General features: G+C 37.8%; 54 protein-coding genes and 1 riboswitch. Of the genes, 3 read left to right on the forward strand and 51 right to left on the reverse strand.

Going from position 1 to position 57,671, the window contains the following annotated elements; all coding sequences use genetic code 11:
• Positions 1-37 precede the first annotated feature (37 nt).
• The 11 genes from guaC to purC form a co-directional block, all read right to left on the reverse strand.
• Positions 38-1,015 (reverse strand): GMP reductase, encoded by a 978-nt coding sequence (gene guaC, locus RV13_RS07410; RefSeq protein ID WP_010744934.1) that lies wholly within the window; start codon positions 1,013-1,015, stop codon positions 38-40.
• 181 nt (positions 1,016-1,196) lie between these two features.
• Entirely contained in the window at positions 1,197-1,625 is a 429-nt protein-coding gene (locus RV13_RS07415) for a DUF3788 family protein (protein WP_010744935.1), read from the reverse strand.
• A 258-nt stretch (positions 1,626-1,883) separates the two neighbouring features.
• Positions 1,884-3,134, reverse strand: coding sequence for a phosphoribosylamine--glycine ligase (purD, locus tag RV13_RS07420; RefSeq protein ID WP_010744936.1), 1,251 nt, complete (start codon positions 3,132-3,134; stop codon positions 1,884-1,886).
• Positions 3,135-3,149: 15 nt separating this feature from the next.
• Positions 3,150-4,682, reverse strand: a complete 1,533-nt coding sequence (purH, locus tag RV13_RS07425; protein WP_028021348.1) for a bifunctional phosphoribosylaminoimidazolecarboxamide formyltransferase/IMP cyclohydrolase — start codon at positions 4,680-4,682, stop codon at positions 3,150-3,152.
• A gap of 56 nt (positions 4,683-4,738) precedes the next feature.
• Positions 4,739-5,308, reverse strand: coding sequence for a phosphoribosylglycinamide formyltransferase (gene purN / locus RV13_RS07430; protein WP_010744938.1), 570 nt, complete (start codon positions 5,306-5,308; stop codon positions 4,739-4,741).
• Complete coding sequence (purM, locus tag RV13_RS07435; protein WP_010744939.1) at positions 5,305-6,348, reverse strand: phosphoribosylformylglycinamidine cyclo-ligase; 1,044 nt, start codon at positions 6,346-6,348, stop codon at positions 5,305-5,307. The genes purN and purM overlap by 4 nt, the downstream gene beginning before the upstream one ends.
• Before the next feature lie 147 nt (positions 6,349-6,495).
• Complete coding sequence (gene purF, locus RV13_RS07440) at positions 6,496-7,935, reverse strand: amidophosphoribosyltransferase (RefSeq protein ID WP_010744940.1); 1,440 nt, start codon at positions 7,933-7,935, stop codon at positions 6,496-6,498.
• The gene (purL, locus tag RV13_RS07445) at positions 7,920-10,139 is read right to left on the reverse strand and encodes a phosphoribosylformylglycinamidine synthase subunit PurL (RefSeq protein WP_010744941.1); all 2,220 of its coding nucleotides are present in this window, start codon (positions 10,137-10,139) and stop codon (positions 7,920-7,922) included. Before purL ends, purF begins: the two co-directional genes overlap by 16 nt.
• The gene (gene purQ, locus RV13_RS07450; RefSeq protein ID WP_010744942.1) at positions 10,139-10,819 is read right to left on the reverse strand and encodes a phosphoribosylformylglycinamidine synthase subunit PurQ; all 681 of its coding nucleotides are present in this window, start codon (positions 10,817-10,819) and stop codon (positions 10,139-10,141) included. Before purQ ends, purL begins: the two co-directional genes overlap by 1 nt.
• Before the next feature lies 1 nt (position 10,820).
• Positions 10,821-11,075: a phosphoribosylformylglycinamidine synthase subunit PurS gene (gene purS / locus RV13_RS07455; RefSeq protein ID WP_010744943.1), complete on the reverse strand. Its 255-nt coding sequence runs from the start codon at positions 11,073-11,075 to the stop codon at positions 10,821-10,823.
• Positions 11,076-11,077: 2 nt separating this feature from the next.
• Entirely contained in the window at positions 11,078-11,794 is a 717-nt protein-coding gene (gene purC, locus RV13_RS07460; RefSeq protein WP_010744944.1) for a phosphoribosylaminoimidazolesuccinocarboxamide synthase, read from the reverse strand.
• A gap of 256 nt (positions 11,795-12,050) precedes the next feature.
• Here purC and RV13_RS07465 point away from each other — a divergent pair, with 256 nt between their 5' ends.
• Positions 12,051-12,422 carry a hypothetical protein gene (locus tag RV13_RS07465; RefSeq protein WP_010744945.1) on the forward strand — a complete coding sequence of 124 codons (372 nt, stop codon included), beginning with the start codon at positions 12,051-12,053 and terminating at the stop codon, positions 12,420-12,422.
• A 38-nt stretch (positions 12,423-12,460) separates the two neighbouring features.
• Here the strand turns inward: RV13_RS07465 and purB are convergent, their stop codons facing one another.
• From purB to RV13_RS07490, 5 genes are all read right to left on the reverse strand, one after another.
• Positions 12,461-13,756, reverse strand: a complete 1,296-nt coding sequence (gene purB, locus RV13_RS07470) for an adenylosuccinate lyase (protein WP_010744946.1) — start codon at positions 13,754-13,756, stop codon at positions 12,461-12,463.
• A 47-nt stretch (positions 13,757-13,803) separates the two neighbouring features.
• Entirely contained in the window at positions 13,804-14,925 is a 1,122-nt protein-coding gene (purK, locus tag RV13_RS07475; RefSeq protein WP_174520516.1) for a 5-(carboxyamino)imidazole ribonucleotide synthase, read from the reverse strand.
• Positions 14,918-15,406, reverse strand: a complete 489-nt coding sequence (purE, locus tag RV13_RS07480) for a 5-(carboxyamino)imidazole ribonucleotide mutase (RefSeq protein ID WP_010744948.1) — start codon at positions 15,404-15,406, stop codon at positions 14,918-14,920. Before purE ends, purK begins: the two co-directional genes overlap by 8 nt.
• A gap of 205 nt (positions 15,407-15,611) precedes the next feature.
• Entirely contained in the window at positions 15,612-16,895 is a 1,284-nt protein-coding gene (locus RV13_RS07485) for a nucleobase:cation symporter-2 family protein (protein WP_010744949.1), read from the reverse strand.
• Between the two features lies 1 nt (position 16,896).
• On the reverse strand, positions 16,897-17,478 hold the full coding sequence (locus RV13_RS07490; RefSeq protein WP_010744950.1) for a xanthine phosphoribosyltransferase: 582 nt from the start codon (positions 17,476-17,478) through the stop codon (positions 16,897-16,899).
• Positions 17,479-17,560: 82 nt separating this feature from the next.
• Positions 17,561-17,658, reverse strand: a riboswitch (purine riboswitch).
• A gap of 245 nt (positions 17,659-17,903) precedes the next feature.
• Here RV13_RS07490 and RV13_RS07495 point away from each other — a divergent pair.
• Entirely contained in the window at positions 17,904-18,821 is a 918-nt protein-coding gene (locus RV13_RS07495; RefSeq protein WP_060789466.1) for a magnesium transporter CorA family protein, read from the forward strand.
• A 107-nt stretch (positions 18,822-18,928) separates the two neighbouring features.
• Here the strand turns inward: RV13_RS07495 and tdcB are convergent, their stop codons facing one another.
• The 6 genes from tdcB to clpB all read right to left on the reverse strand — a co-directional run bounded on the left by tdcB (position 18,929) and on the right by clpB (position 26,792).
• On the reverse strand, positions 18,929-19,936 hold the full coding sequence (tdcB, locus tag RV13_RS07500) for a bifunctional threonine ammonia-lyase/L-serine ammonia-lyase TdcB (protein ID WP_010744952.1): 1,008 nt from the start codon (positions 19,934-19,936) through the stop codon (positions 18,929-18,931).
• Entirely contained in the window at positions 19,936-21,045 is a 1,110-nt protein-coding gene (gene ald / locus RV13_RS07505) for an alanine dehydrogenase (RefSeq protein ID WP_010744953.1), read from the reverse strand. Before ald ends, tdcB begins: the two co-directional genes overlap by 1 nt.
• Before the next feature lie 337 nt (positions 21,046-21,382).
• Complete coding sequence (locus RV13_RS07510; protein WP_010744954.1) at positions 21,383-21,820, reverse strand: Fur family transcriptional regulator; 438 nt, start codon at positions 21,818-21,820, stop codon at positions 21,383-21,385.
• A 93-nt stretch (positions 21,821-21,913) separates the two neighbouring features.
• Entirely contained in the window at positions 21,914-22,843 is a 930-nt protein-coding gene (gene cysK / locus RV13_RS07515; RefSeq protein ID WP_010744955.1) for a cysteine synthase A, read from the reverse strand.
• Positions 22,844-23,073: 230 nt separating this feature from the next.
• Complete coding sequence (locus RV13_RS07520) at positions 23,074-23,922, reverse strand: glucosaminidase domain-containing protein (protein WP_010744956.1); 849 nt, start codon at positions 23,920-23,922, stop codon at positions 23,074-23,076.
• 266 nt (positions 23,923-24,188) lie between these two features.
• Entirely contained in the window at positions 24,189-26,792 is a 2,604-nt protein-coding gene (clpB, locus tag RV13_RS07525) for an ATP-dependent chaperone ClpB (RefSeq protein ID WP_010744957.1), read from the reverse strand.
• 302 nt (positions 26,793-27,094) lie between these two features.
• Between clpB and RV13_RS07530 the strand changes: the two genes are divergently transcribed.
• Positions 27,095-28,105: a zinc-binding alcohol dehydrogenase family protein gene (locus RV13_RS07530; RefSeq protein ID WP_010744958.1), complete on the forward strand. Its 1,011-nt coding sequence runs from the start codon at positions 27,095-27,097 to the stop codon at positions 28,103-28,105.
• 61 nt (positions 28,106-28,166) lie between these two features.
• Here the strand turns inward: RV13_RS07530 and RV13_RS07535 are convergent, their stop codons facing one another.
• The 29 genes from RV13_RS07535 to gatC form a co-directional block, all read right to left on the reverse strand.
• Positions 28,167-29,201: a lysylphosphatidylglycerol synthase transmembrane domain-containing protein gene (locus RV13_RS07535; RefSeq protein ID WP_010744959.1), complete on the reverse strand. Its 1,035-nt coding sequence runs from the start codon at positions 29,199-29,201 to the stop codon at positions 28,167-28,169.
• A 99-nt stretch (positions 29,202-29,300) separates the two neighbouring features.
• Positions 29,301-30,530 (reverse strand): peptidase T, encoded by a 1,230-nt coding sequence (pepT, locus tag RV13_RS07540; RefSeq protein WP_010744960.1) that lies wholly within the window; start codon positions 30,528-30,530, stop codon positions 29,301-29,303.
• A gap of 23 nt (positions 30,531-30,553) precedes the next feature.
• Positions 30,554-31,675, reverse strand: coding sequence for a Nif3-like dinuclear metal center hexameric protein (locus RV13_RS07545; protein WP_028021207.1), 1,122 nt, complete (start codon positions 31,673-31,675; stop codon positions 30,554-30,556).
• A complete protein-coding gene (locus RV13_RS07550) occupies positions 31,656-32,369 on the reverse strand; it encodes a tRNA (adenine(22)-N(1))-methyltransferase (protein WP_010744962.1) in 714 nt (237 codons plus the stop codon). The genes RV13_RS07545 and RV13_RS07550 overlap by 20 nt, the downstream gene beginning before the upstream one ends.
• A gap of 118 nt (positions 32,370-32,487) precedes the next feature.
• The gene (gene dnaI / locus RV13_RS07555; protein ID WP_010744963.1) at positions 32,488-33,414 is read right to left on the reverse strand and encodes a primosomal protein DnaI; all 927 of its coding nucleotides are present in this window, start codon (positions 33,412-33,414) and stop codon (positions 32,488-32,490) included.
• Positions 33,414-34,724 carry a DnaD domain protein gene (locus RV13_RS07560; RefSeq protein ID WP_010744964.1) on the reverse strand — a complete coding sequence of 437 codons (1,311 nt, stop codon included), beginning with the start codon at positions 34,722-34,724 and terminating at the stop codon, positions 33,414-33,416. Before RV13_RS07560 ends, dnaI begins: the two co-directional genes overlap by 1 nt.
• 11 nt (positions 34,725-34,735) lie before the next feature.
• Positions 34,736-35,209, reverse strand: a complete 474-nt coding sequence (gene nrdR / locus RV13_RS07565) for a transcriptional regulator NrdR (RefSeq protein ID WP_010744965.1) — start codon at positions 35,207-35,209, stop codon at positions 34,736-34,738.
• Between the two features lie 186 nt (positions 35,210-35,395).
• Positions 35,396-35,995, reverse strand: a complete 600-nt coding sequence (coaE, locus tag RV13_RS07570; RefSeq protein WP_010744966.1) for a dephospho-CoA kinase — start codon at positions 35,993-35,995, stop codon at positions 35,396-35,398.
• 2 nt (positions 35,996-35,997) lie between these two features.
• Positions 35,998-36,831: a DNA-formamidopyrimidine glycosylase gene (mutM, locus tag RV13_RS07575; RefSeq protein WP_010744967.1), complete on the reverse strand. Its 834-nt coding sequence runs from the start codon at positions 36,829-36,831 to the stop codon at positions 35,998-36,000.
• Positions 36,832-37,077: 246 nt separating this feature from the next.
• The gene (gene polA, locus RV13_RS07580; protein ID WP_010744968.1) at positions 37,078-39,717 is read right to left on the reverse strand and encodes a DNA polymerase I; all 2,640 of its coding nucleotides are present in this window, start codon (positions 39,715-39,717) and stop codon (positions 37,078-37,080) included.
• Positions 39,718-39,998: 281 nt separating this feature from the next.
• On the reverse strand, positions 39,999-40,682 hold the full coding sequence (locus RV13_RS07585) for a Bax inhibitor-1/YccA family protein (RefSeq protein ID WP_010744969.1): 684 nt from the start codon (positions 40,680-40,682) through the stop codon (positions 39,999-40,001).
• Positions 40,675-41,139 (reverse strand): MaoC family dehydratase, encoded by a 465-nt coding sequence (locus RV13_RS07590; RefSeq protein ID WP_371086069.1) that lies wholly within the window; start codon positions 41,137-41,139, stop codon positions 40,675-40,677. The genes RV13_RS07585 and RV13_RS07590 overlap by 8 nt, the downstream gene beginning before the upstream one ends.
• 192 nt (positions 41,140-41,331) lie before the next feature.
• Positions 41,332-42,666 (reverse strand): UDP-N-acetylmuramate--L-alanine ligase, encoded by a 1,335-nt coding sequence (gene murC, locus RV13_RS07595; RefSeq protein ID WP_010744971.1) that lies wholly within the window; start codon positions 42,664-42,666, stop codon positions 41,332-41,334.
• Between the two features lie 101 nt (positions 42,667-42,767).
• Entirely contained in the window at positions 42,768-43,217 is a 450-nt protein-coding gene (locus RV13_RS07600) for a SprT family protein (protein WP_010744972.1), read from the reverse strand.
• Positions 43,210-45,390 carry a Tex family protein gene (locus RV13_RS07605; protein WP_010744973.1) on the reverse strand — a complete coding sequence of 727 codons (2,181 nt, stop codon included), beginning with the start codon at positions 45,388-45,390 and terminating at the stop codon, positions 43,210-43,212. The genes RV13_RS07600 and RV13_RS07605 overlap by 8 nt, the downstream gene beginning before the upstream one ends.
• 79 nt (positions 45,391-45,469) lie before the next feature.
• Entirely contained in the window at positions 45,470-46,369 is a 900-nt protein-coding gene (locus RV13_RS07610) for a DMT family transporter (protein WP_010744974.1), read from the reverse strand.
• A gap of 135 nt (positions 46,370-46,504) precedes the next feature.
• Positions 46,505-47,233: a metallophosphoesterase family protein gene (locus RV13_RS07615; RefSeq protein ID WP_028021204.1), complete on the reverse strand. Its 729-nt coding sequence runs from the start codon at positions 47,231-47,233 to the stop codon at positions 46,505-46,507.
• Between the two features lie 31 nt (positions 47,234-47,264).
• The gene (locus RV13_RS07620; protein WP_010744976.1) at positions 47,265-47,636 is read right to left on the reverse strand and encodes a VOC family protein; all 372 of its coding nucleotides are present in this window, start codon (positions 47,634-47,636) and stop codon (positions 47,265-47,267) included.
• Between the two features lie 126 nt (positions 47,637-47,762).
• A complete protein-coding gene (locus tag RV13_RS07625; RefSeq protein ID WP_010744977.1) occupies positions 47,763-49,154 on the reverse strand; it encodes an L-cystine transporter in 1,392 nt (463 codons plus the stop codon).
• Between the two features lie 277 nt (positions 49,155-49,431).
• Complete coding sequence (locus RV13_RS07630) at positions 49,432-49,815, reverse strand: DUF1149 family protein (RefSeq protein ID WP_010744978.1); 384 nt, start codon at positions 49,813-49,815, stop codon at positions 49,432-49,434.
• Positions 49,816-49,929: 114 nt separating this feature from the next.
• Complete coding sequence (locus RV13_RS07635; protein ID WP_010744979.1) at positions 49,930-50,535, reverse strand: HAD-IA family hydrolase; 606 nt, start codon at positions 50,533-50,535, stop codon at positions 49,930-49,932.
• Positions 50,536-50,556: 21 nt separating this feature from the next.
• Positions 50,557-51,225, reverse strand: a complete 669-nt coding sequence (locus RV13_RS07640; RefSeq protein WP_010744980.1) for a 2,3-bisphosphoglycerate-dependent phosphoglycerate mutase — start codon at positions 51,223-51,225, stop codon at positions 50,557-50,559.
• A gap of 50 nt (positions 51,226-51,275) precedes the next feature.
• Positions 51,276-51,689, reverse strand: a complete 414-nt coding sequence (locus RV13_RS07645; RefSeq protein WP_010744981.1) for a hypothetical protein — start codon at positions 51,687-51,689, stop codon at positions 51,276-51,278.
• A gap of 24 nt (positions 51,690-51,713) precedes the next feature.
• Complete coding sequence (locus tag RV13_RS21525) at positions 51,714-51,842, reverse strand: hypothetical protein (RefSeq protein ID WP_010744982.1); 129 nt, start codon at positions 51,840-51,842, stop codon at positions 51,714-51,716.
• Between the two features lie 2 nt (positions 51,843-51,844).
• Positions 51,845-53,209 (reverse strand): 23S rRNA (uracil(1939)-C(5))-methyltransferase RlmD, encoded by a 1,365-nt coding sequence (gene rlmD / locus RV13_RS07655; RefSeq protein ID WP_010744983.1) that lies wholly within the window; start codon positions 53,207-53,209, stop codon positions 51,845-51,847.
• 171 nt (positions 53,210-53,380) lie between these two features.
• The gene (locus RV13_RS07660) at positions 53,381-54,391 is read right to left on the reverse strand and encodes a diacylglycerol kinase (protein WP_010744984.1); all 1,011 of its coding nucleotides are present in this window, start codon (positions 54,389-54,391) and stop codon (positions 53,381-53,383) included.
• Between the two features lie 12 nt (positions 54,392-54,403).
• Positions 54,404-55,834: an Asp-tRNA(Asn)/Glu-tRNA(Gln) amidotransferase subunit GatB gene (gatB, locus tag RV13_RS07665; protein ID WP_010744985.1), complete on the reverse strand. Its 1,431-nt coding sequence runs from the start codon at positions 55,832-55,834 to the stop codon at positions 54,404-54,406.
• On the reverse strand, positions 55,834-57,303 hold the full coding sequence (gene gatA, locus RV13_RS07670; RefSeq protein ID WP_010744986.1) for an Asp-tRNA(Asn)/Glu-tRNA(Gln) amidotransferase subunit GatA: 1,470 nt from the start codon (positions 57,301-57,303) through the stop codon (positions 55,834-55,836). The genes gatB and gatA overlap by 1 nt, the downstream gene beginning before the upstream one ends.
• Positions 57,303-57,608 (reverse strand): Asp-tRNA(Asn)/Glu-tRNA(Gln) amidotransferase subunit GatC, encoded by a 306-nt coding sequence (gene gatC, locus RV13_RS07675; protein WP_010744987.1) that lies wholly within the window; start codon positions 57,606-57,608, stop codon positions 57,303-57,305. Before gatC ends, gatA begins: the two co-directional genes overlap by 1 nt.
• Positions 57,609-57,671 lie beyond the last annotated feature (63 nt).

Raw genomic sequence — 57,671 nt, forward strand, 5'->3', positions numbered from 1 at the left:
TCTTCACCAACACTAGTTGACGAAGAGCCAAATAATATTAAATCGTATCCCCGTTGAAAATCGAGTTCTTAACAACTACATAATCAACTTTTTGCAGCGCCTCTAAATCATTCCCACCCGCGTAAGAAATCGATGATTGCAAATCTTGCTGCATTTCAATAAGAGTGTCTTTTAAAGAACCTTTATAAGGAATCCAGATTTTCTTTCCTTCTACATTCTTCTTTTCACCTTTTTGGAACTCAGAAGCACTTCCGAAGTACTCTTTATAAACAACTCCATCTTCGACCATTGTTTCCCCTGGTGATTCCTCGTGTCCAGCAAAAAGGGAGCCAATCATAACCATCGTAGCTCCGAATCGAATGGATTTTGCGATGTCTCCATGAGTACGAATACCACCATCTGCAATAATTGGTTTACGTGCCGCTTTTGCACACCAACTCAGTGCCGCTAATTGCCAACCGCCAGTGCCAAAACCTGTTTTGATTTTAGTAATACATACCTTACCTGGCCCAATCCCAAGCTTGGTAGCATCTGCCCCAGCATTTTCTAATTCCCTTACTGCTTCTGGTGTACCAACATTCCCAGCAATTACAAATGTTTCTGGTAAATATTTTTTTATATGTTTGATCATATTAATCACCGGATCAGAATGTCCATGGGCAATATCAATGGTAATATAGTCCGGGTTTAATTTTTCTTCTGCTAATTGTTTTACAAAATCATATTCATATCCTTTTACACCGACACTAATAGATGTAAATAAACCACGAGATTGCATTTTCTTTATGAATGGAATTCGTTGGTCCTCATAAAAACGATGCATAATATAGAAGTAACCATTTTCTGCCAAAAATTCCGCAATACTTTCATCAATAATCGTTTGCATATTGGCTGGTACAACGGGCATCTTAAAACTAAACTTTCCTAATTGAACAGTCGTGTCACACTCTGAACGACTATTAACAATACACTTATTAGGAATCAGCTGAATATCTTCATAATCAAATACTTTCATAATGGCCTCCAATGAATAAGATCGCTATCTCATTTTAATTTGTTTTTATACTATTCAGACTACAAAAAGTAGAACTAATAAAAAAACATAGAGCGTTATCGCCCTATGTAATTTACAACATATTCACTTAAAAAGCAAGCTGATTTTAAATTTCGTCTCAAAAAACACGAACATTAACTTTTCACACTAAAGCATTCCTTAATTTTTTGGCCTGAAGACTAATTAAAAAAATAACGTCCTCCATTTCCTCCTCATTAGTAACTTTCATTTCGATTTGTTGAGTTTTTTTTGAAACATCTTCAAATTTTACTTTGAACTCATCTGACATTACTTTTACCATAGGGGTCAAATAACTTATTCCGAACTCTGGGAAAGGAGTAATAACTGAAAAGTAACTCTTATGGATTTTGATGCGACAAAGTAATCCATCGTATTGTTCAATAACTAGCTGCCATCCAGTCTGTTTCTGGAAAATATATTTGATTTTAGGATCATAATGCCTCATAAGTTGAGCCAACAATATTTTCAAATACTGAGAATTAGGTAATCCTGATAAGATCGTCTGCAACTCTTGCTTCTCACCATTCGTTTTGGATCGTTTTCTTTCCATGGTCCTCGCCTCTTTCGATATCAATACACTATGAAAATAAAAATAGTTTTACTTTGCGCAACTATTTGTATGAGTCAAATACTTTTTGTTTTTCTTCAAATTCACGTTTTTTTTTAACGTTTTTTTCATATTAAGTTTACCACTTTTAATTAACTCTGTCATTTTTTAAATCTCGAGGCAATTTGAGCAAAAAAAGACTGCAGACATCCACGATAAAATGGCTTCTGTCTACAGTCTGATTTACAAACGAAACTAGCTTTATTTTATTGATTTTGCACCGATATCCTTACGATAGAAGTAGTCTGTAGTATTCACCTCTTCTAAAGCTTCATACACTTTAGCTTGAGCAGACTCTATTGAATCCGACTCAGCCTCAACTAAAAGTACACGTCCGCCTGATGCGCGTATGGTTCCCTGATCGTCTGTTACTCCTGCAAAATATACAGTCACTTGATCATTAAATTCAGGAACAGACATTCCCTTTTTGTAATCATTAGGATAACCCTCCGCCGCTAAAACTACTCCTACTGAAGCTTGATTACTCCATGTCAATTCTGGTTCTTTATTATTTAACAGATCATCAATTATTTCTGCAAGATCACTAGTCAAACGTGGTAAAACGACTTGCGTTTCAGGGTCCCCAAAGCGAGCATTAAACTCAATGACTTTTGGACCTGTGTTGGTAGCTATTAATCCTGCATACAAGATTCCAGTAAAAGGTGTATCATTTTTCATCATTCCTGAAGCTGCTGGTTTCAGTATTCTTTCCACCGCAGCATCCACCATTTCTTCTGGTATCTGAGGTACTGGCGAGTAGGCTCCCATACCACCAGTATTTGGTCCCTTGTCTTCGTCAAATGCGCGTTTATGGTCTTGAGCAATTACCATTGGATAAACATTCTCATTTCTCACAAAAGCAAGCAAAGAAAATTCTTGTCCTTCCAGAAACTCCTCTACAACGACCTTGTCACCGCTCTTCCCAAAGCGATGATCCGTCATCATTTCTTTTAATGCTTGCAATGCTTCCTCTAAAGTCATTGCGACGGTCACGCCTTTGCCAGCCGCTAAACCATCTGCTTTGATGACGATAGGCGCTCCTTTTTCTTTTACATATGCACAAGCTGCCTCATAATTTGTGAAAGCTTCATAATCAGCAGTTGGAATCGCATTGTCCACCATTATCTTCTTGGCGAATTCCTTTGACCCTTCAATCATCGCCGCCGCCTTGTTAGGTCCAAAAATCTTTAGTCCCGCTGCTTGAAAATCATCAACAATCCCATTTAACAGTGGGATTTCAGGTCCAACAAACGTCCAAGCGATGTTTTTTTCTTTAACATAAGAAATCAATCCCTCATGATCATCTTCAGCGATATTCACTACTTGGATACCATCGCTTAACATGCCTGGATTTCCTTTCGCACAGTAAACCTCCGTCACTTTCGGGCTGTTCAATATCTTTCTTGCGATCGCGTGTTCTCGTCCACCGCTGCCAATAATTAATATCTTCATTGAATCCTCCTCAAATTAATGTCTAAAATGACGAACGCCTGTAAAGACCATTGCTACACCATATTTATTTGCCATCGCAATCGAATCTTTGTCACGAATACTTCCGCCAGGCTGAACAATTGCCTTGATTCCATGCTGAGCAGCATATTCCACGCTATCATCCATTGGGAAATAAGCATCACTAGCTAAAACTGCACCATCCATTCGTCCCTTAGCCTCATCTAGTGCGATTTTGACTGAACCGACTCTATTCATTTGTCCAGCTCCAACGCCAACTGTTTGATGTGCATTCGCAACTACAATCGCATTTGATTTTACATGCTTTACTGCTTTCCAAGCGAAGGCTAAAGCTTTTAATTCTTCATTTGTCGGCTTACGATCTGTCGCAACTTCCCATTCTTCGGGAATCTCTTCAATAACATCTTGATCCTGTACTAATAGTCCCCCTAAAACAGAAACGACTTCTGGTTGATTGTTTCTTTGATTCGCAAAATCTAATGTCATCAGTCGTAGGTTTTTCTTCCCTGATAACACTTCAAAGGCCTCTTTGTTGAAGCTTGGCGCGATAATAATTTCTAAAAATAGTTTATGCATCTCTTCTGCTGTCTCCAGATCAATCTCCCGATTTGCGACTAAAATACCACCAAAAATTGATGTGGGGTCTGCTTCATAAGCAAATTGATACGCCTCAGCGATAGTACGGCCACTCCCTATACCACATGGATTCATATGCTTTAATGCTACAACTGTCGGCTCAGTGAATTCGCGAGCAATACGAATTGCTGCATCAGCATCCTTAATGTTGTTGTATGACAGCTCTTTACCGTGAAGTTGTTGAGCACTAGCAATCGAGTAGGAAACAGGCAACGCACTTTGATAGAAAGCTGCCGTTTGATGACTATTTTCTCCATAACGTAACGTTTGTTTTAGGTCATACGTCAACGTTAATTTCTCTGGCTCGAGCTCGCTGACTTTCTCTGTTAAGTAATCAGCAATCAGTGCATCATAAGCTGCGGTATGACGAAACACTTTCGCCGCCAAACGTTTACGGGTCTCTAACGAAGTAGCTTGGCTGCTTTTCACTTCCGCTAAGACAAGTGCGTAATCTTTAGGATCAACTACCACAGTGACTGAACTGAAATTCTTTGCAGCCGAACGCAACATACTTGGACCACCAATATCAATATTTTCGATCGCGTCTTCTTCCGTTACGTCTGACTTTGAAATTGTCTCCTTAAATGGATACAGATTCACACAAACATAATCGATTGGCTGAATATCATGCTCTGTCATTGCTTCCATGTGACTTGCTAAATCGCGTCTTCCCAACAATCCACCATGAATTTTTGGATGCAAGGTCTTTACCCGACCATCCATCATCTCTGGAAAACCTGTCACTTCATCAATACTTAACGTTGGAATACCAGCTTCATCTAAAACTTTTTTAGTTCCACCAGTAGAGATAATTTCAACTCCCGCCGCAATTAAACCTTTAGTAAACTCTACAACTCCAGTTTTATCTGAAACACTAATTAATGCTCTAGTCATTATGACTCTCCCTATAATTATATTTTTTAAACAAAACTACCTTTTTGTCTGTATTTTCAGCTGTTTTCTTTTACAATCTTTGCTAAAACCTCAGGATAAAGCTGATGTTCGATTTGATGGATCTTCGTTTCTAGATCACTTAGACTGTCTTCATCTGAAACTTCGACTCTACCTTGAGCAATGATAGGACCAGTGTCTACGCCACTATCGACATAATGAATCGTTACACCCGTTTCTTTTACTCCGGCTTCATAGGCATCTTTGATTCCATGTAGCCCAGGAAAGTTAGGTAACAGGGCTGGATGAATATTCACAATCCGATTAGGAAAAGCTGCCAACAGATTTTTACCAATGATACGCATATAACCTGCCAATACAACAAGCTCAACATTGTATTCTGTTAGTAAATCCAACAGTGCATCCTCGTAGCTCTGTTTATCAGAAAACTCCTTCAGCTCAAAACTTTCACAAGGTATGTCAAACTTTTTTCCTCGCTCAAGCACGTAAGCATCATGGTGATCCGAAAATAATAGAACCAACTCCGCCGCAATTTTTTTATCCTTGATTGCCTGAGCGATTACCTCAAAGTTTGATCCGTTTCCCGAAGCCAAAACAGCTATTTTCATGCCTTCTCCCCTTTGAAAACAATCGATGATTCGTATTTTTCTGTCACTTCACCAATAATATATGATGTTTCGTTGCGCTTCTGTAAATCGCTCTGCAACTCTGTAACTTTATCTGGTGAAACGGCTAAAACCATTCCGATTCCCATATTAAAAATCTCATACATTTCCATTTCAGGTATTTCACCATATTTAGCCAATGCATCGAAAATCGGCAAGATCGGCCATGAACCTAGTTTAATTTCACAAGCTAACGTTTCCGGTAACATTCTTGGCAAATTTTCAACAAATCCCCCACCAGTTACGTGAGCAATACCATTGATTAATCCCTGTTTTACTAAAGGCATAACAGCTTCGACATAAATTTTCGTAGGAGTCAGAATTTCATTACCTAATGAATCAACCAATTCAGGCAATTTTTCATCTATGGAGAATTGATGATTTTCAAAGAAAATTTTCCGAACAAGAGAATACCCGTTTGAATGGATACCTGATGAAGGCAATCCTATTAAAACATCTCCTGCTTGAATTTTCTCGCCCGTGATCATTTGACTTTTCTCAGCGATACCAACTGTAAATCCTGCTAAATCATAATCCTCTTCACCGTACATTCCAGGCATTTCCGCGGTCTCTCCGCCAATCAAAGCTGCTCCCGCTTGAACACATCCTTCTGCTACGCCAGCTACAACTTGCTCTAAACGAGCTGGTACATTTTTTCCAGTTGCAATGTAATCCAAAAAGTAAAGGGGTTCTGCACCTTGTGCTACAATGTCGTTCACACACATCGCGACACAATCAATCCCGATCGTGTCATGTTTATCCGCTTGGATAGCAACCATTAATTTTGTTCCAACACCATCCGTTCCGGAAACTAAAACAGGTTCCTTCAATTGAAATTGACTTAAATCGAAACAGCCGCCAAATCCGCCGATTGCTCCCATGACACCTAAACGTTCTGTTCTTTTTACATGTTTCTTGATGCGCTCAACTACTTCATAACCAGCTTCCACATCGACGCCAGCTTTGGAATATGCGTTTCCCACTTGATTCTCTCCTTATTCGTGATTAAGTATTCTTTGACTAAACAAAACTATACGTTCCTCTTAATCAGACAATTTGTTCTATTAAATTTCCATGGAGGATTTTACCCTTCTCGCCTTGCTAACTGTGAAAAGTAAGCATGACATCTTTTAATAGAACGACGTTTTCTCTTTTAAAGTTGCTTGATAATGGGCTTCATAGTCATATAAAGGTGTTGGATAATCACCATTAAAGTATGCCATACAGAGCCCAGAGTATGGGGCATCAAAATCTAACCCAATCGCATGAATTAGCCCATCTTCGCTCAGAAAGGATAGTGAGTCTGCTCCGATCATCTCTCGAATTTCTTCGATTGAATGATTGGCTGCAATCAATTCTTTTCGTGTTTGGATATCGATCCCGTAAAAACATGGATATCTCAAAGGAGGTGAAGCGATCCTCACATGAACTTCCTTCGCGCCTGCTTCTTTTAGAAGATTTACAATTCGACGACTTGTCGTTCCTCGAACGATGGAATCATCTACCATAATCACTCGCTTTCCTTCTACTACACCACGTACTGCAGAAAGTTTCATGCGTACACCCTGCTCCCGTAATTCCTGCGTTGGTTGAATGAAGGTTCGGGCAACATATTGATTTTTAACCAGACCCATTTCATAAGGAATCCCTGATTCTTCAGCATAACCGCTTGCTGCTGATAACGAAGAGTTTGGAACCCCTACTACCATATCTGCATCAATAGCAGCTTCTTGTGACAAAATCCGTCCCATGTTTTTTCGAGCACTATGAACATTCACACCTGCAATATTCGAGTCTGGTCGTGCAAAATAAATGTATTCCATTGAACAAATTGCATGTTGCGTATCATCAGTAAACCGTTCTACCTTCAAGCCATCATCATTAATGGTAATGATTTCTCCAGGGTTTACATCTTGAATGAATGTTGCACCGACAACTTCCAAGGCACATGTTTCAGAAGCTACAACATATGCACCGTTAACCATTTGCCCAATTGATAACGGCCGAAATCCATTCGGGTCGAGAGCCGCAACCATTGATTCTTCTGTTAGCATCAAATATGCAAAACCGCCTTTTACTGTGTTCAAGGCTTCCTTCATCCGGTCGCACAAAGTATCTTTTTGACTGCGCCGAATTAAATGCATCAGAATTTCAGTGTCCGAATTAGAATGGAAAATTGCACCATCAATTTCCAATTCTTTTCGCAAGCTTTTCGCATTTGTTAAATTCCCATTGTGAGCTAAAGCGAAATCTCCATCGTAAAAATTGAATAGAAAAGGTTGAATATTATCAACACTGCTTGTCCCAGCTGTTGCATAACGTACATGCCCGATTGCTGTCTGTCCCGTCAATTGGTTCAATTGACGTTCATCCTTAAAGACTTCTGATAATAGTCCTAATCCACGAGTACTGATTAAATTTCCACCATCATTACTGACAATTCCAGCACCTTCTTGTCCACGGTGCTGCAAACTATGCAAGCCAAAATAAGTGACGCGAGCAGCATCTGGGTGTCCCCAGATACCAAATACGCCACATTCTTCATTTAAACTTTTTACTTCATTAGACATGGAATGGCTTCCTCCCATAATTCTTCTGCCTTACTGACTGCTACTTTGATCACACCACCGTTAGCCGTGATCACAAGTTCGCCCGTGCTAGTTGTTTCTCCAATGTTTACCGCCTTGTTGCCCGCTAAAGCTTCAAATGCTGCCTGATTTTCAGGTTTTATAGATAAAACAAAACGTGATTGTGTCTCAGCAAAAAGATTTTCAACCGGCATAGCGATAGTTACTTCAACACCTAATTGATTGTTAAAGGCCGCTTCGGCAATAGCAACTGCTAAGCCCCCTTCAGCACAATCGTGGGCGCTTGCTACTAATCCAGCTTTGATGGCGGAAAGAACCAACTCTTGATTTTCTTTTTCAACGCTTAAATCAAAGTCCATTAACGATCCTTCTACTAGACCCTTTTGCATTTTTTGAATCTCTGTGCCATTAAAGTCAGCGTTTGTTTCACCGATAACATAAATCAAATCACCAGCTTGTTTAAACTCTTGTGTAGTGATATGTGACAGATCTTCAATTAGTCCAACCATTCCAATCATCGGTGTTGGATAAATTGCTTTTCCATTTGTTTCATTGTACATAGAAACATTTCCAGAAATAACTGGTGTATTCAATGTACGACATGCTTCAGAAATACCATCTGCTGATGTCCATAGTTCCCAGAAGCCTTCAGGTTTTTCCGGAGAACCATAATTTAAGCAGTCTGTGATTGCTAAGGGTTGTCCACCAGAGGCAACAATATTTCGTGCCGCTTCGGCAACCGCAATTTGTCCGCCAACTTCTGGGTTTAAATACAGGTATCGTGCATTACAGTCCGTTGTCATCGCTAATGCTTTGTTGGTTCCACGAACACGCATGACTGCTGCGTCGCTTCCAGGTCGGACAACAGTGTTTGTACGAACTTGAGAGTCGTATGTTTCATATATCATTCTTTTAGAAGCAATTGTCGGCTGCTGCAACAACCCCAATAATGTCTCTGTAGCATCCTTAACTTCAGGCTTGAAATCGTCCATGTCAGCAAATTCTTGTATGCGAGCAGGTTCTTTCTTCTCATTCTCGTAAACAGGGGCGTCTTCAGCCAATGCGTCTACCGGCAAGTTTGCTACTTCTTCACCATGATGATACAAGCGATACATCCCATCATCGGTTACCTCGCCGATTGTTACTGCATCTAACTCATAGCGTTTAAATAATTCTACAACCTCTGCCTCGTGACCTTGCTCAACACAGATCAACATACGCTCTTGTGATTCAGACAACATCATTTCGTACGGAGTCATATTCGTTTCACGCTGCGGCACATCATCTAGATAAAGTTTCAATCCTGATCCTGCCTTAGAAGCCATCTCAGAACTTGATGAAACCAATCCAGCTGCCCCCATATCCTGAATACCGACCAAAATATCAGAGTGTTCTAAAATTAATTCCAGACAGGCCTCCAAAAGTAATTTTTCCATAAACGGATCACCAACTTGAACGGCAGACCGCTGTTGCTCTTCACCTTCCACAAATTCTTCAGAGGCAAAGGTCGCTCCATGAATCCCATCACGTCCTGTTTTTGCACCGACGTACATGATTGAGTTGCCGACGCCTTTCGCCTGACCTTTTTGAATGTCTTTATGATCTATTAAACCGACACACATAGCATTAACCAATGGATTTCCTTCATAACAAGGATCGAAGGCTACTTCTCCACCAACTGTCGGAATTCCAATACAGTTTCCATATCCGCTGATTCCAGCAACAATTTCTTCTAACAAGTATTTTGTACGAGGTGTATTCAATTCGCCAAAACGAAGCGAATCTAAAATAGCAATTGGGCGAGCCCCCATACTGAAGATATCCCTAATAATTCCGCCAACTCCTGTTGCGGCACCTTCATATGGCTCAACTGCTGATGGGTGATTATGGCTTTCTGCTTTGAAAACCACTGCTTGCCCGTCTCCAATGTCGACGATCCCTGCACCTTCTCCTGGTCCTTGCAACACTTGCGGTCCGTCTGAAGGGAATTTACGTAACACTGGTTTTGAATTTTTGTAAGAACAGTGTTCACTCCACATAACTGAGAAAAGACCAGTTTCTGTATAGTTTGGAAGCCGACCAAGAATATCTTCTGAAATTAATCGGTATTCATCATCAGTCAAACCCCATCCAGCATATATACGCTGATCTTTAATCTCTTGAGCTGTCGGTTCTAATTTCATCATTAGTTTGCAGTCACCTTTCCAAAATTAGTTAAAATCGAAGCGAAAAAATTCTTTCCATCGTCTGAACCAAGCAATTTCTCCATTGCTCGTTCTGGATGTGGCATCATACCTAGGACATTTCCAGCCTTGTTTGTAATTCCCGCGATACTTTCCACACTACCGTTGATGTTTTCACCTTCGTAGGTAAAGACGATCTGATTGTTAGCCTTCAACTCAGCTAACGTTTTCTCATCACAATAGTAGTTTCCTTCACCGTGAGCCACAGGAATTTGAATCTCTTCATCTTTTTTGTATTCTGAAGTAAATTTTGTTTGGTTATTCACAACTTTTAATGGCGTAATTTTGCTAATAAATTTCAGTGAGTCATTCCGACGTAAAGCTCCAGGTAATAAGCCTGCTTCTGTCAAAATTTGGAACCCGTTACACGTACCAAAAACTGGTTTTCCTTCTTCAGCGAATCGAATAACCTCGTCCATAATATTGGCAAAACGAGCAATCGCACCACAGCGTAAGTAATCTCCATAAGAGAAGCCTCCTGGAAGCAGGACACCATCAAAACCATCTAAACTGGCCGCGTCATAGCGAACATACTCACAATCAGCACCCATGATTTCTTTCATCGCCCAGTACATATCTAAATCGCAATTTGAGCCAGGAAAAACAATGACCGCAAATTTCATGTTAAACTTCCTCCGATGTTGAAATTTCATATCTATAGGTTTCCATATTGACGTTAGCCAATAATTTATCACACACTTCTTCGATCATTTCCTCAACCGGCCGATCACTTTTAGCAACTTTGATCTCAAAATATTTACCGATTCGAACATCTTCGATCTCATCATAGCCTAGACGGTGAACAGCACCCTTCACAGCTTCCCCTTGTGGGTCCAACACAGAGTCCTTATACGTTACATAAACTTTTACAAAATACATCCTTATTCTCCTCGCTTTTCTAATCTATTTAATACTTCTTGGTATACTGGAATAATGTCTCCTAAGTCACGACGATAAATATCTTTGTCTAAATGTTCCTTCGTTTTTTTGTCCCATAAGCGACACGTATCCGGCGATACCTCATCTGCTAGTAGAATGGTTCCATCCTTTTTACGTCCAAATTCAAGTTTGAAATCAATCAATGTAATATCCATCGAGTTAAACAATTCGATTAACGCTTGGTCTACTTCCAGAGCCATTTGTCGCAATTGTTTAATCTCTTCAGTTGTCGCAAGTTCTAAAAAAAGAATGTGATCGTCTACAATCATTGGATCATCTAACTCGTCATTCTTGTAATAAAATTCAACAATTGGCTTATTCAACTGCACTCCTTCTGGAATAGCTAATCGTTTTGAGAAACTCCCTGCTGCAACATTGCGTACTACTACTTCTAAAGGAATGATATCCACCGCTTGAATCAATTGCTCAGTTTCCGAAAGCTGTTTAATAAAGTGGTTTTTGATATTTTTACTTTTTAAAAAATTAAAAATCAAACCAGTAATTTGATTATTTAGTTCGCCTTTACCGCTTATTTGATCTTTCTTCGCACCATTTAGAGCGGTCGCTTGATTCAGATATTCTACCCAGATGACCTCTGGATCATCTGTTTCAAACAATTGTTTTGCTTTTCCTTCATACAATAAAGTTCCTTTTTTCACGTAATAGCGCTCCTTTTTTATGAACATTCTAAAACATATCGCAATAATCGTTCGTTAATCAAATTCATCTTTAGTGTAACAACAGAAAAAGGATATTTCAATATTTTATCGTATATTATAGTGAAACAATTATTCTATTGTTCGTGTTTATAACATTCCGTAAACACAGGATAATCGCTCCACTCAAAGACAGCGTTTACATTTTGTGAAAATGGTGCTATATTTAATTCGAACGAAATATATGGGGGAATTCACTATGTTAGATGCGCCGGCAGCAGCTCAGAAATTTCTTAATTCAATGAAAGAATCAGATAAACAGCACTTATTGAATGCCTTGTTGGGGTTAGATGCGACTCACAATCTTAATCGTGATACAAGCTTTTATTCCTACCGTAATCTAAAAAAACTTTTGCATCCAAGACAATCTCAAGCTATGCAATCTTTACATTTTTCGAATAAAGTACAAGATAGCTTGATTATTCGGCAATTCAAAGATCACTCATTCTTAAAAAATTCCTATCGAATTGAAATTTTATTAAATTCTGTGAATTATGATTATCGATTAATCAGTTGCTTATTGGAACAGCTACATGAAAGCTGCTTCGTAGATGCCTATTCCTATGCCTAAACACGTAAAAACCTCTTGCTATTAGCAAGAGGTTTCTTTTATTTGATTCCTACACGTTCAAATACTTTATCCACGTTTTTTAAGTGATAGTTATAATCGAAAGCATCGTCTAAGTCTGCTTCCGACAAAACGTTAGTAATTTTTTCATCTTCTTCAAGCAACGGACGGAATTGAGTCTGATGATCCCAAGCATACGCTGTTTTCGGTTGAACTAAATCATAGGCCTCTTCCCGCGTCATACCTTTATCAATCAATTTTAGCATTACACGTTGACTATAAATTAATCCAAAAGTAGCCTGCATGTTTCGTTTCATATTTTCTGGGAAAACTGTCAAATTCTTGACGATGTTTCCGAAGCGATGCAACATATAATCAACCAAAATAGTAGTATCTGGTGTAATAATTCGCTCGGCTGACGAGTGAGATATATCACGCTCATGCCATAGCGCCACATCTTCAAAAGCGGTAATGAGATGACCACGGACTACGCGAGCCAATCCAGTCATATTTTCAGAACCGATTGGGTTTCGCTTGTGAGGCATCGCAGAAGAACCTTTTTGACCTTTCGCGAAAAATTCTTCAACTTCACGCGTTTCAGATTTTTGCAATCCTCGAATCTCAGTAGCGAAGCGTTCGATTGAAGTAGCAATCAATGCTAGACTTGAGAAGTATTCCGCATGAAGATCCCTAGGCAATACTTGCGTTGAAACTTCCTGTGGACGAATGCCTAACTTCTCGCAGACAAATTCTTCAACAAACGGAGGAATATTCGCAAATGTACCTACCGCTCCTGAAATTTTTCCTGCTTCAACCCCTTTAGCTGCATGTTCAAAACGCTCGATATTTCGCTTCATTTCCGAATACCAGGTAGCCAACTTCAACCCAAAAGTTGTTGGTTCAGCATGAACACCGTGGGTTCTTCCCATCATCACTGTATTTTTATGTTCTTTCGCCTTTTCTCCAACAATTACTAAAAAGTCTTGCAAATCTTGGCGTAAAATATCATTAGCCTGTTTGTACAAATAACCATAAGCAGTATCAACAACGTCTGTACTCGTCAATCCATAATGAACCCATTTTCGCTCTTCTCCTAAGGTTTCGGAAACTGCACGGGTGAAAGCTACGACATCATGCTTTGTTGATTGTTCAATTTCTAAAATACGATCAATATCAAACCCTGCATTTGCACGAATCTTTTCTACATCTTCTTTAGGAATTTCACCAAGTTCAGCCCAAGCTTCATCCGCTAAAATTTCAACTTCTAACCAAGCCTTATAACGATTTTCATCGCTCCAAATATTTCCCATTTCTGCTCTTGTATATCGAGGTATCATGATTATCTCCTTGTCATGTTTAATGTATTGACATTTTTTTTACATTATTAATCCCATGTTTCAGTTTTTTTAATGTCGTCCAATGTACGTTGAATGCTTTCAGTCAGAATAGTTACATGTCCCATCTTGCGTCCTTTTTTTGGCATTGCTTTCCCATAATAATGGAAATGCCAGTCTGGCCATAAGTCGATCAATTCATAGGTTTTCAGTAAATTCTCACCTAAAACATTTACCATTACAGCATTCGATAATAATTTTGGTTCACTTAAAGGCCAGCCGCAAATCCCGCGGATATGAGCATCAAATTGACTCATCGTGCAGGCTTCAATCGTATAATGTCCAGAATTATGCGGGCGTGGTGCAATTTCGTTTACGTACAATGCCCCTGATTTTGTCAGGAAAAATTCTACACAGAGTGTCCCTACCAAGTCCACGCCTTGTGCAATTACTTTCGCAATACGAGCAGCTTCCTTTGCAACAGCTGAATCAATTCCTGCCGGCGCGATTGTCTCATGCAATATATTATTCCGATGAACATTTTCCACTACTGGAAATGTGACATAGTCACCAATATTATTACCAGCTACTTGAACAGATAATTCTTTTTCAAAAGGAATCCATGCTTCTAAAACACAAGTACCTTGACGTAACAAATTCATTGATGGTGCCAAATCAGCGGTGCTTTTCAATACATATTGACCGTGTCCATCGTACCCACCGCGAGTTGTTTTCAACACACAGGGATAGCCGATGCCTTCGATAGCATCTTGGATATCTGTTGGACTAATGATTGTCGCATATGGAGCAATCACGATATTATTGTTTTCTAAGAAAGATTTTTCCATCAAGCGATCCTGACTAATCGCCAAAAGATCTGTGCCTTGAGGAATATTAGCAAAATGCTGAATGTGATTAATGGTATCAACATCTACGTTCTCAAATTCGTAAGTGATTACCTGTGATCTGCGAGCCATTTCTTCCAAAGCCATTTGATCATCATAATCAGCAACGATATGCCAATCCGAAACTTGCGCAGCTGGACAGTCTTCAGTCGGATCGATCACACCTGTACGAAAACCCATTTCCTTTGCACTGATAGCCATCATACGGCCTAATTGTCCTCCGCCTACGATACCTATCGTAGAGCCTGGTTGTAACGATTTAACCAAGTTGTTCACTACTTTCCAATACAGATTGTGTCATTTGCTGACGCTTTTCTTCCAAGCGTTCAGCTACTTTTTTATCATACATTGAAAGCATCTGTGCCGCAAGTAGTCCAGCGTTTATTGCACCAGCTTTTCCGATAGCTGTCGTTGCAACTGGAACACCTCCTGGCATTTGTACGATTGATAATAAAGAATCTAACCCATTTAAGGTCCTAGATTGTACAGGAACTCCGATCACCGGCAACGTCGTTTTGGCTGCGACCATTCCTGGTAAATGTGCGGCACCACCTGCACCAGCGATAATTACTTTAATTCCTCTTTCTCGAGCTTTTTCGGCAAATTCAAACATTAAATCTGGTGTTCGATGGGCCGAAACCACTCGCTTTTCATAAGTAACCCCTACTTCATCGAGACTTTCACAAGCGTGCTTCATTGTTTCCCAATCAGACGTACTGCCCATAATAACTGCAACTTCTGGATTCATAAATTGCTCCTTTCTCCTATTGAACAATCATTTTTTCTCAAGAAAAACGACTCATTTATTGAGTCAAATACCGTAATTCAAACTTATTTTAGCAATACCCTTTTAGTAAGTCAAAGTTAAATTCGAATATTACAAGATACTTTTAATCCAATGTTCGTGTTTATTATCGAGAAAAAATAAACGCGGTTGATACCGCGCTTACCCTTTACTTCTTTTCCTTTTTATATCCATGAAACAAAAGATTTAAAATGATCGCTGATAAGCTGCTCATTACAATCCCATTTCCAGTAAACATTTGAACCGTTTCTGGTAATTTTGAAAACAACGTTGGCATCGTGTTGAAACCTAATCCAAACCCAATTGAAATCGCAATAATCAATAAATTCTTTTCATCATTAAAATCAACCTTCGAAAGCATCTTTATTCCTTGTACTGCGACCATTCCGAACATTACTAACATTCCGCCACCTAAAACAGGCTCAGGGATAATCTGGGCTAAAGCACCTACTTTCGGAAAAAGACCTAAAACAATCAAAAAGAATGCTGAAAAATAAATTGGACGCCGTGTTTTAATTCCAGATAATTGTACAAGCCCAACATTTTGTGAAAATCCCGTATAAGGAAATGTATTGAATAAGCCACCTAAAATAACAGCCAAACCTTCTGCACGATAACCTCTTTTTAAATCATCTTCCTGCACTTTTTTTCCAACAATATCACCTAATGCAAAATATACACCAGTTGATTCTACCATGCTCACGATAGAAATAATTATCATTAATAGAATAGAAAAAGGCTCAAACTTTGGTGTGCCAAAATAAAAAGGTTGAGGAACATGGAACATTGGTGCATGCCCAATCGCCGCTAAATCAACTTGTCCTAATAGTGCAGCGAGAACCGTGCCACCAACTAGTCCAACTAATACAGCGATAGATCGTAAAAATCCCCGGCCAAATACTTGCACTGCCAAAATCAATAGAATTGTGACAAAGGCTAGCAATAAATTTGTCGTATCACCAAACGTTTTTGCTGCAGCGTCTCCACCGCCCATTTTAGTAATAGCTACCGGAATCAATGTTAATCCGATAGTTGTAATAACCGTCCCTGTCACGATAGGCGGAAATAGTTTTTCTACCTTAGAAAAGAAACCTGAAATCAATACAACAAAAATTCCCGCAGCAATAATCGATCCGTATACCGTACCGACACCGTGCGTTTGTCCGATCAAAATCAATGGAGCGACCGCTTGAATTGCACAGCCTAACACAACAGGCAAACCAATTCCAAAAAATTTGTTGACCGTCAATTGCAGTAAAGTTGCAATCCCGCACATGAAGATATCAATGGAAATCAAATAAGTCATTTGTGCTTCATTGAATCCCAATCCTGTACCTATCAAAAGCGGCACAGCCACTGCTCCTGCATACATCGCCAAAAGATGCTGCAATCCTAATACTGCTGATTTTCCGTTTCCTGTTTCACTTGTCACTCTATGCGTCCTCCTCGATAAACGTTACTTTACCATCATGTAAGGAAGAGATTCTGGCTAAGGAAACAACTGGAATACTCATGTCTTCAATTAATTGCCGGCCATCTTGGAAAGATTTCTCGATCAAAATTCCAATTCCTGCCACATTGGCTCCAGCTTGCTGACATAATTCAATTAATCCCTTAGCAGCTTGACCGTTCGCTAAAAAATCATCGACTAATAACACATTGTCCTCTGCAGAAAGGAATTTACGAGAAATAGAAATCGTACTAGTTACTTGTTTAGTAAAGGAGTAAACAGAAGCGGTCAATAGCTCTTCATCCATGGTTAGGCTTTTTGACTTACGAGCAAAGATCATTGGCACCTTTAAAGCTTGCGCAGCATATACTGCAGGAGCAATTCCTGAAGCTTCAATTGTTACGACTTTAGTGATTTTTTTATCCGCAAATACTTCGGCTAATCGTTTGCCCATTGCGTCCATTAATTCAGGATCTACTTGATGTGTGATGAACTCATCAACTTTTAGCACACCTTCACCTAAAACACGCCCATTGTCTTTGATACGATCTGTCAATTCTTTCATGATAATTTTCTCCTTTTCATTTCTTTTCGTTTTTTGATTAATACAAAAAACGCACCTCATCTGCAAAGCAAAAAAGGTACGTAACCGTACGTTTTTTGCTTATAGTCCTGCGTTTACGGCACAAGGTAGAAACTGTCATCCATATTATGACGATATATAAGCTTATTTCCAATGAAAATTTTCATTGAAGTTTATGAAATATGAAGATTATTATAGCAGATACAGAGTCACTGTAAACTAGAATTGTTTCAAATGAGAAGAATAATAGCTGAATTAAATGATTGTCTCACTTTTATAAAAATTTCTTGTATTATTTAAGAAAGAATAGCTCTTAAACAAATTTAACGATTCAAAATAATTGGCAATCAATTAGCAATTTGAGATGATTGAAGAAAAATACTTATACTTTAAGGAGGTTCTTATCATTGATTAAGTACTTTTCTATTTCAAATGGTGGCATACAGGCAAATGCTCATAACGGAAATTGGTTATCTGTTTCTAATCCGACCGACGAGGAGAAGGAACAATTACATAATGTCTATGAGCTGCCTAAAAATTTCTTTTCTCTTGGTAGAAAGTATTCTAATGTTTCTTTTTTTAAGAAATATCAAACGGAAGACAAAAAACCGCTATGTCTTATGCTTTTTACTGATATCAAATCTATTGATGACCCAGAATCTCTATCCTCTTCTGTTTCTATCTTCCTTACATCAGATGTTCTGATCACTGTTTGTGAAAAACCGTTAATTGATGAAGTTCTAGAAAATTATGAATCTGAGATTTTTACTAAAGCAGGACTGATTTTACATACCTTACAGATCATTAATGAACACTATCTTATTTTTTTGCGAAAACAAAGAAAGATGATTGAGGAAATCAGTCAAGGCACATCAAATGGATCAAATAAAAATATTTTGGAGAAAGCTACTGATACAGAGAAAAGATTAGTGTATATTGACAATCTTTTAAAAGAGCAGCGTCGAACAATTACACATTTGCTAGACTCTAGCTTGGTTTCTTCTGACCGTGATTTGGCAATTGAAATTGAATTGCAGACAAAGCAAGCCACCACATCCGTCCAAATCTATCGAGAAATGCTCGGCTCCATTAGCGGACTGATTGACAGCATGATGGATAATCGCTTGAATCAACTGATGAAATTTTTGAATACAGCTTCCTTATTGCTCGCGCTGCCAACATTGATATTCAGTCTCTGGGGAATCAATACAGGGGGTCTGCTATGGAAAGATTCAGAGATTGGCTCTATTATGGTTGTATTGCTTGCATTAATTGTTTCGATTGTGAGCGGTATTTATCTGTTCAAAAAAGATTACGATGCTTAATCAAAAAAGTAACGGCAAACTGAGGGGCTCACCCTAACTAGGATTTTTGTATCTCTTTGTCCTAGTCAGGGAAGCATATCAATCCGCCGTTACTTATTTTTTTAAACTTATTTTAATTCATTTGCTACTGAGAAGTGACCAATAACGTCAGTGATACGGTTCAGATCCACATTACCACCTGAAACGACAGCAACAACTTTTTTACCATTGACATAGTCATCAACTTTACCAGAAAGAATCGCAGCTGTAGCTAATGCACCAGCTCCTTCAACTACAATTTTTGTTCGTTGAATCAGGTCTTTCATTGCTAATTCAATTTCTTGCTCAGAAACCGTCACCATATCATCAACTAATTCTTCAACAACCTCGAACGTCAGATTTCCTGGAAATTCCACTGCACATCCATCAGCGATTGTTGCGGCTTTTTTATAGCCAACTTTGTGTCCCGCACGGAATGAGGCGGTCATACCATGAATATTATCCGCTTGTACCCCAATAATATTGATATTCGGATTAAATGTTTTCATCGCGACAGCAATTCCAGCGATTAAACCGCCACCACCAACAGGTACGATCACAGTATCAACATCCCAAATTGAATCCAAGATTTCAAGTCCGATCGTCCCTTGTCCAGCCATCACAAATTCATCATCGTAAGGCGGGATATAAGTTACCCCTGTTTCCTCAACGATTTTTTCGCAATACGCTTTCGCATCATCAAAACCAGCCCCATGAAGGATGACTTTTGAGCCATACCCTTCAGTTGCTTCGACTTTTGCTTTTGGTGCCGTTTCAGGCATTACAATCGTACTCTTGATTCCTAACAATTTAGAAGTCAATGCAACCCCTTGAGCATGATTGCCAGCAGATACAGCAATAACACCTTTGTCCTTTTCTTCTTGGGTCAAGTGAGCAATTTTATTGAATGCACCACGGAATTTAAACGAACCAGTTAGCTGCATATTTTCCAATTTCAAAAATACTTGTCCACCAGTTTTCGCAGTTAAGAACATTGACTGAATTAGCGGTGTCACTCGTCCATATTGTTTGACCACATTTTTTGCCTCATGGATATCTTCAATTGACACAGGTAACTTTGTCATTGTGTCTGTCATTATAGAACATCTCCTACCTCTGTATAAGTAACATCTATGGAATCAGCCAGAGCTTTAGAAACAACTTTTCCGTTGTAGACACTCAAACCCGATAATAATGAGTCATCAGATTTTAATGCCCCATCTAATCCTTTCACGCTAACGTCTTTAAGGAAAGAGATGTTTCCTTTTGCTAAAGCAATTGTCGCTGTTCTTGGTGTTGCCCCTGGCATATTTGGTACAGCATAGTGAATAACATTATGTTTAATAAAGACAGGGTCTGCATGATTGGTTGGTTTGTCTATTGTTTCAACAGTTCCACCTTGATCAATAGCAATATCAACAATTACTGAGCCTGGTTTCATTGATTCAACCATATATTCTTTCACTAATTTCGGTGGTTTCGCGCCTGGAATTAAGACTGTTGAAATAAAAACATCTGCCTCTTTGATTTTTTCTTCTAAGTTTGCTGTATTCGAAACAATCACTTCTACATCATGTTCTTTATAGCGATCTTGTAATTGTTTGATACGATTTTCATTTACCTCAAGAATGACAACGCGGCAACCAATACCAACAGCCATATCTGCAGCATTTTCTGCAGCGTTTCCTCCACCTAAAATGACAACAGTTCCAGCCTCAACCCCGTCGATTCCTGGTAGTAAAATTCCTTCGCCGCCGTGTTGTTTTTCTAAATAATATTGCCCTAAATTGACTGCGCGACGCCCAGCAATAGCACTCATTGGTTTCAATAATTCTAGAACACCATTGATTGAGATATTTTCACCTGATAAGGCAGTCACACCGACTTCCATCATTTTTTCAACGCAAGCTTTATTTGCAGCTAAGTGTAAGAAGCCCCAGATAATTTGACCTTTTTTGAAATAGTGATATTCACTTTCCATCGGTTCTTTTACTTTTACAATCAATTCTGCAGTCCAAGCGGTATCTGTATCTACAATCTTACCACCTGCTTCAACGTATTGTTCATTCGTAAAGCCTGAACCCGCACCAGCATTATTATCAACAAGAACTTCGTTTCCTGCTTCTACTAAAATTTTTACATTTTCTGGTGTCATGCCTACACGTGCCTCACCTTGTTTTGGATCTTTAATTACACCAATTTTCATGGTAAATCACTCCTAAAGAATTATTATTGAAGTTCTTTAACTTCTAAACAAGTTTAATATATCACAATACTTTTTAGAAGCAACGATCAAGCTTCAAGTGTTATTGATATCTCATTTATCTAGAAATACCATTCATTAAACGAAAAAAAATTATCTAATAACGCTTATAAAACAGCATTGTTAGATAAGAATCTTTTCATTTTAGTATTTTATATTCTCTTCAAAAAGTTTTTTTAAGAAAAAATAAAGCAAACGTTATCATAATTTTATGTGATTTTTCTCATTAGCTAAAATGAATAATTTTGTTATCTTAAATGAAAATAAAAAAGCTGAGGAATTATTCCTCAGCTTTTTTTTGACAATCTGGACATAAACCATACACTTCTAAGCGGTGTTTATTAATTTGATATCCTGTCAGTTTACTAGACGCCATTTCAACATCTTCTAATCCTGGATAGAAGAAATCAACGATTTTTCCGCAGTCCGTACAGATTGCATGATAGTGCTGCTGATTCGTAAAATCAAAGCGACTTGCCGCATCACCATAATTCATCTCCTGGACAATACCGATCTCAACGAATTTTCTCAAATTGTTGTACACAGTAGCCACGCTCATATTCGGGAAGCGGCTTTCTAGTGAACGAAAAATTTCATCAGCTGTTGGATGATTACGGTACTGGATCAAATACTCTAAAATGGCATAACGTTGTGGCGTGATTCGGACTCCGCCGGCCTTTAATTCTTTGACCGCTCGATCGACTGCCTCATTTACCATATAAGCCCCTCCTAATTGTATTCTATATTAAAATGATACTATTATCTGAGGGGAAATACTAGTTGGATTCAAAAATTAATGTTTTTCATAAAGTTATTGGTTAAATTGAAATAATTCAGTAGACAAGTATCTCTCACCATTGTCTGGTAACAAAACCAATACTTTCTGATCAGGATTCATCTCTTTAGCTACCTTTATTGCTACAAATAAAGCCGCACCTGAAGATACTCCTACAAGAATTCCTTCTTTTTTTGCGATTTCTCTAGCAGTTTCCATAGCTTCACTGCTGCTTACAGGTAACACTTGATCGTAAATCTCCGTGTTTAAGATGCTTGGGACGAAACCAGCGCCAATTCCTTGGATTTTATGTGGTCCAGACTGACCACCTTCTAAAACTGGTGATTCTTCGGGCTCTACCGCATAAATCTTGATATCTGTATACATGCGTTTAAGCTCATTTCCAACACCAGTGATTGTACCACCTGTTCCTACACCGGCAACAAAAGCATCTAATCCATTTTTTTCAAATGCATTTACAATCTCTTTCGCCGTTGTTTCTTCATGTACTTTTGGATTTGACGGATTATCGAATTGCGCAGGAAGAAACCAATTATTTTCTTCAGCAAGTTCCTTCGCTTTTGCGATTGCACCCTTCATCCCCTCAGTTCCAGGTGTTAGAACTAGCTTAGCTCCATAAGCTTGCATTAGCTTTCTTCGTTCGATACTCATTGTTTCTGGCATTACTAAAATAACTGGATAACCCTTGGCTGCCCCAACCATAGCTAAACCGATGCCTGTATTGCCAGAGGTTGGCTCGATAATTGTCATACCATCTTTTAATTTACCGCTTTTTTCTGCATCCTCGATCATTCTTAAGGCAATTCGATCTTTTACACTGCCTCCAGGATTAAAGGATTCTACTTTAACATAAACTTGTGCCATATCCTCTGATGGCAAGTTTCTAAGTTTTACAATGGGTGTATCACCAATTGTATCCAAAATAGAATTATAGATTTTTGTCATTCTCCTCGCTCCATTCCTTACCTTATGTAAGTTATCTTATCGAATATTTTAGAAAGATGCGAGAATTTCGACTCTAAAAAACTTTCTATAGACTATTTCTTAATGAACTATCTATTTTAAAGTCGCAGTTCGTCTCTCATTATATCAATTTTTAAATAAAACAAAATAGATAATGAAAATTAAGTCAAAAAAAAATGGAGTATTTTACTCCATTTTTCAAGTTCTTAAAATTAAATGACGATTGTATCTCCAGGCATAATTGTTGAATCAGAACTCCAACCGTTATCTGCTAATAGTTGGTCAACGCTGATTCCGAATTTTTCAGCAATTCCCCAAATTGAATCACCAGATTGTACCGTATACGATTGACCACTGGCTTGAGAAGACGAACTAGTTTGCTCAGTTGCCTGAACATCTGTAGCTGGTGCTTGAACAGCCGTGCCTGATCCCGGTGTATCAAAACGAGTTAAATTATATGTCTGAATTAAGGAGATCAATTTGCTAGAATATCCTGGATCTGTTGCATAACGACCAGTTAAATAGACTGCAGCATCTTGATAACTATTTGTGTGACTCTTCCATGCACCTGCGTAATATGAGCTAGTTAAGAGGCTCGCATGTGCTTGAAATGATTCCGCATAGCTACTATAAACTGCAAAAGGTTCATTCATTGTTACCCATTGACCATTTAAGTATTCCTGTGTGCTCATAGTTACCGATGGACCACCACTATATTCTTTCACACCGAATAAATTGTAATAAGGAGCAGCAGATAATTGAGAACTTCCAAAACCTGTTTCTACTAATGCTTGAGCGACCATAATAGATGCGTATAGATCATTTGAAGCTGAAACTTGCATAGCAGAAGCACCTAATTGTTCGATAAATGTCGATTGATTTTGAACTTGACCGGTTTCAGCTGCGCTAGCTTTTATCGTGTTTGTATTCAAAACAGCTGGTGATAGAATCATTGCTGTACCTAATAAAGGCACAGTTCTTTTAGCCATCTTTAAGCGTTTCTCTTTTTGTTGTGTTTTTATATAATTGTACTTTTCAATGCGGGTTTTAAATTGGTTCATTGTTTACCTCCAAGTAACCTTTGCAGAACTCTTCATTTTTGATTACTTTAAAAGTATAAAGCATTAACAATTAACAAACAATTTAAACACTACAAATTCACTAATTTGTCATTACTTCGTAATATGTGTAATGTAAAAGTTGCTATTTTTCTGCAATGAAATGCTTGATTTTTTTTGTATTTTTCTTATAACTTTTCATTTCTATAAAAGAAGTGAAGTAGCGGATTATATCTCTACTTCACTCCTTTTTTGTTTACATAATCTTTTTATATGTCTATTGACTGATTCTGAAAGACTAGTTGATCATCAAGTAACTCGATAGACACTTTTGTTTTCGGCAACACGCGTCCTGCGATAATTTCTTTAGCCAAAGGCGTCTCTACCTCTCGAGTAATAAATCGTTTCAACGGCCTAGCCCCGTATTGTGGTTCATAGGCTTTCTCCGCAATCCAGCTTTTTGCATCCTCAGTTATGTCTAATTGAATCTCTTGCTCTTCTAAGCGATGAGATAAATGCTGAATAATTTTTTCCACGATTCCTTTTACGTCATTCAAGCTTAATGGTGTAAAAAGAATAGTATCATCAATTCGATTTAAAAATTCAGGCTTAAAGTGTCCTCGTAGCATACTTAATACTTGTTCTTTCGTTGCTTCAGGAATATCCCCTTCTGCAGTTACGCCATCTAAAAGAACTTGCGAACCAATATTGCTGGTCATAATCAATACGGTATTCTTAAAATCAACTAATCGACCTTTAGAGTCTGTTAATCGACCATCATCCAGTACTTGCAGCAAAATATTAAATACATCAGGATGAGCTTTTTCTATTTCATCTAATAAAATGATTGTATACGGGTTTCGACGAACGGCTTCTGTCAATTGACCGCCTTCCTCGTAACCTATATAACCTGGAGGTGCTCCAACGAGCCGTGACACTGAATGTTTTTCCATGTACTCGCTCATATCAATTCGAACCATATGATCTTCTGAATCGAATAGGTTTTCTGCCAAGGCTTTGGCAAGCTCTGTTTTACCGACTCCTGTTGGTCCCAGGAACAAGAAAGAGCCTAACGGACGATTTGGATCCTGTAACCCTGCACGTGAACGTAATACAGCATCACTCACAGCATCCACAGCTTCATCCTGGCCAATCACACGACGGTGTAGTGTACTATTTAAACTTAGTAATTTTTCACGTTCACCTTCTACTAATTTGGTAACAGGAATACCTGTTAAACGTCCAACTACTTGTGCAATTTCATTTTCTGTTACTGATTCCTGAACCATTTTGATATCATTTTTCTGATTTTTCGCTTCCAATTCGGCTAATTCTTTTTCTAGATTTGGAATCGTGCCATGACGTAGAACTGCAGCACGCTCTAAGTCATAATTGTTTTCTGCATCTTCCAACTCATGTTTTGCCTGATCGATTTCTGCACGTTTATTAGAAACCACATTGACTTCTTCTTTTTCAGTCTCCCATTGCAATTTCATCGCATTCGTTTCTTCACGAAGGTCAGCCAATTCTTCCTGCAAATTTTCTAGTCGTTTTTTGCTTGCGTCGTCGCTTTCTTTTTTTAATGCCGCTTCTTCAATTTCTAGTTGCATTAAACGTCGCGTCACTTGGTCCAGTTCAGTCGGCATAGAGTTCATTTCAACACGAATACTAGCGCTCGCTTCATCCACTAAATCAATCGCTTTATCGGGTAAGAAACGATCTGTAATATATCGATCTGACAATGTTGCTGCAGCTACTAATGCATTATCATGAATATTTACACCATGATGGATTTCGAAGCGTTCTTTTAAACCGCGCAATATACTGATCGTATCCTCAACGGTGGGTTCTTTCACTAGGACCTTCTGAAAGCGGCGTTCTAAAGCTTTATCCTTTTCCATGTATTGACGATATTCGTCTAACGTAGTCGCACCAATCAAATGTAGTTCGCCACGCGCCAACATTGGTTTTAAAATATTTCCAGCGTCCATACTGCCTTCTGTTTTTCCGGCGCCAACAATATTATGAATTTCATCGATAAAGAGTAAAATGCGCCCATCTGATTTTTTTACTTCTTTTAGAACGGCCTTTAAGCGTTCTTCAAATTCACCACGAAATTTCGCACCAGCGATTAAGGAGCCCATGTCCAAAGAAAAAACTGTTTTATCCTTAAGATTTTCTGGAACATCCTTCCGAACGATACGCTGCGCTAATCCTTCTACAATAGCTGTTTTTCCTACACCAGGTTCGCCGATCAAAACAGGATTATTTTTGGTTTTTCGTGAAAGAATACGAATCACATCGCGAATTTCCTCATCGCGACCAATGATAGGATCTTGCTTGCCGTTTTTAACTTGCTGAACCAAATCAACTCCATATTTTTCTAACGCTTTATAGGTTTCTTCCTGATTTTGTGAAGTCACACGATCTCCTCCTCGCATCTCTTCAATATTTTTCTGTACTTCCTTTTCATTTAATCCTTGCTCATTCAAATATTTCGTCAAGGAGTAATTTTTTAATTTCATTAATGCTAATATGACAATTTCTGTTGATAAAAAATCATCTTGAAATTTGTCTCTAAGTTTATCTGCTTCATTTAATAGATTAAATAAATTTTGACTAAGGTTCTGTCCATACTGGACGTTTCCACCACTTATAGTTGGGTATTCATCCAATAATTTGTCTACTTCTTGCTCAAACTGGTCAACATCAATACCCGCATCCGTATAAAAATTCCTGCCAAAGTGATTAGGCTGCAAAAATATCTTCCATACATGAGCAATATCAATTTCCTGATGATGTCTCGTAACAGCAATCTGCTGAGCTTCAGCAATCGCTTCTTGTAAAGTTGTCGTCATTTTTTCGATATTCATAAACATACCTCCGACATTATTAATGGTTTACAAATAATAGTATATACTTTTGGTCAGTAAAGGTCAAACTATTCACTCACTAAAATCAAAGTTTATTATTATGAAGAAAATCAAAATAATGCTACAATTCTTTCATTGCTAAATAGGAAACAGCTTGTCCGCCTTACTTATGAATTAGCTAATTTTATCTTTTTAAATGAGAGCTTCATTAAGTATAAGATTAGCTGTATGACTATACAACGTGAAAATCAAACTCATTTTTATTAAAAATGGGTACACAATTGGATAAGGAGAGTGATTCGATGATTTCTCGCGTAATCGGATTCGAAAAAGGTTTTCTGCTTTCAGAAGGGAACCACTTCGAAACGTACGAAGTAATGCTTCCTAAATTAAATAAGCTTGATCTGGTTGTAAAAAACTTAGCTGTTTCAATAAATCCTGTTGACACAAAATTGAGACAAAGTGGCAAAGGAACTCCTCAACCCCATGTCTTAGGATTTGATAGTGTTGGCATTGTCACCCAACTAGGTAGCGATGTTAAAAATTTTGAGGTTGGAGATCGAGTGCTATTTGCCGGTACTACCAAAAGATTTGGCAGCTACAGCGAAAATCAAGTCGTTGACTCCCGAATCGTCGCAAAACTGCCAGGCGGCATTTCTACCGACGAAGCTGCAGCGTTGCCGCTAACCTTCATCACTGCTTATGAAATGCTATTTGAAAAAATGGAATTGATACCTGAGGAAGGTCAAAATAATGGCACAATCTTAATTATCAATGGCGCTGGAGGTGTTGGTTCGTTAGCGACGCAATTAGCAAAATGGGCTGGTCTAACTGTGATTACCACTGCCTCTCGTAAAGAAAGTAAAGAATGGTCTGAAAAAATGGGAGCTGATCACGTGATTGATCACCATAAAGACCTGACTAAACAATTAAGAAAGATTGGACATCCATCCTTGCCATACATATTAATTCTTCATTCGACAGATCGTTATTTTGAGGAAATGAGTGATTTACTGGAACCCTTTGGTCATCTCGGATCAATTGTAGGAGCAAATAAAGATGTAGATTTAACGAAATTAAAAAATAAATCTGGCAGTTTTGATTGGGAATATATGTTTGCTAAAACCGATTATGACTACAACATCGCTTCACAAGGAGCAATTTTAGCTTTACTTGTTCAGCTGATGAATGAGAAAAAGATCAAAAGTACGTTAACGAAGATTATTCCTGGTTTTTCTCCAGATGTTTTTTATCAAGCCCACCAATTTATTGAAGAAGATAAAATGATTGGGAAACTCGTCGTCCACTATTAAAATTTCAAAAGCTGTGTTTTTAGTTTTCAAAATATATAAAAAAGAAGTTAAACGAAAAGTATTAATCGTTAACTTCTTTTTTTGCTTCTTTAATTTCATGATTGATTTGCCGTTGCTTATTAATCAATACATAAATCATTCCAATTAAAAATGGCAATAAATATGTCGCATAACGATAAAGTAGCAGTGATGAAACTGCATCGACTTTGCCAACGACGTTGCGGAATAGGAGCACATAGACAAATTCAAAACCTCCGATTCCTCCTGGAGCTGGCAGTATACCACCAATGATTACTGTAAAACTGATCAACGCCACGGTCAACCATAGATCAATCGAAGAACGATCGTGGACTAAAATAAAAAAGGGAAGCATATACCAGACAGCTAATTTCGCCATATTTGAACAAAACACACGGATCATTGCATTTTTGTCATGAATAAAAGTTTGGATGGCACCACGCAAAGAGTAAACCTGATTGTTCACCTGATCCACAATATCTCGCAACTTCTGCGTTTTGAATAATCGATTACAGATCAGTACTAAGAGAACTTGCGCATTAACATTTAAACTTAGCACTAGTAAAGTCGAAATAATCAATAATGTAACAAGAATACCAGCAAGAACCAAAAAAATACCATTCGCAATATGCTGCTGAATTGCATCACTTTTTACGATTAAAAAGAACAACGCCCAGATCATTAAAGCAATTTTATAAGTCACCATTCGTAAAGCACTGGTACCTGTTCCTTCTGAGTACCGTAAATCTTTTTTATGGTAATAAATGACTTCAGACACAATCGATCCAGTACCAAAAGTAATGACACGATAAAAAGTCGCATAAGCCGATGCAAAAAAACCATCGCGAACGGTAAATGCCGTATTAAATTCACCTGCAATATTTTTAATTGTATACCCTTCGATAAGTTGACTAATCAACCCTAATCCTGTGACACCTATAAGTACCGGCAATGAAGTTCTGCCTAGTTCAGTAAAAATATCACTTAACGAATCGCGGACCACAAAGATGATAATTCCAATCATAACAACAAACAACAAAATATTTAGAATCAATTTCCGATTGATCGATAACTTCATTTTTTAGCCTCATTTTTATCTTTATTGCTATAGCCTAACACATGCGAAAGAGCAAAAAAAGAAAAAGCTTCAAGTTTCCTCAAAGCTTTTTCAAAAAAACTATTTTGCATTGTTTTCTATGATCTTCACAATCACGTCAACTGCTTTTTCCATGGTTTGTAATGAGACAAACTCAAAGCGTCCATGCATGTTTTCAGCACCAGCAAAGATATTAGGTGTTGGAATCCCCATGAAAGAAATTTTAGACCCGTCAGTTCCGCCTCGAATGGGTTCGATAATTGGTGTTACACCAACTTCTTCCATCGCCCCCTTGGCTAGATCAATAACGCTCATATCCTTTTCAATTATCTCACCCATATTATAGTATTGATCATACATGTTAATTTCTACTCGTGCTTGATCAAACTGACTATTCATTTTTGTTTGAAGCTCTAAAATCATTTGCTTGCGTTCTTCAAACTTCTCACGATCATGATCTCGAATGATGTATGTCATTTTTGCTTCTTCAACATTCCCATCAAGGGCCAATAAGTGGAAAAATCCTTCACGTCCATCTGTTTTTTCAGGACGGTCACCTTCTGGTAATTGATTATGGAAATCAATGGCCATTTGTAAAGCGTTGATCATTGTATTTTTAGCCGTTCCTGGATGAACATTTTTCCCATGCATAGTAATTTCAGCTTGTGCTGCACTAAATGTTTCATATTGCAATTCACCAATTGGACCACCATCCATTGTGTAAGCAAAATCTGTATTAAATTCTTTAACGTCGAATTTATCTGCACCAATTCCGATTTCTTCATCGGGACCAAAACCAACACGAACTTCCCCATGTTTGATTTCTGGATGATTGACTAAATATTCCATCGCAGTCATAATTTCAGCGATCCCTGATTTATCATCAGAACCAAGCAACGTAGATCCGTCAGTCGTAATCAATGTCTGGCCGGCATAGTTTTTCAAATTAGGAAAATCTTTTACATTTAGTGTATATTTTCCTTCTTCATCCAATTTAATAGTAGATTCACCATCATAATTTTCAACAATTTGTGGATTTACCCCTTCAGCATTGAAATCTGCTGTATCCATGTGAGAGATAAAGCCAATCGTCCGTGCTTCCTTGTCAAGATTGCTTGGCAAAGTAGCGATCACATAGCCGTTATTTTCATTATAAGTAATGTCCTTCATCCCAATTTTTTCTAATTCTTTCATCAGCTCATGGGCAAAGGCTACCTGTGTTTGAGTTGTTGGTGTTGTGGTGCTTGTCGCATCAGAACGAGTTTCTGTCTTAACATAATCTAAAAAGCGCGGTAATAAATTTTCGTACATCTTACTCTCTCCTTTAATGCTATTTATTTAAATGAAAAAGGATCTGTGGAAGTCTCTGATACTAAAAATTCAACATCCCAGTCTTCTTCATTTTTCCATTGGTTAAATAGAGTCACCATCTTTTCTTTGCAGAGCGACTCAATATAATGCCCTGGATCTATCACCAACATACCTGTTTCCTGCATATCGTGTGCAGTATGGTAATAAACATCACCGGTGATATAAACATCTGCATTCGCAGCTAGGGCCTCACGATAAAATTTCTCTCCACTTCCGCCGCAGATAGCTACTCGTTTAATACTCTCTTTGGCTGTACGGGGATAAACCACGCGCAAGCCTTCTAAGTTGAAAACTTTTTTCACTTTTTGAATAAACTCTTCTGTCGGTAGTGCTTCTTTTAATTCGCCAACGCGCCCAATTCCAAATTTTTCAGTTAAATTATCCAATTGATAAATATCATAAGCTGGTTCTTCATATGGATGGGCTTTTACCATTGCAGCAACGATTTCTGTTTGTCTTGTTTCTGGAAAAATTACTTCTATTTTACTTTCCTGAACTTGCTCAGGAACATTCGCGGTACCAATTGTCGGTTGTGCGTCATCATTTGGTGTGAAACGCCCCGTGCCGTTTAATGTAAAAGATGTAGCATGATAGTTTCCTTGTATCCCCGCTCCAGCTTCCGCTAATACTTGACGCATCTTTTTTGCATCCGATTGAGGTATATAGACAGCAAGCTTTTTCATTTTCACGGTATGTGTATGGACAAGGTAGTCCGTATCAAAGACTTCTAAAGCTTCGCAAAACCAATCATTCAAACCATTAGAAATGATGTCCATATTTGTATGAGCCGCATAAACAGCAATATCGTGCTTGATTAGGTCTGCATACATTTTCGTTTGTACATCATCTGTCGTTAACCGTGTAATTGCTCGGAAAATCGGTGGATGCTTCACAATTAATAAGTCAACTTTCTTGGCGATCGCTTCTTCAACAACTGCAGGGCGTACATCTAAGCTCATCATAATTCGATCAACATTCTTATTCAATGTACCTATATGAAGCCCTACTGGATCTCCATCTTCTGCTAACCACTCTGGACAATACTGCTTAAAACGCTGGATAAATTCACTTCCCTGCATCATCAAGTACCTCCTTGATCCATTCAATTTCTTGCGTAACATCTTGGATTTTTTCTGCTACATCCTGATCGCTTTGCCGCAAACTCGCTAAAATTTTTTCGCTTTTTTCCAACTTGTGCTGCCATTTTTTCATAAAAATCGCATTTTTTTCTTTACGCAAAATAGGACCGAATAAAAGTTCTTTTCCCGAATATTCAGGTCTTTCTGTTCCTTTTTCAGCTACAATTATTTCATATACCTTATTGTTTTCTTCGATAATTGCTTCATCGATAATCAGATAACTCTCGTCAAATAGCCATTGGCGTAATTGTCTTTCACCGACATTCGGTTGCAGGATAAGACGTTCATTTCCAGACAATCGATGTTTCTCTTTTCCTCGCTGTAAAATGTCCCGAATCAATACGCCACCCATCCCACAAATCGTGATCGCATTAATCTGATCATCCAATTCTACTGCTTCCAATCCATCGGCTAGACGAACATCGATATTTTTATCTAGGCCATTTTTAGCCACCTGCTTTTTTGCAGATTTGTATGGACCAACAACAACTTCTCCAGCAATCCCAAAAGATATTTTATTTTGAAGCATTAAAGCTACTGGTAAATAGGCATGGTCCGAACCAATATCTGCTAAACGTGCATCTTGTGGTACAAACTCAGCCGCTTTTTGTAATCGAAGCGATAAATCTTTGGCATTCATTACTTTCACATCCTAAAATAGATTATAACACTCCTTAAAAAAAGCGCCCCTAAAAAAGAGCTAAATGATAGCGCTTTTTAATAGGGCGTTTCTCTTTTTCTAAGAATTTTTTCGTTTTTTAACCATTTCGGCGATTTTCACCAATCACCCAAATTTCTTTACTTAAATATCGAACACGTTCCATGATCCGCTTTGCCTTCAATGGCTCTTCGTCTCCCCGCTGGGTGACAGATAAATGTTCTTCCAATTGATCCATATTAAAATTAGAAGAAAAGAAGGTTGGCAATTGCTCTTGCATACGATGTTGCAAAATTACTCCTAGAACTTCGTCACGAATCCATGCACTCATAGAATCGGCGCCGATATCATCAATCATTAAAATTGGGGCTCTCTTCACCTCATCAAGCTTTGGTCCCACTCTGTCATTGGAAATGGCCTGCTTCATTTCACCAGCAAAGGTTGGAAAATGTAGCAGCGTTGTTTCGAAGCCTTTTACAGCGAGTTCATGGGCAACGGCCCCTAACAAATAAGTTTTGCCAACTCCAAAATCTCCTACTAAATACAATGCTTTATGAAACATTTTAGGGCTCGACTCATATTGATTAATGAAATCCAGTGAAGCTTCTAATGCCTCACTTCGTCCAGAAGTAACTTCAAAACTTCGTATTGAAGCCTTACGGATATCCTTCGGCATGTCTAATGAATTGACACGATTACGAATCTCTTCTTCACGTTTTAAACGAAGCAACTCATCGGTTGGTACATATGTTACATCAATAAAATGAAAATTTAGACTTAATTGAGGCTCATAGCCCGGTGCAATCATCGTAGGATCAGAAGCTAAATACTTTTTCTTTTCTTGAACAAACTCATAAAGCTTTGCAAACGACTTCTCAATATCTGCTTGCGATAATTTTTCTTTGTGCTCTTCAATAAATTGACGAACATCCGGATCGGCCAAAACTTCTTCCATCATTTGGCGGTAACGACCATCGACCCCACGGCTCTTAATGATGCGATTCAACTCTTTTCCTACATCTTCCATCAATCGTCACCTTCTTTACTTAAATATTCCGCTAGTTTACGGTTCAACTCTGCTTCTTTTTCGGGAGTTAGCTTCTTCTCTTTCGGCGGCTGCTTAATATGCTCTGGCAAAGCCTCTTTTCGACCACTACGTTTTTGGTACACTGGACGTGTAGCTTGTGGTTTGCGAACCAATTTCTGATTATTTTTCCGCACATGACTGATGGCCTCTTCTGGTGTGGTAATTTTTTTCTGAGCCCAGTCATTAGCAATAGCATTTAAATAATTGGCATTAATCACAGCCTGATTTTGAATAACTAAAATGTAATTAATGATAATGTTAATCACACTTTTAGGTAATAAATTACGCCCAATTAGTTCTTCCAATAATCGAACTTCCGTATTGGTTTCGAATCCGCCCTTTTCACGCTTAATCGCTCGAAGAAAGGTAACCGGAGCAATTTTTTTACTTTGAGTGATAATTTCTAACTCCTGCGATGAGAAGTTTCCGGTAGTTGTTAGACTTTCTGATGGTATTTTTTTCGATTCAGCGGGTATATTCGGTCGTTTCTCTTTGTTGATAAGTTGACGCAAGTAATTAAAATTCAGCCCTTTTTCTTCACCGGCACTTGCTTTAGCAACATATTCTGCCAAATCCAATTCGTTCAATCCATATAGTCGCTGAAAAGTTTGTAGCTTCTCTCGCTCATCCAAAGTCATAATCAAATTGAACCGTTTTATCTGCTGAGTAAACAAGGTCCAATCAAAATCTGATTTATCTTCAAAAACTTCCTGTGTTCTCTCTAAAGAATCACTATGACTAGTAAAAGCAGTCTCATCAAAACGATATACGTCTCTAAATCTTTTTGTTATATTTTTGGCATTTTCAGTATCAAAGTTTTTCGGTTTAAAGCGTTCGACTAGACGTTCATATCGGTGTTTTCCAATTTTATCCATTAATAGGTAAGCCATTAATGGGTCTTGAAAGAATTTTTCAGGAACAAGCGGTGGGCGCAATTGATATATCAGGCTACTCCCCATCTCTTCATTCATCACTTCAAAGGTTTCTAATAGACCGATCCCTTCAAGCTTTTCACGAGCTTTTATCAAGTTTGTTAAGCCTGTATCAATAGCGGCTAATAAATCGGTGTGCATCAAGCTTTGACTTTTCCCATCTAACATAATATCGCTAATCAAGGTCAGGTATAAGCTTGACGCAGAGCTACCAATAATTGGCTGGTATAAATACAGCAAAGCATCTTGTTTACTTTGATCAAGTTGTGGCTCACCATAGACCGTATAAAAGGTGCTGGGTTTTAGTTGTTCTGCCACTAAAATGCCTCCTACTCTTCATCCGTTGACTTCGCTTTGTCAACGATCTCCTGTAATTCCTTTAAAAATACAGACATGTCTTTAAACTGTCGATAAACACTCGCAAAACGAATATAGGCGATTTCATCAACTTCCATCAAATCTTCCATGACAAATTCGCCAATTTGACTGGTTGGAATTTCATTTTCTCCCATGCTGCGCACACGATTTTCTACATGATCGACAATTTGTTCCATCTGCTCCATCGCTACTGGACGTTTTTCTGCAGAACGAATTAAGCCTCGTAAAATTTTGTCACGGCTAAATTCCTCTCGATCACCGTTACGCTTAACAACTAGCAGAGGAGCCGCTTCAATACGCTCAAAGGTTGTAAATCGAAACCCGCAGCTTTCACATTCTCTACGACGACGAATCGCTCGTCCATCATCAGTCTGTCGACTATCAATTACTCGGGAATTATTATGATTACATCTTGGACAACGCATAAATTCACCCACACTTTCTTATGATTGGTTAAATTCACTGATTAAACGTGAAATCTATTTGTTATATTGCATCGTTTTTTAAAAACAAAATTTTGTTGATTGAAAAAATTTATTTGTTTATATAACATGAGTTTACCATAACCAGCGCGCTAAAAAAAGCGTCGTAATACTACGACGCTGAATTCTTTAAGAAACAAATTTATTTATTCTTAGCCAATCCATAACTTGTTGACGTGTTGTTTCTTGGGAACCACAATTATCAATAATAATGTCCGCTCTTTTTTTCTTTTCATCCAATGAAAGCTGACTCCTAATTCGTTCTAATGCTTCGTCTTTGGGAAGGTTATTTCTTTTCATTAGCCGACTTAATTGAATTTCTGGAGTAACATAGACAACCGCTACTTTATCCATCAAAACTTGATAATTTCCTTCATACAATAATGGAACATCAACAATGACTAATTGATTGTTTTTTTTTGCCTTCTCCACCTGCGCTTCAATCTCACTTCGAATAAATGGATCAAGCGTTTTATTTAATTTTGCTCTTTTACCTTCATCATGAAAAATCATCTTGCCTAACTTTTCTCGATTTAAATTGTCCTGTTCATCAATAATTGCTGATCCGAAAGCCTGTTGTAAAGCTAGCAGCCCTTCTGTTCCAGGTTCAACCACTTTCCGCGCCACAATATCCCCATCCACAATCGGAAAACCCTCTGATCTAAAAATATCAACCACTGTCGATTTTCCGCTGGCAATTCCTCCAGTTATTCCTAAGACAAAACTCATTTTTACACCTTCTTCAATTTCTGACAATGAGGACAAAGATGCGTTCCTCTTTGAGCAACCTTGATTTTAATAATTGGTGTTCCGCAACGTGTACATGGCTTACCTGTCTGACCGTATACATGCAGCTCTTGCTGAAAGTGACCTGCTTCTCCCAAAGCATTTAAATAGGTTCGAATGGTCGTTCCTCCAGCTTTCTTCGCTTTATCAATCACTTCAATAATTGCTTCACGTAGGCGACGAACATTTTGAGGATTTAATGTGTTTGCTGGCTGTTCAGGATGGATTTTAGCCAACCATAAAACTTCATCAACATAAATATTACCTAAGCCTGCCACGACCTTTTGATTTAACAATAGAGGCTTAATCATAGTGGTTGATTTTTTAAGCTGTTTTTTGAAATCAACTAAGTTAAAATCTGCATCAGTTGGTTCCGGTCCTAACTGCGTCAATCCTTTATAATCTTTCGCCGTTCCTTTTTTCAATAAAGCCATCCGTCCGAATTTTCGTACGTCATGATAAATAAGTTCAGTACCATCTGTAAAAATGAAGCGAACATGACTATGCTTATCTAAAGGAGTCGGCTGATCAAAATATTCATATTTCCCTTCCATGCGCAAATGTGAGACCATCTCATAATGAGTCAATTGAAAAATCAAGTATTTTCCACGACGTTCAACTGTTTCTATAGTCTCTCCAATTAATTGTTGTTGAAAAATTTCTACTTCCGGAAATTCAACAATACGCGGCCAATAAACATCTATTTTTGCAATAGTCTTTCCCTGGACTAAAGAAACCAAACCTTTTCTGACTGTCTCAACTTCAGGTAATTCTGGCATAGCTATCATCCTAACTAGTAATAATTTCTTTCAAACCCGCTCAAACACATTACTATTTCTTAGTAAGTAAAAGTTCATAAATCTTCAGCTAGCATTTAACAAGTTTATCTTTAAGTTATCATTTTTCCGATCAAGCGAAAAATAGTTTGCTCTAAACTTGACTAGCCGGTTCGTATTGACTTCTATAAAAAAACTACACATTCATTTAACACACTACAAAAAGCTGGAATTTCTTCCAGCCTTACATTATTTTGCCTCGTACCATGTTTTTCCCCAATTACTATCAGTCAGTAATGGAACATCTAATTGAACTGTATTTTCCATAACTTCTTTAACTAATTTGTCAAGTTGTTCTAATTCACTTTCAGGGACCTCGAATACTAGCTCATCGTGTACTTGTAGGAGCATCGTTGCTTGCAGTTTTTCTTCTTCTAAACGTCTAGCCATTTCAATCATCGCTAATTTTAGAATATCCGCCGCACTTCCTTGAATCGGTGTATTAATTGCAGTACGTTCTGCAAATGATCGCAAATTAAAATTTCGGGCATTAATGTCAGGAAGATAACGCCGACGATTATACAAAGTAGCTGCATAGCCCTTATCTTTTGCTTCTCGTACACTTTCCTCCATATAACGTTTCACATCTGGATAGTTCTCAAAATAAGTATCGATATATTCCTGAGCCGCTTTACGCGTAATCCCTAAATTCTGTGATAATCCATAATCTGAAATACCATACACAATACCAAAGTTAACAGCCTTAGCATTACGACGCATATTTGGTGTAACCTCATCTTCACTCACACCAAAAACACGCATTGCAGTACTAGTATGGATATCCATACCGTCACGGAAGGCTTGCTTCAGATGTTCATCTCCAGAAATATGAGCTAAGACACGCAATTCAATCTGAGAATAATCAGAAGAATAGATCACCCAGTTTTCATCTCGAGGTACAAACGCTTGGCGAATTTTTCTTCCCTCTTCCAAACGAATGGGGATATTTTGCAAGTTAGGATCAACAGAACTCAAACGTCCAGTTTGCGTAAGGGTCTGAATATAGCGTGTATGGATCTTATTATCGCTTTGGATCACCTTCAACAAGCCTTCTACATAGGTCGATTGAATTTTAGCGATTTGTCGATAATTCAAAATGTGCTCAACAATTGGTGCCTGTTCACGAAGTTGCTCCAATACATCAACAGCTGTTGAGTAACCTGTCTTTGTTTTCTTAATAATCGGAAGCTGCATTTTTTCAAACAAGATAACACCAAGCTGTTTTGGTGAGTTGATATTAAACTCTTCACCTGCTTCTTGAAAAATCTTCTCTTCAATTTCCTGCAGACGTTTTGAGAACTCACCACGCATTGATTGTAATCTTTGCGCATCTACGGTAATACCAGCAATTTCCATTTCAGCAAGAATTCGAGAAAGCGGTAATTCCATTTCATAGAACAATTTGTCTTGTTTCTTTTCCTCTAATTCATTTTCTAATTTATCATTCAGAAAGTGAATAGCTTTAATCTTACGCGCCAGATGTCCAAAAAATACTTCATCATCTTCTGGTAGTCCCTTTTTAGCACCCTTACCATAAATCTGCTCATCTGTTTGAATTTCTGTGTAGCCGTAATATTGAGCCACTCCTGCAATATCATTACTATTGTCATTGGTATCTAATAGATAGGCTGCCAAAAGGACGTCAAAATTGATCCCTTCCGTTTTTGTAATATAGCGATCTAGCGCAACATAAGTGCGTTTTGCATCGTATACTTTCTTTCCGTTTGCTGTTTCTAACCATTTTTTAAATACGCTGCTGTCAAACAAAGCTAGCTCGTTTGTTACATAAATTTTTTCCTTCGTCCCCCAAGCAATACCGACAATATCAGAAAGGTGGTAATTGTCTTCTAACATTTCAACATACAAAGCAGAATCAGGACTGAACATATCTTCAGTAAATTCATCAACAACGTCAAACATAATATCTTCTAACTCAACTTCTTCTTCCTCAACATTTAGTTTGCTCAGAAATCCTTTGAAATCCATTTCTTTAAAGAAAGGAACTAATTTGTCTAGATCTTTTCCGTGATAAGCCAATTCATCTATGGAAATATCAACTGGTGCATCCAGCTTGATTGTGGCTAATTCTTTTGAAAGAAAGGCTTGTTCTTTGTCATTGATCAAATTTTCTTTCATTTTACTCTTCTTTAATTCATCAATGTTCTCATATACACCTTCAACACTACCAAATTGCTTTAATAATTTGATTGCTGTTTTTTCACCGACTTTTGTAACACCTGGGTAATTATCAGAGGTATCACCAGCTAGTCCCTTCATATCGATAATTTGATTTGGTGTTAATCCATCATATTTTTCAGCGACATGCTCAGGAGTATATGTTTCGATTTCACTAACACCTTTTACTGTAATGTCGACTTTTATTTTATCTGTAGCTAATTGTGTTAAGTCACGATCTCCTGATAACACAACCACCTCAAAGCCTTCTTCTGCCGCACGATGAGCCAACGTGCCAATAATGTCATCTGCCTCATAGTTATCTAATTCATAGTGTTTTACCCCTAATCCGACTAATAATTCTCGTAAGTACGGCATCTGCTCACGAAACTCACCAGGCGTTTTTGAACGTCCCCCTTTGTAATCAGAATACATGGCCGTGCGAAACGTTGTATTTCCCGCATCAAATGCGACTAAAACATGGGTTGGTTTTTCTTTTTCCATTACATTTTCAAACATGTTATTAAATGCATAGATAGCATTGGTATGTAACCCATTTTTATTTTTAAAACGCTCTAAAGAGTTATGCAAGGCAAAAAAAGCTCGGAAAGCTACACTGTTCCCGTCTACTAATAATAATTTATTTTCACTCATAAGTTCGACTCCTAATCCCATTAAGGTATTTATTTTCAAAATAAAGCTGATATTCAACAATTAAACGATTCCGCTAATCCTTCAATTACCAATACACAAATATTGGTATTTCTTAAATGAGAATAAAAAATATACTTTCAATTTCAAATAGCTTAATACAAAACTACTAAACCTTCACGTTTCATTTTAACAAAGTATTGGATGAAATGAAAAGGATGCGCTGAATTTATCAGGATTCTTCTATCAAAACTAAAAACAAAAAAAGAGGCGATCACTCGCCCCTATTTACTGCTACCAAAAATTCGTAAAAATGAAATAAACAGATTAATGAAATCTAAGTAAAGCTGCAACGCCATAAAGACAGCTACACCATTTCCTGCTTCGCCATTTGTTCCGAGATAAATTTTTCGAATCATCTGATTGTCATAAGCAGTGATTGCAGACATAATTACAACCATTAAGATAGAAATGAAGAAATCAACCGCGCCACTGTGTAATACAAAAACATTGAGTAACATCGCGATGATTATACCTAGCAGGCAACTTAAAGCTGCACGTCCGATTCCAGAAAGATCACGCTTCGTAAAAGAGCCTACTAACGACATTACTAAGAAAGTCGCTGATGCAGTTACAAACGCTTGTGTCACTGTCCCTATATCATACATCGCTAATGTAACGGCTAAAGTGAGACCATTCAATGCAGAATATACAATAAAGCCACCAATCGCTAAGGTTGGATTTTTTTGTGCTTTGACGCCAAGAAATATTACAAGAGCAATTTCAGCGATCCAAATTCCCCAGAAACCTAAGGGAAAATTGTTAATAAAATTACTAACTTGTGATATCCATGGTCCTAAAGCCATATATGAAATTACTGCACTAATCCCAATTCCTAAAGCAAGGAAAGCATAGATTTTCCCATAGAAACGGTTCAATCCGTAAACCCGTGTTTCTTGATTATTCACTTATATCATCTCCTAATTGTACTTGTGGCGGTTTAACCATGACCACCGCATCTAAAATGCGTTTCTCTTCGTTATCAGCAGATTCTACCGCTTCAACAGAAATCGTAACGACATCTTTCATTTTATCAACTTTAATTACTTCAAACTCAAAGGTCAATGTTTCATAGTGAAAAACCGGATCAATAAAATTGATCGAGAAATTCACAACGTGAGAACCCGGCCCTGGTAAATGTTTTGAAATCGCACTTGTTATGATTCCCATCAACATTATTGATGGTACAAGCGGTTGCTCATATTCAGTTTCTTTTGCGTAGTCGTGTTGGATGTACAAAGGATTCGCATCATTTGTCAAACCTAAGTATAAAAGAATCTGATTATCTTCGATCGATTCCGTTAACGATAACGAGTCACCTTCCTCAATTTCGTCAATCGTTTTGCCTATTTTCCGAGCCTTCATATTATACAAATTCATTCCCTCCGTAATTTGTTCTATTAATTATTTTATCAGAAAGCAAGTAAAACACAAGTTTGTACATACGTTACTATAAAGATTTCTAAAGCATCGTTTTACCAAGTTTTCTACACGCTTATTATCTGAATACAAGTGCTAAAAAAGAGTTCTGATCAAAATATCAGAACTCTTTTCTTATTACAAAACGTTACGTGTTGTGTTGCTCAAAAGATTTTCGTAGGCCCGCTCAAATTTCTGGACATCGCCAGCCCCCATAAAGATTACCACAGCATTTTCATGGTCTAATAAAGGAGACATGTTTTCTTCTTTGATGACCTGTCCGCCTTTTTGAATTTTGTCGCCTAGGTCTTCAATCTTCACATCGCCTGCCGTTTCGCGAGCTGATGAGAAGATATCACACAAATAAACTTTGTCTGCGCGATCCAGCGCTTCTGCAAACTCATCCATTAATGCGATTGTTCTGGTAAAGGTGTGTGGTTGAAAAACAGCAACTAATTCTTTTTCAGGATACTTTTGACGAGCAGCATCAATTGTCGCTTTTATTTCAGCAGGATGGTGTGCATAGTCATCAACAATGATCATGTCGGCTACTTTCTTTTCGGTAAATCGACGTTTTACACCAGAAAAAGTCAACATTTCCTCTTTCACCTTATCCATGTCTAAACCTTCAAAGTAAGCCACAGCAATCACTGATAAAGCATTCAATATATTATGTTTTCCAAATGATGGAACCGCAAAGCGACCAATAAACTTATCTTTGTGGTAAACATCGAAAGCTGAGCCATTCGTTGTGCGAACAATATTACGCGCTTGAATATCATCATTTTCAGATAGGCCATAGTAATATATTGGAACATCCGCTTTTAATTTGCGCAAGTATTCATCATCACCATAAGCAAAAATACCTTTTTTGACTTGTGAAGCCAACGTTTGGAAAGCTTCGAACACATCATCGATACTCTTGAAATAATCAGGATGATCAAAATCAATATTCGTCATAATTGAATAATCTGGCGCATAAGCCAAAAAGTGTCGTTGATACTCACACGCCTCAAAAGCAAAGAACGTCGCGTCGGGAACACCATGTCCGGTTCCATCACCAATCAAATAGCTTGTTGGTGCTAGTCCATTTAATACATGAGCTAATAAACCCGTTGTGCTGGTTTTACCGTGTGAACCAGTAACAGCAATACTAGTGTAAGGTTGGATAAACTGTCCAATAAAGTCATGGTAACGGATAATTTCCAGCCCTAATTCTTTTGCTTGAGCGATTTCTTCATGTGTGTCGGGAAAAGCATTTCCTTGAATGATTGTCATGCCTTCCTTAATATTGTCTTTGCTAAATGGCAGAATCGTAATGCCTGCTTTTTCTAAATCACGTTGTGTGAAAAAGTATTTTTCAACGTCAGAACCTTGTACATTATAGCCCTTTTCATGCAATACTAAAGCTAATGAGCTCATACCTGAACCCTTGATTCCAACAAAATGATAAAGTGTCTCTTTATTATTCATTTAATCCTCTTCCTTATATGTACAAAATTGTTTGCGGTTCACATTATCATATAAATTCGTAAAAATAGCAATCTTTTATTCTCTGTATCGTATGGCAACTCTCACACTTCAATTGTCTTCAAAAATTTTAATTTTCCTTGACAGCTTCCACATACATATCGTTCTGTATTGATTTTTCTTCGCCGGTTGATTTCTTTTTGACATGCTTGGCACTGATATACTTGATACTTTAGTATTGTTAAAGGCGGCGTATAACGAGAGCCACCTGTTTTCTTCAACAATTGCTTAAATTCCAAATCCTTATGTTGATAGCCGCGACCTGCTAAATGCAGATGATAATGACAAAGCTCATGCTTGATCACTTTAATTAATTCCTCTTGTCCATATTTTTCAAACACCCTCTCATTAAAATCCAAATGGTGACTGCTCAAATGATAGCGTCCACCAGTTGTTTTTAAACGAGGATTGAAGGTTGCTTTGTGGCAAAATGGCCGTCGAAAAGATTCTTGAGAAATCTTTTCGACTAGAAGCTGTAATTCTTGATCAGTCATTTTTATCACTTTGCACCATCGTTAGACTAATACGTCCTTTTTTCACATCTACGGATTCGACCCAAACAGTCACAACATCTCCTACAGAAACCACATCTGTTGGATGTTTAACGAATTTTTTACTCAATTTAGAAATATGAACAAGTCCATCTTGTTTAACACCGATATCTACAAAAGCACCAAAATCAATAACATTTCGAACTGTTCCTTGTAGTTCCATACCCGGTTTCAAATCTTCCATTGTTAATACATCTTGTCTTAACAATGGTGCAGGCATTTCATCACGCATGTCGCGTCCAGGCTGAAGCAATGCTTGAATAATATCTTTGATCGTTTCTTTTCCAATTTCAAGTTCGTTTTGTAATTGTTGCAGCTCTAAAGCTTTAATTTTTTCTGTCGCTTCTTCAGATCCCAGTGCCTTTAAATCGACTCCTGCTATTGCCAAAATTTCTTTTGCACTTACATAGCTTTCTGGGTGAATGGCTGTTGTGTCCAGAATATTTTTCGCTCCAGGTATCCGCAAGAACCCGATCGCTTGTTCATAAGCTTTTGGTCCTAAACGAGGAACCTTTTTTAGTTGAGGACGAGAAGTAAAGGCCCCATTCTCTTCTCGGTAGTTTACGATATTTTGTGCAGTTGTCTTATTCAACCCTGAAGCATATTGCAGCAACTGGGGACTTGCTGTATTGACATTCACACCCACTTGGTTCACGGCGGTTTCCACTACAAAGTCTAATCGTTCAGATAACCGTTTCTGAGATACGTCATGTTGATATTGACCAACACCTACGGCTTTTGGATCAATCTTTACTAATTCAGATAACGGATCTTGTAGCCGACGAGCAATGCTGACTGCACTACGTTCTTCAACTTGTAAATCTGGAAATTCATTTCGGGCGATGTCACTAGCCGAATATACAGAAGCTCCAGCTTCATTCACAATCACATAAAAAACTTGTTGATGAATTTGCTTTAACTGTTCGGCAACAAACAATTCAGATTCACGACTAGCAGTACCATTTCCGATTGCGACCATTTCCACATTATGTTTTTTTATCAATGTCTGAAAAGCAGGGCCTGCAGCTTGTCGTTTTGCTTGTGGTGCTGGCTTGTGGGGATAGATTACCTCAATTGCTAGCACTTTGCCTGTTTCATCTACAACGGCTAACTTACAACCAGTTCGATAAGCAGGATCAAAGCCTAAGACAACTTTTCCTTTCAATGGCGGCTGCAATAACAGATTACGTAAATTTTCACCAAAAATGTTGATTGCCTGCTCATCCGCATCTTCAGTCAATTCATTTCGAATTTCACGTTCAATCGCAGGTCCTATAAAACGTTTGTAGCTGTCTTTATACGCCTCACGAATGAATTCCACAGTAATCGAACGGTTATTTGTTACCAAGTGCCGTTCCAAATAATCAAATATTTTTTCTTCCTCAACTACAATGGAAACCTTTAGAATCTCTTCCTTTTCGCCACGATTAGATGCTAAGACACGATGTGAAACCATTTTATTGATTGGTTCGGCAAAGTCATAATACATCTCGTAAACGTCTTTCTCATCTTTTTCAGCATCCTTCACCTTACTTTGATAGACACCTTTATTTTTTGTAAACGTACGAATCCATGTCCTAAAGTCTGGGTTGTCACTGATTTGTTCTGCCACAATTTCATGCGCACCCTGTAATGCTTCTTCAGGAGTTGTTACAGCTTCGCTAATAAATTCCTCAGCCTTCGCATAAACATCTCCTGATTGAGGAAAACTCATTAAATAATCTGCTAATGGTTCTAGACCATTTTCTTTAGCGATTGTAGCTTTGGTTCGACGTTTTTGTTTGTATGGACGATAAAGATCTTCTACTTTTTGTACCTTTGCAGACTGCTGAATTTTTTGTGCCAGTTCCGCAGTAAGCTTTCCTTGCTCATCAATTAAGCGCAAAACTTCTTGCTTACGTTTTTCCAAATTTTCTAAATAATTGTAGCGCTCCTCTATTTCACGGATCTGAACTTCATCTAAGGTCCCAGTCATTTCTTTACGATAACGAGCAATAAATGGAACAGTATTGCCTTCGGTTAATAAGTTAAGTACAACTTTAATTTGTTGGGGACGATATTCTGTCAATTCCTTATTCAACAATTGAATAATATCCTGATTTAAACCTTCTGCCATTTCAATTCCTCATTTCATCCAAAATCCTATTTATTTTATCACACTTCCACTAAGATTGCTTCTTGTGTTAAAAGAAACACTAATCAGTATGTATTTTTCGTTTGTATAAAAAATTGGGCATTTCCGATAAAATTAAACCAGCTAGCGTTAGTAAAATCCCGATAAATGCTTTCATTGTTAACATTTCTCCTAGAATAAAAACTGAGGCTAAAGTGGTCAACATAGGGATCGTATAAATGTATACCGTTGAGCGAACTGCTCCAAGATTTTTCACTGAAAAATTCCAAGTAACAAAGCATAAGGCAGAAGCACCGATACCTAAGAAAAAGAAATTTCCAACGTTCTGTACCTGTGTAAAGCGAGAAAAATCAACTGAGTCTAGATTAATGAATAAGACAGGAATCATGAATAGCAACCCATAAAAAAAGATTCGCTGTGTTGTAGCAATTGTACTGTACCCAAAATCGCTGATTTTTTTTATAACCAAGGAGTACGAGGCCCAACATATTGTAGCAATCAATGCTAATCCATCTCCAATTGGATTTACATTCAATGTTCCTGAAAAACTTATCAGAGCTATTCCGATCATGGAACAAATAAACCCTAAAACAAATACTCTTGGAATCCTTCCTTGTTTTAAAATGAATCGACTAATTAACGCTGTCATAAAAGGACTAACCGAGCCGATAATTCCAACGTTCATCGCTAGAGTGAAAGTCAAAGCTACATTTTCCAAATAGTAATATAGAAATACACCAAACAAACCAGCTATTATATAGTATCCTTCTTCATGCCACCCCTTGAAGGGAAGTATTTTTCGTGAAATAGCAGACAATACAATAAAACCTATTAAAAAACGTATAAATAATATCTCAATTGGAAAAAAATCTTTTAATAGTATCTTTGTAGAAATAAAAGTTAACGCCCAAATAAGGACAGTTAGACTCGCAGACAAGTGACCTTTAACAGTATCAGACATGTGGCTCTCCTTTCATGTTTTTCTTTTCTCATAAACAATTCTATCGAAAGCTTCTAAATCACTATGCCACTCTGTAAATAATTGTGCAATAAAATCTACAAAAAAGTGAGATTCAAGATGAATCCCACTAAACAATTAAAAATCAGGCTGCCAAGGGCAGTTTGTATTAGGCAGTTCGTAATCGTGGACAATGCCATCCCTATCAAAAACTACTCCATGCAAACTTCCACCAAAAACAGCGCCGCCATCAATTCCAATTTTACCATCAGACTGCCAAAGGGAAGTTGTTTGCATATCTCCATATAGCATAGGCGTAATGGTATGACCAAAAACAATTGTTTTTCCAGTATTATTTATTCCTTCGTGGAAAGGTTCGCGAATCCATAAAAAGTCTTGTAAAGAAGTTTCCTGCCACTTTTTAGTTAAATCTACTCCAGCATGAACGAATAGGTAATCTCCCCATTCATAATAAAAAGGACGTTCCATCAGAAAATCCAATAAATCTTTATAACGGCTTCGAATCATCATCACAATTTCTGTTGGAGAGTACTCTTCCGTAGCACCTTTGTGAAGTAAACTTTCAATTGTTTCTTTACCACCATTGTATAAATAGCTAGGAAACCAATCCTCTGGATTATCCATAAATTCTAGAAAATATTGTTCATGATTTCCTCGCAAATAGATTGCTTGATATTTCTGAACCAATTCCATTCCTAAAAACCAGCAATCCTTACTTTTAGGACCGCGGTCGTTTAAATCGCCAATTAATATAAGCTGCTGTGTATCTGATCGAAAATTCTTTAATATCTTTAGAAATATCTCATACTCGCCATGTATATCACCAATCGCGAAAACTTGCTCCATTTCCCTTCGCTCCTTTCACTAAGGATCGTGACTATCTTCCTGACACCATAAAGTAATTCCCATCTGCATCAACAAAATTGAACACATATTCTTCACCTATTTGGGCTAAATCTCCTAATTGTACAGCTGCTTCTTGTAATTTTTTATATAGCGTCACTACATCATCACTACCAAAAATTAAAGCTGGCGATGGCTCGGTTGCTTCATCATCATTTTTTTCAATAAATTCACGATCATAGATGACTAAATGAGTCGTACTATTTTCACTCATTGCTACTTCAGCAACTTGTGAACCATCTAATTCTTCAAAACTAAGCTCCACAAAACCTAACCCCTGCCAAAATGAACTGGCCTTTTTCACATCATTCGCATATAAAATTACTTTTACTTGTTCGTTAAACAAATTATTTCGCTCCCTAATCAATTTTCTCTTGTGGCATTCACAGTGTTGTATCCTGATTATAGTTGTATATATCAAAAAAAGTGTACCAAAAAAGGCTTGACCGCGCTAGTCAAGCCTTTTAAATAATTAAGAGTTCACTTCGATTGAAGCATTCTCATCATGTAGAATATCGCGATTCAATTCATGGATGCGTTCGCTTGTAACAACTCCAGCTACCATACTTCCACTCACATTCACTGCTGTACGAGCCATATCAATCATCGGTTCAACGGAAATAACTAACCCAACAATTGCAACGGGTAAGTTCATGGCACCTAACACGATCAATGAAGCAAATGTCGCTCCGCCACCGACGCCAGCCACACCAAATGAGCTGATCGTAACAATAGCGATTAACATAACAATAAATTTTAAATCAAAAACATTTATACCTACTGTAGGGGCTACAATTGTGGCAAGCATCGCTGGATAAACACCCGCACAGCCGTTTTGCCCAATTGAGATTCCAAAACTTCCAGCAAAGTTTGCGGTTGCTTCATCGACACCTAACGCTTTGGTTTGTGTCTCGATATTCATAGGTAAAGTTCCCGCACTTGAACGTGATGTAAACGCAAAGCTTAACGCTGGAAATGCTTTCTTGAAGAAATTGATTGGATTCACTTTAACACCTAATAGAATTACAGAATGCACTAAAAGAACGACAATCAATGCACTATATGAGGCTAAAATGAATTTCCCTAAGTTAACAATTGCCTCAAAATCACTTGTAGCTAATACATTCGTCATTAGTGCGAAAACACCATATGGCGTTAAACGCAAGACCAAGGTTACAATGCGCATAATAATTTTGTATAGACTCTCAACCAAATTAGCAAAAAATTCTGCTTCCTTCGGTGCTTTGCGACGTACTCCTAAAAAGGCAATACCAACAAAGGCCGCAAAAATTACCACGCCAATTGTACTTGTTGGACGTGTTCCAGCAAAGTCAGCAAAAACATTGGTAGGAATAAAGGATAAAATTTGTTGCGGAATTGAAAAGTTCTGAACCATAGATTGACGGTCAGCTAACTCTTTGATACGAGCAGTTTCGGCTGCCCCTTTAGTAAACGTGGCACCATCAAGTCCAAAGACCATAACCGCCAAAATTCCGATTAAGGCCGCAATCGCTGTCGTAGCCAATAAAGTAACTAAAACATTCGCACTGATTTTACCAAGCTTTTTACTTGATTTCATTTTGGTAAAGGCACCAACGATAGAAATAAATACTAATGGCATAACAAGCATTTGTAATAATGAAATATAACCATTACCAACGATCCCGATCCATTCCATCGCTTGTGAAATGACTTTGCTACCATTGCCTAAAAGCAACTGTAAAACTCCACCGAAAACAATTCCGGCACCTAATCCTACAAATACACGATTTGAAAATTTCACATGTCTTTTTTGCATTTGGTAGAAAGCTACAAGCAACGCAACGAACACTAAGATCACTAATACAGTGAACAGAGTTGTCATTGTATTCCTCCTTAAAATAACTTTCTATAATGACAAGTCTGTCAAAGGAAGTAAAGGTTCCCGGTATTCGTTCTTCAACGAACTACCCTAAAATATAGCTGCGCTACTCCTAAATTTTAGTGACTAATAAATTATAACTCAGATAAAATAATCTGTCTTATAATTTGCATTGTTACAAAGAAACTTTCATAATTTTATTCATTAAAAATCCTCCATTTTTAAATACGCACCGAAAAAAGAAGCAGCTCGCAAATCAAATGGAGGATATATAGTTATTTTAAATAGTGTTAGAAGAAAAATTGATTTTAACCCCAGGTTTATCTAACGCAATTTCTGTTATTTCATAAACCATTCGTTCAATTAATCTTAAGATAGGACGAATCATCTCGTTTGCTTCAGCCTCAGTCAAATCATTCTGCTGTTTCACCTGACGTCCAATCACATGGATAACCTGAGATAAAACGCCGCCAATAATAAATTCTTCGAAAGGAAGCACGAACTCAATCCGTACACCCATGATACTATTTTCGGCTGGATATCCCGGATCCATAGCTTCTAGCGGACTGAAATTAATCAGCAATTTTTGTTTTACTACTTGGTCTTTCGGGGGAAGTCCATAATTAAATGATTCCACGACTTCCTGATCGCGTTGTAATTCCATTTCGCACCTCCTCATTATAAACGTTTAATTAAATAGATTTAAAATATAATTTTTAATATTTCTATTATTGTCAATTCTTCCAACTATTTCCTTATCCCAATTATAACTTTCTGGTCAGAAAATTTGTACCATTTCTTTTAAATTATTTATAAAATAAGTAGCGCAAATATTCTGCTTGAAGTAATCCAAATCAAAGAATACTGTCTGAACTCCTGCATTATTTCCAGCATCGATATCCAACTTGCGATCCCCGATCATTACCGTTTTTTCAGCATCTAAATGATATTTTTCGATAAAATACTGAATTGCTGAGGGATCCGGTTTTCTTGGAAACTTTGAATCACTGCCAATAATATCTGTAATCATCGTTTCTAAACCATCTCTCTTCAACAAGTTCCAGGTTGATTCAACAGTACGATGAGTCAAAATAAAGTGTTGCCCGCCTCTTTCTCGTAATATTTTCAAGGTCTCTTTTGTTTCTTTAAAAGGATAGGAATCTTTGTTGTCCAAAGCCTCGAGTGCATGATATTTTTCATCAAATTCTGGAGTAGGCAACTGCCAATCAGTAATCATTTGACGAATGGACTCTTCTTTTATTTTCCTATAAACAACTTTTTCATCTTTCTCAATACCAAACTCTTCAAAAGTTTTCATGAGCGACATTAACATAATTGGATACGTATCGTATAACGTACCATCAAAATCCCATATAAAATTCATGCTAACCCTTTCCAAATATTTTTATAAAATTTCTTTTTCTATAATTTCTAATTGTGAATTGAAAGTGTAAACCATAGGAGTCGCATTAGGAATGTCAATTTTGTCAACTTGATCAATCGGAATTTCTTCAAGAAATTGTACTAAGGCTCGCAAACTATTTCCATGTCCACATACCAGAATTGTTTTTCTATTTAATAGATTTGGTACTAACTGGTCCTGCCAAAGCGGGACAACCCGCCGCGAAGTCATATGTAGGCTCTCTCCTTTGGGAATTAATCTCGAATCTAATTGATCGTATCGACGATCAAAATGATTATCTTTGGTTAAAGGAGGGACTTCATCAAACCCTCTTCGCCATTTTTTAACTTGATCAGCCCCAAAATACTGTGTCATCAATTCCTTATTCTTTCCAACTAATGCACCATAATGTCGCTCATTTAATCGCCAAGTTTTATATTCAGGAACAAAATATGCGCCTGCTTCTTGCAAAATCATCTTGGCCGTTTTAATCGAACGCTTAAGTACAGACTCATATGCTAAATCAATCGTCAAACCAGCTTGCTTAATTTTATTCCCTGCATCCCTAGCTTGTTGAATTCCTTTTTCAGTTAAGTCCACATCGAGCCAACCGGTCCAATAATTTTGAAAATTGGCTTCACTTTCGCCGTGTCGAACTAAAATTAGTTTCATCTTTTCACCTTCTCGTTGTAAGAATATCAGAAAAAGCCTAGTTTTAAAAACTAGACCTTTTTTATAAATTGCTTATGGCAATTCTTACAAGTCACTTTGATTTTCCCTCGACCTTTTGGGGCACGCATCTTTTGTTTACATTCAGGGCATTTAAAGTAACGATATGTTCCCTTTTTCCCCTTGAAAAAGTCTTTGATTTCGGCGATCCATTGGATAAACTTTTGGTTTTCATTACTTCTTGGATAAATTTTTTTCGAACAAAAACGATATAAAACTATTACGAAAGCTGCTATCGCCAAAATATTACCAATATAAAATGGAATCCAACGATCAAAAATCATCATCACTGCCCAAAAAATCAACAATGCTTTATTCACTTGATCTAGCCTGCCATAACGTCCACGCATTACATGTGTATACTTTTGATAAAATTTTGTCAATCGTTGCATCCAAATGTTTCCCACTGAAATTCTCCCCTTTCAATGAATTTACTTGTTATAAATTTTTGGCCCTTTACGCATATTCTTTCGATCATTTTTCGGTGTCTCCATTTTTTTCGAACGTCCGCCACCTTGTTTTTTCTTGATTAGCTCTAACATTTTCTCTTTTTGATTCACTATTACACCGCCTTTACCAATAAGGTTACAGATTCAACGTGGTGAGTTTGAGGGAATAAATCCACCGGCTGTACTTTCACTGCACGATAGCCAAGGTCCTCGTATCTTCTCAAGTCTCTGGCAAGTGTAGCCGGATTACATGAAATGTAAATAATTTTATTAGGATTTACCGCTACAGATGCCTCAATGAATTTTTCATCTAACCCTTTTCTTGGTGGATCAACAAAAACTACTGAAGGTTCAATGCCTTCACGAGCCCAACGAGGCATAATTTTTTCAGCTTTTCCTATCTCGTAATTAGCATTTTTTATGCCATTATTTTTTGCATTTGCTTTAGCATCCTCGATTGCTTGAGGCACTATCTCAACTCCATAAACGTGCTTGACTTTTTCCGCTAGTGACAAACCAATTGTTCCTATTCCACAATAGGCATCTACAACGATATCCTCTGAATTCAAATCTGCAAACTCTATTGCTGTCTGATAAAGTATTTCTGTTTGTTCAGTATTTACCTGGTAAAATGATTGAGGAGAAATTTGATAGGTCTTCCCTAGTAAAGTGTCATTAATTGTTGCTTTACCATAAAGAATTTTCTCATCTCGACCCATAATTACATTTGTTTTTTCTGGATTAATATTTTGAATCACTGAAACAACTTCTGGTAATTCAGCCTTAATTGTTTCAGCAATTTCGGCACCCTTAAAGAAACGTTCTGCTCTAGTAACAAGTATGATCATCATTTCATGGCTATAATGACCACGACGAATAACGATGTGGCGGATAAAACCTGTATTTTCTCTTTCATTATAGGCTTTCACCTTGAAGCGTTGTAAGATATCGCGAACTGTCGTAATTGCTTGATCAATTTTAGGATCTTGGATCAAATAATCCTCAATTGGAAGCAAGTCATGTGAATTTTTACGATAAAAACCAGTCATTAACTGATTATCAACTTTTTGAACGGGAATTTGTGCTTTATTACGATACTCAAACGGGTGCTCCATTCCCAAGGTTGCAGCAACAGACAAATCTGGTAATTTAGCAATTGTCTTCAAAACTTTTTCAACTTGCTGCTGTTTAAATCGCAGTTGGTACTCATAAGTCATATGACTTAAAGGAGCAATACCGCTTCTTAAAAGATCTAAGTCTTTAACTTCTTGCCGTTCAGGATTGGAATTAAATCGTTCCATGACTTTTCCATAGCCAAATTTTTTTCCAACTTTAACTGCTTTAATTTTTATTTCTTCTTCTGGCAAAGCATTTTCAATGAATAGTGGATAGCCATCAATGTGGGCAACACCCAATCCTTCATGTGATAAATCATCGATCGTCACTGTATATGTTTTGTTTTTCTCTACTGAGGTCATTTTATTCTCCTTCAAGGCTGATTTATCTATTCTAATGAATTCTACTTGAAAAAGCAAGGTAACACTAAGTTTTATACTTTTAAGAGTTCCATAAGAATAACTACTTGCTATATGCAATTTTTGAACGGACGCATAAAAAACGTTTCTGTTCTCGAACAGAAACGTTTTATTTTACTCTTCTAAATCTTCTTCTTGGATTTTTTCGTATTCCTTAACTAACTCTATTCCAGCTTCTCGCTTTTGATCATCTGGACCCAAAATCGCATCATCATTGATTTCATCCGTGTTAGCATAGAATTCGATATGCTGATGAAGATTGTCAAAACGCATTGGAGCATCGCCACCATATTCTCCATCTAAATTAATCATCATTTTCTTATCGGTATCAATTAGGCTTGCATCCAAGAAGCTTGTTTTCACATACAAAACCTTTGAGTCATTGACATGCTTTCCACCATTTAATACTAAAGTAATTAGCCGAACAATTTCAAATAGATTCGCAGTCTTAACTACTATCAACGAAAATTTCCCGTCATCTAACTTAGCATCGGGTGCGATAGTTTCAAAACCGCCAATAGAATTTGTTAAACCTAAGAAGAACATTGAAGCATTGCCTTCATACTCGCCACCTTCATATATCAATCGCATTTTCGTCGGTTTGATTCGTGGAAGCATTTCTGCCCCTTTGGCTAGATAGGCTAAATACCCGAAAATACTCTTCAATTCTGAAGGCACCTCATACGTCAATTCAGTTAACGAACCACCAGCCGCGATGTTGATAAAGTACGTATCTGCAGCTTTACCGATATCCATCTTGACTGTTTGTTGTTTCTGAATGACCTCAGCAGCTGCTTTGACGTTATTGCGTGGGATTTTCAATGCTCGAGCATAGTCATTTGTCGTCCCCGCTGGAATAATCGCCATTTTAGGGCGTTTCTTTAATCCTGCAATTCCATTTACTACTTCATTGATTGTTCCATCGCCACCCGCTGCAACAACTAGTTCAAAACCAGCCTTTGCCGCACGGGTTGCTTCATTTTTAGCTGAATCAGGTTCAGGAGTCGTAGCGAAGGCACTTGCTTCATAACCTGCTTGTTCGATGGCTTCTAAAATATCTGCTAGATTATTACGCATAATCTCTTTTCCAGATACTGGATTATAAATCAGTCGTGCTTTTCTCATGATCGAGCTCCTCTAACGTTTCGCTAATTCCTCTTGAAGTAGTTTATTTACAACACCTGGATTTGCTTTTCCTTTGGTCGCTTTCATAATTTGACCAACTAAGAAGCCGACCGCCCGATCTTTACCATTTTTGAAGTCTTCGACAGACTGTTCATTATTATCAAGTACTTCGTTGATCATTGGCAACAATTGTGCTGGATCTGACAATTGGACAAGTCCTTTTGCTTCAACAACCTCTTTAGCATTTCCACCGTTTTGAATCAATTCACGGAAAACTTTTTTCGCAATTTTCGAACTGATAGTCCCATCTGCAATCAATGTAATCATGCCCGCCAAATTATTTGGGGTTAATTTCGTCTCAGCCAATTCCAATTTTTCACTATTCAAATAAGCGGAGACCTCACCCATTAGCCAGTTAGAAGCCTGTTTGGCATCTGCACCTTCTTTTAATGTATCTTCAAAGAAGTCAGACATTTCGCGACTCAAGGTTAGAACCATTGAATCATATTCTGGCAAACCAAGTTCATTTACATACCGCTCACGACGAGATGCAGGCATTTCAGGTAATGTTTGCCGTACCTTATCAATCCAAACATCATCAATTTCAAAACGAGGAATATCTGGCTCTGGGAAGTAACGATAATCGCTCGAACCTTCTTTAACACGCATTAAGATCGTTTTATTGGTTCCTTCGTCATAACGACGTGTTTCTTGTTGGATTGTTCCACCAGAAAGCAACACTTTTGTTTGACGTTGCACTTCAAAGGTCAATCCTTTTTTTACAAAACTAATAGAGTTTAAGTTTTTCAATTCGGTTTTCGTTCCGAACTCTTCTTGTCCATAAGGTCGTAAAGAAATGTTCGCATCACAACGCATAGAGCCTTCTTCCATCTTCACATCACTGACACCTGTGAACTGGATAATTGATCGTAATGCTTCTAGATAAGCATTCGCTTCTTCAGGCGAACGCATGTCTGCTTCAGAAACGATCTCGATCAAAGGTGTTCCTTGACGGTTCAAATCGACATATGAATAGCCGCCGATACCATGCATATTTTTCCCTGCATCTTCTTCTAAGTGAACACGTTCAATGCGTATCTTTTTCTTTTTGCCATTGACATCAATTTCAATCCAACCGTCATGACCAATCGGTTCATCAAATTGAGAGATTTGATAAGCTTTCGGATTATCTGGATAGAAATAATTCTTACGATCAAAATGCATATTTTTCGAAATTTCACAGTTTAGCGCAAGAGCAGCTTTCATCCCAAATTCAATTGCCGCTTTATTCATAACTGGCAAGACACCTGGATAGCCCCAGTCAATAATATTTGTATTCGTATTTGCTTCTGCACCAAAATGGGCAGGTGCAGGTGAAAAGATTTTAGAGTTTGTTTTTAATTCAACATGGACTTCAAGTCCGATGACTGTCTCTAAGTTCATTATTTTTCCCCCCCTAAAATCACAGGTTTTTGCTTATGAAAATCCGTTGCTTGTTCAAAAGCATACGCTGCTTTATACATAGTAGGCTCATCGAAATGCTTTCCAATAATTTGCAAGCCTACTGGTAATCCTTCTGAGAAGCCAGCAGGAACAGACATGCCTGGTAAACCAGCTAGGTTCACTGGAATCGTTAAGATATCATTTAAATACATCGTAATTGGATCATCAATGTTTTCACCAATACCAAAGGCAACAGTTGGCGACGTTGGACCAATGATCAAATCGTAATCAGCAAATACCTTATCAAAATCTTGTTTGATCAGCGTGCGAACCTGTCCAGCCTTTTTGAAGTAAGCATCATAATATCCCGCAGAAAGAGAAAAGGTTCCTAACATGATTCGGCGTTTTACTTCGTCACCAAATCCTTCAGTACGAGTATTTACGTATACGTCTTCCAAGTTTTGAACATCTTCGGAACGGAACCCGTAACGAATACCGTCAAAACGCTGCAAGTTTGAACTTGCTTCAGATGATGCAATAATGTAATACACTTCTACCCCATATTTAGAGTGTGGTAAACTCACTTCTTCAACTGTCGCTCCCAACGCTTTAAATGTATCCACAGCTTTTGTAATTGCTGCTTTAACACCTGGTTCAATCCCCTCAGCCATGAACTCTTTTGGTAATGCAATCTTCATGCCTTTTATATCGCCTGTTAAACCTGCAGTAAAATCTGGTACAGAAACACCAGCCGAAGTCCCGTCCTTAGGATCAAAACCACTAATTGCATTTAAGGCTAACGCATTATCCTTTACTGTGCGTGTGAATGGTCCAATTTGGTCTAGAGATGACGCAAAAGCAATCAAACCAAACCGAGATACACGTCCATACGTGGGTTTCAAACCAACAACCCCGTTAAATGCTGCCGGTTGGCGAATACTGCCCCCCGTATCACTACCTAAAGAAACCGGAACTTCACCTGCGGCAACTGCTGCTGCAGAACCACCTGAAGAACCGCCAGGGACTTTCGTTTGATCCCAAGCATTTTTTGTTTTCTTGAAATATGAAGTTTCACTTGAACTACCCATAGCAAATTCGTCCATATTTAATTTTCCAACTGGAATTAAATCTGAACTGTAGACTTTTTCCATAACAGTTGCATCGTAAATAGGATCAAAGTTTGATAAGATTTTGGATGCTGCAGTCGTTAAGATTCCTTTTGTAACAATGTTATCCTTGATTCCAATTGGAATACCAGCTAAAGCATTTTCTTCAGTGATTCCTTTTGCATCGATTGCTTTTGCCAATTCCATTGCTTTTTCTTCATTTAAGGTAATAAAAGCGTCAATATCTTTTTCCGTCTCTTTTATGCGGTCGAAGGTTTCAGCAGTTAAATCAGTTGCTGTAATTTCTTTTGTTACTAATAAATTGTGTAATTCTTCAATTGATTTATCATATAATTTTTCCATTATGCACCAGCCTCTCCGTTGTCAATGATTGCCGGAACTTTAATAAAGCCATCTTCGCTTTCCGGAACGTTTTTCATTAACTCATCACGCGACCAGCCTTCATCCGCCACGTCTTCACGCATAACGTTGATCGTCTCTAATACATTGGAAGTAAATGGCACACCTTCTGTATCAACTTCTCCAAGTTGTTCGACCATGTCGATTATTTTACCTAATTGATCGGTAAAGCCCGTCAATTCATCATCTGAAAAAGAAAGCTTCGCAAGTTTTGCGACATGTTTCACTTGTTCTTCATTGATTGCCATAATATCCCTCTTTCTTTTGTCAATTTTCAATCATTTTATCATATCTCTGTTAGAATTCACGTT

The sequence above is a fragment of the Enterococcus raffinosus genome, assembly GCF_001886185.1.
GTDB lineage: Bacteria > Bacillota > Bacilli > Lactobacillales > Enterococcaceae > Enterococcus_A > Enterococcus_A raffinosus.

Excerpts from the sequence above, each read along its gene's own strand:
- purL (WP_010744941.1), bottom strand. The coding sequence starts at position 10,139 with ATGATGAAATTAGAACCGACAGCTCAAGAGATTAAAGATCAGCGTATA.
- pepT (WP_010744960.1), bottom strand. The coding sequence starts at position 30,530 with ATGTACGAAAATTTATTACCGCGCTTTTTAGATTATGTTAAGACAGAA.
- RV13_RS07530 (WP_010744958.1), top strand. The coding sequence starts at position 27,095 with ATGATTTCTCGCGTAATCGGATTCGAAAAAGGTTTTCTGCTTTCAGAA.
- RV13_RS07415 (WP_010744935.1), bottom strand. The coding sequence starts at position 1,625 with ATGGAAAGAAAACGATCCAAAACGAATGGTGAGAAGCAAGAGTTGCAG.
- cysK (WP_010744955.1), bottom strand. The coding sequence starts at position 22,843 with ATGACAAAAATCTATAATTCTATTTTGGATACAATTGGTGATACACCC.
- RV13_RS07590 (WP_371086069.1), bottom strand. The coding sequence starts at position 41,139 with ATGAAGGCTCGGAAAATAGGCAAAACGATTGACGAAATTGAGGAAGGT.
- RV13_RS07635 (WP_010744979.1), bottom strand. The coding sequence starts at position 50,535 with ATGAATTTTATATGGGATTTTGATGGTACGTTATACGATACGTATCCA.
- RV13_RS07660 (WP_010744984.1), bottom strand. The coding sequence starts at position 54,391 with ATGAGAAAAGCACGACTGATTTATAATCCAGTATCTGGAAAAGAGATT.
- dnaI (WP_010744963.1), bottom strand. The coding sequence starts at position 33,414 with ATGGAAGATGTAGGAAAAGAGTTGAATCGCATCATTAAGAGCCGTGGG.
- RV13_RS07600 (WP_010744972.1), bottom strand. The coding sequence starts at position 43,217 with ATGACTGATCAAGAATTACAGCTTCTAGTCGAAAAGATTTCTCAAGAA.
- purS (WP_010744943.1), bottom strand. The coding sequence starts at position 11,075 with ATGTATTTTGTAAAAGTTTATGTAACGTATAAGGACTCTGTGTTGGAC.
- purH (WP_028021348.1), bottom strand. The coding sequence starts at position 4,682 with ATGACTAGAGCATTAATTAGTGTTTCAGATAAAACTGGAGTTGTAGAG.
- RV13_RS07465 (WP_010744945.1), top strand. The coding sequence starts at position 12,051 with ATGTTAGATGCGCCGGCAGCAGCTCAGAAATTTCTTAATTCAATGAAA.
- RV13_RS07490 (WP_010744950.1), bottom strand. The coding sequence starts at position 17,478 with ATGAAAGAATTGACAGATCGTATCAAAGACAATGGGCGTGTTTTAGGT.
- RV13_RS07610 (WP_010744974.1), bottom strand. The coding sequence starts at position 46,369 with ATGTCTGATACTGTTAAAGGTCACTTGTCTGCGAGTCTAACTGTCCTT.
- clpB (WP_010744957.1), bottom strand. The coding sequence starts at position 26,792 with ATGAATATCGAAAAAATGACGACAACTTTACAAGAAGCGATTGCTGAA.
- purF (WP_010744940.1), bottom strand. The coding sequence starts at position 7,935 with ATGTCTAATGAAGTAAAAAGTTTAAATGAAGAATGTGGCGTATTTGGT.
- RV13_RS07535 (WP_010744959.1), bottom strand. The coding sequence starts at position 29,201 with ATGAAGTTATCGATCAATCGGAAATTGATTCTAAATATTTTGTTGTTT.
- purB (WP_010744946.1), bottom strand. The coding sequence starts at position 13,756 with ATGATACCTCGATATACAAGAGCAGAAATGGGAAATATTTGGAGCGAT.
- rlmD (WP_010744983.1), bottom strand. The coding sequence starts at position 53,209 with ATGACCTCAGTAGAGAAAAACAAAACATATACAGTGACGATCGATGAT.
- coaE (WP_010744966.1), bottom strand. The coding sequence starts at position 35,995 with ATGAGTTTTGTCTTAGGAATAACTGGAGGAATTGCCAGCGGAAAATCG.
- purD (WP_010744936.1), bottom strand. The coding sequence starts at position 3,134 with ATGAAGATATTAATTATTGGCAGCGGTGGACGAGAACACGCGATCGCA.
- purE (WP_010744948.1), bottom strand. The coding sequence starts at position 15,406 with ATGAATCCAGAAGTTGCAGTTATTATGGGCAGTACGTCTGATTGGGAA.
- murC (WP_010744971.1), bottom strand. The coding sequence starts at position 42,666 with ATGAATAATAAAGAGACACTTTATCATTTTGTTGGAATCAAGGGTTCA.
- tdcB (WP_010744952.1), bottom strand. The coding sequence starts at position 19,936 with ATGACAGACACAATGACAAAGTTACCTGTGTCAATTGAAGATATCCAT.
- purQ (WP_010744942.1), bottom strand. The coding sequence starts at position 10,819 with ATGAAATTTGCGGTCATTGTTTTTCCTGGCTCAAATTGCGATTTAGAT.
- gatB (WP_010744985.1), bottom strand. The coding sequence starts at position 55,834 with ATGAACTTAGAGACAGTCATCGGACTTGAAGTCCATGTTGAATTAAAA.
- nrdR (WP_010744965.1), bottom strand. The coding sequence starts at position 35,209 with ATGCGTTGTCCAAGATGTAATCATAATAATTCCCGAGTAATTGATAGT.
- ald (WP_010744953.1), bottom strand. The coding sequence starts at position 21,045 with ATGAAAATTGGTGTAATTAAAGATCCAAAACAAGGTGAGGCACGTGTA.
- gatA (WP_010744986.1), bottom strand. The coding sequence starts at position 57,303 with ATGGAAAAATTATATGATAAATCAATTGAAGAATTACACAATTTATTA.
- mutM (WP_010744967.1), bottom strand. The coding sequence starts at position 36,831 with ATGCCAGAATTACCTGAAGTTGAGACAGTCAGAAAAGGTTTGGTTTCT.
- gatC (WP_010744987.1), bottom strand. The coding sequence starts at position 57,608 with ATGGCAATCAATGAAGAACAAGTGAAACATGTCGCAAAACTTGCGAAG.
- polA (WP_010744968.1), bottom strand. The coding sequence starts at position 39,717 with ATGAGTGAAAATAAATTATTATTAGTAGACGGGAACAGTGTAGCTTTC.
- RV13_RS07630 (WP_010744978.1), bottom strand. The coding sequence starts at position 49,815 with ATGGAATTACAACGCGATCAGGAAGTCGTGGAATCATTTAATTATGGA.
- RV13_RS07625 (WP_010744977.1), bottom strand. The coding sequence starts at position 49,154 with ATGACAACTCTGTTCACTGTATTAGTGATCTTAGTGTTCGTTGCGTTG.
- RV13_RS07510 (WP_010744954.1), bottom strand. The coding sequence starts at position 21,820 with ATGGTAAATGAGGCAGTCGATCGAGCGGTCAAAGAATTAAAGGCCGGC.
- guaC (WP_010744934.1), bottom strand. The coding sequence starts at position 1,015 with ATGAAAGTATTTGATTATGAAGATATTCAGCTGATTCCTAATAAGTGT.
- RV13_RS07550 (WP_010744962.1), bottom strand. The coding sequence starts at position 32,369 with ATGAATGCCAAAGATTTATCGCTTCGATTACAAAAAGCGGCTGAGTTT.
- purN (WP_010744938.1), bottom strand. The coding sequence starts at position 5,308 with ATGAAAATAGCTGTTTTGGCTTCGGGAAACGGATCAAACTTTGAGGTA.
- RV13_RS07615 (WP_028021204.1), bottom strand. The coding sequence starts at position 47,233 with ATGGAGCAAGTTTTCGCGATTGGTGATATACATGGCGAGTATGAGATA.
- RV13_RS07640 (WP_010744980.1), bottom strand. The coding sequence starts at position 51,225 with ATGAAACTAATTTTAGTTCGACACGGCGAAAGTGAAGCCAATTTTCAA.
- RV13_RS07605 (WP_010744973.1), bottom strand. The coding sequence starts at position 45,390 with ATGGCAGAAGGTTTAAATCAGGATATTATTCAATTGTTGAATAAGGAA.
- RV13_RS07520 (WP_010744956.1), bottom strand. The coding sequence starts at position 23,922 with ATGAACCAATTTAAAACCCGCATTGAAAAGTACAATTATATAAAAACA.